Annotated in this window: 31 protein-coding genes and 1 riboswitch (1 of these 32 cut by a window edge); of the genes, 8 read left to right on the forward strand and 23 right to left on the reverse strand. The window is 72.5% G+C overall.

Going from position 1 to position 43,139, the window contains the following annotated elements; genetic code table 11:
- The 7 genes from J0911_RS14540 to J0911_RS14570 all read right to left on the reverse strand — a co-directional run.
- Positions 1-1,374, reverse strand: the 5' portion of a protein-coding gene (locus J0911_RS14540) for a S8 family serine peptidase (RefSeq protein WP_207276171.1). 4,821 nt of this gene lie to the left of the window's left edge; only the first 1,374 of its 6,195 coding nucleotides appear in the window; its start codon is at positions 1,372-1,374; the stop codon falls past the left edge of the window.
- 270 nt (positions 1,375-1,644) lie between these two features.
- On the reverse strand, positions 1,645-4,641 hold the full coding sequence (locus tag J0911_RS14545) for an ATP-binding protein (protein WP_207276172.1): 2,997 nt from the start codon (positions 4,639-4,641) through the stop codon (positions 1,645-1,647).
- A 139-nt stretch (positions 4,642-4,780) separates the two neighbouring features.
- Positions 4,781-5,641, reverse strand: a complete 861-nt coding sequence (locus J0911_RS14550) for an alpha/beta fold hydrolase (RefSeq protein ID WP_207276173.1) — start codon at positions 5,639-5,641, stop codon at positions 4,781-4,783.
- Between the two features lie 445 nt (positions 5,642-6,086).
- The gene (locus tag J0911_RS14555) at positions 6,087-7,073 is read right to left on the reverse strand and encodes a helix-turn-helix transcriptional regulator (protein WP_207276174.1); all 987 of its coding nucleotides are present in this window, start codon (positions 7,071-7,073) and stop codon (positions 6,087-6,089) included.
- A 322-nt stretch (positions 7,074-7,395) separates the two neighbouring features.
- A complete protein-coding gene (locus tag J0911_RS14560) occupies positions 7,396-10,896 on the reverse strand; it encodes a S8 family peptidase (protein WP_207276175.1) in 3,501 nt (1,166 codons plus the stop codon).
- A 594-nt stretch (positions 10,897-11,490) separates the two neighbouring features.
- Positions 11,491-12,351 carry an ABC transporter permease gene (locus tag J0911_RS14565; protein ID WP_207276176.1) on the reverse strand — a complete coding sequence of 287 codons (861 nt, stop codon included), beginning with the start codon at positions 12,349-12,351 and terminating at the stop codon, positions 11,491-11,493.
- Positions 12,348-13,274 (reverse strand): ABC transporter ATP-binding protein, encoded by a 927-nt coding sequence (locus tag J0911_RS14570; protein ID WP_207276177.1) that lies wholly within the window; start codon positions 13,272-13,274, stop codon positions 12,348-12,350. The genes J0911_RS14565 and J0911_RS14570 overlap by 4 nt, the downstream gene beginning before the upstream one ends.
- Positions 13,275-13,599: 325 nt before the next feature.
- Here J0911_RS14570 and J0911_RS14575 point away from each other — a divergent pair, with 325 nt between their 5' ends.
- From J0911_RS14575 to J0911_RS14585, 3 genes are all read left to right on the forward strand, one after another.
- A complete protein-coding gene (locus J0911_RS14575; RefSeq protein ID WP_278186834.1) occupies positions 13,600-16,350 on the forward strand; it encodes an ATP-binding protein in 2,751 nt (916 codons plus the stop codon).
- A gap of 138 nt (positions 16,351-16,488) precedes the next feature.
- Positions 16,489-17,268: a hypothetical protein gene (locus J0911_RS14580; RefSeq protein ID WP_207276179.1), complete on the forward strand. Its 780-nt coding sequence runs from the start codon at positions 16,489-16,491 to the stop codon at positions 17,266-17,268.
- 82 nt (positions 17,269-17,350) lie between these two features.
- Entirely contained in the window at positions 17,351-17,929 is a 579-nt protein-coding gene (locus J0911_RS14585) for a hypothetical protein (protein ID WP_207276180.1), read from the forward strand.
- Positions 17,930-17,938: 9 nt separating this feature from the next.
- On the opposite strand, the gene thiD is transcribed toward J0911_RS14585, so the two are convergent.
- The 6 genes from thiD to J0911_RS14615 form a co-directional block, all read right to left on the reverse strand.
- Entirely contained in the window at positions 17,939-18,781 is an 843-nt protein-coding gene (gene thiD / locus J0911_RS14590) for a bifunctional hydroxymethylpyrimidine kinase/phosphomethylpyrimidine kinase (protein WP_207276181.1), read from the reverse strand.
- A 52-nt stretch (positions 18,782-18,833) separates the two neighbouring features.
- Positions 18,834-18,931, reverse strand: a riboswitch (TPP riboswitch).
- A 115-nt stretch (positions 18,932-19,046) separates the two neighbouring features.
- A complete protein-coding gene (locus tag J0911_RS14595) occupies positions 19,047-19,898 on the reverse strand; it encodes an HpcH/HpaI aldolase/citrate lyase family protein (RefSeq protein WP_307865100.1) in 852 nt (283 codons plus the stop codon).
- On the reverse strand, positions 19,895-20,479 hold the full coding sequence (locus tag J0911_RS14600; protein WP_207276183.1) for a MaoC family dehydratase: 585 nt from the start codon (positions 20,477-20,479) through the stop codon (positions 19,895-19,897). The genes J0911_RS14595 and J0911_RS14600 overlap by 4 nt, the downstream gene beginning before the upstream one ends.
- Positions 20,476-21,627, reverse strand: a complete 1,152-nt coding sequence (locus J0911_RS14605; RefSeq protein WP_207276184.1) for an acyl-CoA dehydrogenase family protein — start codon at positions 21,625-21,627, stop codon at positions 20,476-20,478. The genes J0911_RS14600 and J0911_RS14605 overlap by 4 nt, the downstream gene beginning before the upstream one ends.
- Positions 21,628-21,698: 71 nt before the next feature.
- On the reverse strand, positions 21,699-24,026 hold the full coding sequence (locus J0911_RS14610) for an acetyl/propionyl/methylcrotonyl-CoA carboxylase subunit alpha (RefSeq protein WP_207276185.1): 2,328 nt from the start codon (positions 24,024-24,026) through the stop codon (positions 21,699-21,701).
- Positions 24,027-24,037: 11 nt separating this feature from the next.
- Positions 24,038-25,795: a carboxyl transferase domain-containing protein gene (locus J0911_RS14615; RefSeq protein ID WP_242636755.1), complete on the reverse strand. Its 1,758-nt coding sequence runs from the start codon at positions 25,793-25,795 to the stop codon at positions 24,038-24,040.
- Between the two features lie 141 nt (positions 25,796-25,936).
- Here J0911_RS14615 and J0911_RS14625 point away from each other — a divergent pair, with 141 nt between their 5' ends.
- Positions 25,937-26,488: a TetR/AcrR family transcriptional regulator gene (locus J0911_RS14625; protein ID WP_207276186.1), complete on the forward strand. Its 552-nt coding sequence runs from the start codon at positions 25,937-25,939 to the stop codon at positions 26,486-26,488.
- 679 nt (positions 26,489-27,167) lie between these two features.
- On the opposite strand, the gene J0911_RS14630 is transcribed toward J0911_RS14625, so the two are convergent.
- From J0911_RS14630 to J0911_RS14660, 7 genes are all read right to left on the reverse strand, one after another.
- Positions 27,168-28,142 (reverse strand): putative endonuclease domain-containing protein, encoded by a 975-nt coding sequence (locus tag J0911_RS14630; RefSeq protein WP_207276187.1) that lies wholly within the window; start codon positions 28,140-28,142, stop codon positions 27,168-27,170.
- 339 nt (positions 28,143-28,481) lie between these two features.
- Positions 28,482-29,804: a chromate efflux transporter gene (gene chrA / locus J0911_RS14635; protein WP_207276188.1), complete on the reverse strand. Its 1,323-nt coding sequence runs from the start codon at positions 29,802-29,804 to the stop codon at positions 28,482-28,484.
- Positions 29,805-29,872: 68 nt separating this feature from the next.
- On the reverse strand, positions 29,873-30,904 hold the full coding sequence (locus J0911_RS14640; protein ID WP_207276189.1) for a hypothetical protein: 1,032 nt from the start codon (positions 30,902-30,904) through the stop codon (positions 29,873-29,875).
- A gap of 739 nt (positions 30,905-31,643) precedes the next feature.
- A complete protein-coding gene (gene ocd / locus J0911_RS14645; RefSeq protein ID WP_207276190.1) occupies positions 31,644-32,684 on the reverse strand; it encodes an ornithine cyclodeaminase in 1,041 nt (346 codons plus the stop codon).
- Entirely contained in the window at positions 32,681-33,733 is a 1,053-nt protein-coding gene (gene ddaH, locus J0911_RS14650; RefSeq protein ID WP_207276191.1) for a dimethylargininase, read from the reverse strand. Before ddaH ends, ocd begins: the two co-directional genes overlap by 4 nt.
- Positions 33,734-33,944: 211 nt before the next feature.
- Entirely contained in the window at positions 33,945-36,176 is a 2,232-nt protein-coding gene (gene katG / locus J0911_RS14655) for a catalase/peroxidase HPI (RefSeq protein WP_207276192.1), read from the reverse strand.
- A gap of 29 nt (positions 36,177-36,205) precedes the next feature.
- On the reverse strand, positions 36,206-36,616 hold the full coding sequence (locus J0911_RS14660) for a Fur family transcriptional regulator (protein ID WP_207276831.1): 411 nt from the start codon (positions 36,614-36,616) through the stop codon (positions 36,206-36,208).
- Positions 36,617-36,744: 128 nt separating this feature from the next.
- Between J0911_RS14660 and J0911_RS14665 the strand changes: the two genes are divergently transcribed.
- On the forward strand, positions 36,745-38,016 hold the full coding sequence (locus J0911_RS14665) for an AI-2E family transporter (protein ID WP_207276193.1): 1,272 nt from the start codon (positions 36,745-36,747) through the stop codon (positions 38,014-38,016).
- A gap of 44 nt (positions 38,017-38,060) precedes the next feature.
- On the opposite strand, the gene J0911_RS14670 is transcribed toward J0911_RS14665, so the two are convergent.
- The 3 genes from J0911_RS14670 to J0911_RS20875 form a co-directional block, all read right to left on the reverse strand.
- Entirely contained in the window at positions 38,061-39,353 is a 1,293-nt protein-coding gene (locus J0911_RS14670) for an RNA polymerase sigma factor (RefSeq protein WP_207276195.1), read from the reverse strand.
- Positions 39,350-39,736: a YciI family protein gene (locus J0911_RS14675; RefSeq protein ID WP_207276196.1), complete on the reverse strand. Its 387-nt coding sequence runs from the start codon at positions 39,734-39,736 to the stop codon at positions 39,350-39,352. The genes J0911_RS14670 and J0911_RS14675 overlap by 4 nt, the downstream gene beginning before the upstream one ends.
- A gap of 230 nt (positions 39,737-39,966) precedes the next feature.
- On the reverse strand, positions 39,967-40,470 hold the full coding sequence (locus tag J0911_RS20875; RefSeq protein WP_307865101.1) for a winged helix-turn-helix transcriptional regulator: 504 nt from the start codon (positions 40,468-40,470) through the stop codon (positions 39,967-39,969).
- A gap of 107 nt (positions 40,471-40,577) precedes the next feature.
- Here J0911_RS20875 and J0911_RS14685 point away from each other — a divergent pair, with 107 nt between their 5' ends.
- The 3 genes from J0911_RS14685 to J0911_RS14695 all read left to right on the forward strand — a co-directional run.
- Positions 40,578-41,363 (forward strand): NAD(P)H-dependent oxidoreductase, encoded by a 786-nt coding sequence (locus J0911_RS14685; protein ID WP_207276197.1) that lies wholly within the window; start codon positions 40,578-40,580, stop codon positions 41,361-41,363.
- 338 nt (positions 41,364-41,701) lie between these two features.
- On the forward strand, positions 41,702-42,562 hold the full coding sequence (locus J0911_RS14690) for an alpha/beta fold hydrolase (protein WP_207276198.1): 861 nt from the start codon (positions 41,702-41,704) through the stop codon (positions 42,560-42,562).
- Positions 42,555-43,139, forward strand: a 585-nt coding sequence (locus J0911_RS14695; protein WP_307865102.1) for a TetR/AcrR family transcriptional regulator, incomplete at its 3' end; no start/stop codon positions are given. The genes J0911_RS14690 and J0911_RS14695, both read left to right, overlap by 8 nt.

A 43,139-nucleotide genomic window follows, 5' to 3' on the forward strand; every position in this document is an offset into this window, starting at 1 on the left:
GTCGACCGCCGACTCCGCGAGCAGACGGCGCGTCCGGTCGATCTGTCCGACGAGGGTCGGGTCGTAGCTCCACAGCGCGGCGACGGCACCCGCGACGTGCGGCGCCGCCATCGATGTCCCGCTGATCGTGTTGTAGCCGTTTCCGGGCCAGGCCGACCGGACGCTGACACCGGGCGCGGCGATCTCGGGCTTGATCGCGCCGTCCTCGCCCTCACCCTTGCGGGAGAACGCGGCCAGCACGCCGTTCGAGGCGAACGCGCCCACCGAGTAGGCGTCCGGATGGGATCCCGGTGAGGAGACGGTGTCACAGGCCGCGGCCGGTGAGGTGTTCCCGGACGACCAGACGCTGAAGATCCCTGCGGCAGTCCATGCCTCGTCGATCGCCGTGAAGAAGTCGGAGAAGGCGTGCTCGCCCGAGGAGCCCCACGAGTTGTTGACGACGTGCGGGCGCTTCGACACGTCAGGGTTCTCCCCGGCGAGATCGGTGGGTGCCAGCAGCCACCACCCCGAGTCGAGCAGCGTCTGGAACCCGGCCTCCTCGCAGCAGCCGTTCGTCGCGATCCACTGCGCGTCCGGGGCGACCCCCACCTGGTTCCCGGTGCCGTCGTCGCCCACCATGGTCCCCATGGTGTGCGTGCCGTGGCCGTTGTCGTCGCACGGGACGTCCCCGCAGCCACCGCGCGTCGTGAACCAGTTGTAGTCGTGGTCGGACGTCCCGTCGGGGTTCGTGCCACGGTAGCTCTCCACCAGCGCCGGGTGGTCGAACTGGACGCCCGAGTCCAGGTTGGACACCGTGATGCCGGCGCCCGTGGCGCCCAGCTCCCAGGCCTCGGGCGCGTTGATGTACTCCAGCCCCCACTCGACGTCCGACTCCGCGGCGCGCACGGCAGGCGCGTCGGGCTCCGGCCGCACCGGCTCGACCAGCTTGACCTCCGGGGTCTCGTGGACCTCGGCGACCTGCTGGTTCTCGGCAAGCTCCAGAGCCAGGTCCTCGGTACCGCCCTTGACCAGCACGGCGTTGACGATGGGGAAGGACTCGTACTCCACGCCCGCGTCGTCCAGCTCCGCGGAGACCGTCGCCAGGGACTCCTGCGCCGTCTCGGTGAGCGCGTCGTAGACGAACTGTCCGCGTTCGGTCCAGTCCGTGATGCTCCTGGCGGGCTCCAGGTCCGCGTGGTTCTCGAACCGGAGCCAGAACTCGGCCGTCGGGTCCTGGCGGAACGACTCCTGCAGGGCCGGCTCGATCTTGTCGTCGGGTTCGGGGGCCTCCGCCGCGGGTTCGGGTGGTGGCGCGGCGGCCGACATCGGGAGAGGGGCGATGACGCCGAGGCCCGCCGTGAGGGCCAGTGACGCCACGACGGCTGTGAGTTTCATCAGGGGTCCTTTCCTGCCGGACCGGTGTGGCGGAACTGCTCGGCTCCGTCACACGGTCCGACGAGGGGTCGGTCAGCGGCCACGACTCCCACGATCGAGGACGTCTTCGTCGTCGGCGCCACGCACCTCGCGCGACTCGCGGAGCGGTGACCGGGGGCCGGCGACCGAACCGCCGCACGAGGCGGACGGTGCGGCCATGACGGCCCCTGGTGCAGGGATCATGGTCCAGGGAGCGAGCCGGCCGTCGCTATCCTCCGTATGCGTCAATCTTCACGACAGGCCCGCACCGGGCCCCTCCTCGCCGAGCAGTCCCGCCTCGACCGCAACGACCGCGAGCGCCGTGCGGGACGCGACCTTGAGCTTGCGCATCGCCGCACGCAGCTGCTGGTCGACGGTAGCGGGGGACTTCGCGAGGATCCGGCTGATCTCCCGGTTCGTCTTGCCGGTGGTCACGAGCCGGACCACCTCGATCTCGCGGGGAGACAGCTGGTCACCGTAGCCGCGGCGCCCGCCCCGCCACGGGCGGGGCACATCCGCGCCGAGCTCCCGCAGCCGCCGCGCCACCCGCTCCGCGTCGCCCTTGGCGCCGAGCCGGAACAGGCTCTCGTACTGCTCTGCGAGGAGTCGCCGTCCCTGGTCCGCCCGCTCGGCCGCGCGGAGGGCCTCGGCCTGTCGCTCGTGGGCGAGCGCGGTCTCGTACGGCCTCGGCAGGACGGCCCATGCGCGGGCCGCCCGTGCGTACGCGGCTGCGGCCCGGGTGTGCTCACCGGCCGCGGCGGCCAGGTGGGCGCGGCACGTGGCGAGAGCTGCCCGCGGCCCCGGCGCCGTGCGGCCGCGCAGACCCCGGGCGAACTGCCCGACGAGCCGCTGTGCGGCGCGGAGGTCGCCGGTGGCCAGGTGCGCCTCGACCCGCGCGGGCACGAGATCGGTGCCCCAGACCCAGACTCCCTTGCGGCGGAGGGCTTCCAGAGGCCGGTCGGTCACCCGTAGTGCGCCGCGGCCGTCTCCGGCGACGAGCCGCAGGCGGGCCAGCGCGGCGGCGGGCTCCATGGTGTCGTCGATGGCGCCGAGGCGCTCGGCCTCGTCGAGGACCCGCTGGAACTGCTCGGCTGCGGTCCGTCGTCGTCCGGTGGCTGCGGCGAGCCGTGCGGACAGCCGGATGCCGGCGAGGTGGGTGGTGGGACGGTCCCGGTCGGCGTCGGCGAGGACGGCGCTGCGCTCGGCCAGCCCGTCCCACCGGCCGGTGAGCCAGTCGAGGTTGGCCCGCTCGATCTCGACGTTGTACCGGAGCCGGCCGGCCTGCTCGGCGTCGGCGAGCCTGGTGGCCACCGCGAGGTGCCGTTCGGCGTCGGCGTACCGGCCCCAGATCAGGGCTCCGGTCCCGACGTTCGCGTGGATGCGGGCCAGGTCGAGCCGTTCCGCGGAGGTCGCCCCGTCGTGCGGCAGGTCCGCGATGATGTCCCAGGCCTCCTCCTCGCCCAGCATGAGCAGGGCGGCGGCGCGGTTGCCGGCGAGGTTGAGCCGGTCGGCGGGCGAGGCGATCTGGTCGGTGATCAGGGCGGCACGCTGGAGCCAGCGCAGGTGGACCGGGGCGGGCCAGGGCCCGGCGTAGGCCCAGCCGAGGTACGTCATCGCGCGGGCCGCCTCGATGGGGTCGTGGTCGAGGCCGGCCGCTGCCTGTTCCAGCTCGCCGAGCGCAGCCGTCGCCTCGCCGCCCAGGATCAGCAGACGACCGAGCGGGTTGCGGATCTCGGCCTGCTGACGGCCGGACAGGGCGGGGTCGCCGAGGACGGTGCGGAGGGTGGCGACGAGGCGGTGGTAGACGGCGTCCACCGGGTCGCGGCGGCTCAGCGCGGCGAGGGCGGCGTTCCGGGCGATCCGTGCCAGGTCGGCCGGCGACAGGTCCGCCGTCGCCAGCAGGTCGTCGAGCTGGACGACGGCCGCCGTGTGGTCACCCGACGCGACGGCCTGCTCGGCGGCCCGTTCGGCGTACCGCACCCACCGTGCGGTCTCGCCGGCCTCCCGGAAGTGTCGGGCGAGGCGTGCCGCGGGTGTGGGACGGTGGTTCTCGACGGCTTCGCCGGCGCGCCGGTGCAGGATCCGGCGGTCGCTCGGAGCGATGGACTCGTGGACGGCGGCCGCGGCGAGCCCGTGCCGGTACTGCCACAGACCCTCGCCGTCGTCGGTGAGGACGGCGGCACCGGCGGCCTCGGCGAGCCCCGCACGGGACGCCGGCGGAGCGAGGTCGGCAGTACGGGCGATCGTGGCCTCCGGCGACGGCTCTCCCAGGGTCGCCACGGCGCGTAGCACCGACTGCGCTTCCGGCGACATGCGGGCGATCCGCTCCCGCGTGCAGTCACGCACCGTGGGCGGGACGAGCAGCTCGCTGAGCCGGACCCGGGTCCACTCCCCCTCGCGGAAGGCGATGTCCCGGCGGTCGCACATGAGCCGGACGGACTCCTCCACGGCGACCGGGAGGCCGTCCGTGCGGTCGTGCAGGAAGGCGGCGAACTCGTCCGAGACGGGGCTCCCGCCGAGCATCGACGACACCAGCGACGCCGTCTCCTCCTGGGCCAGCGGCGGCAGGACGATCCGCGTCTGCGTGACGCCCGCGGGTAGCCGCGACATCAGCCGGAGCAGCAAGGATCCGGGCCCGATCTCGTCGAGCCGGTAGGAGACCACCAGGTTCGGGCCACCGTCCGGCAGACGGGCGGCGAGGAAGAGCAGGAACTCCAGGGTCACCTCGTCGGCCCAGTGCGCGTCCTCCAGGACGAGGACTCCGACATCGAGCGCTCGTAGCAGCTCGTCCAGCGCTCGGAAGAGGCGGTGTCGCGCCGCCCGTGCGTCGTCCAGCGGCTCGGGTGCCGGGGGCAGCCCGGCCGCCCACTCCGGGAAGAGCGGCCGCAAGGCACCGGCCAGACCGGTGAGGCCGAGGTCGGCCGCGCGCACCTCGATCCCTCGAAAGGCGTCGACGACCGGGCCCAGCGTGTGGGACTCGCGCAGGGGCGGGCACACGGAGGTCAGGACGCGGCCGCCGGACGTCGTTCCGCCTCCCGACGGTGGGCCATCGGCCGGTGGTGCCACCGTCGCCGACCACTGCTGCAGCAGCCGACTCTTCCCGATCCCCGCCTCGCCCTCCACGAGGACGATCGCCGGCGGCCGGGACACCGCCTCCCTGATCGCCGTCAGCTGCCGGGCACGGCCCACGAACTGCGGCGCGGTGACGGCCGGAGGCTTCCCGTCGGCGGCGGGAAGGCGACGGGGCATGCTGGATGATCTCGCCGGCTGCCGCACGGACGCAAGTATCTCGGCACGGCGTGCCGGTGCGAGCCGGCTCACCGTCGGCAGGCCCGTGCGCGTCTCCGGGGCCTGCGTGACCCCCGGTGAGCAGCCGGCGTTGCGCCGGTCAGAAGGTGGCGCGCCACTCGAGGATCGCGTCGACCACGTCGTCGAGATGGGACTCGAGGAGGAAGTGCCCGCCGTCGAGGAGCTCGACCCTCGCGTGCGGCGCGTCGCCGAGGAAGGCCTCGGCTCCGGCCGGTCCGAAGATCTCGTCGTTGCGGCCCCAGATCGCGAGCACCGGTACCCGGGACGTACGCAGCCATTCCTGGACCTCGGGGTACAACGCCCGGTTGGTCTGGTAGTCACCGAACAGTGCGAGCTGCGCGAGGTCGTTGCCGGGACGGGCGAGGAGCGCCAGGTCGTGCTCCCACGCGTCCGGGTCCACGACCGACGGATCCGGAACCCCGTGGAGGTACTGCCATTCGACGGCTTCCCTCCCCAGAGCCGGACGCAGCCGGCTCTCGTTCTCGGGCGAGGGGTCCTGCCCGTACGCCCAGATCGGCGCCCAGAAGTCGGGCACGAACCCGTCCTCGTACGCGTTGCCGTTCTGGGAGATCACGCCCTCCACGGAGCCCGGATCGGTCAGGGCGAGGCGCCATGCGATCGGTGCTCCGTAGTCCTGCGTGTACACGGTGAACCTCGTCACGCCGATCACGTCGAGGAAGCCGCGGGTGATACGGGCCAGTTCGTCGAAGGTGTACTCGAAGTCGTCGACCGAGGGCGCCGAGGAACGGCCGAAACCGATGTGATCCGGAGCGATCACGCGATACTGCTCGGCGAGCACCGGAATGAGGTGCCGGAACATGTGCGAGCTGGTCGGGTACCCGTGCAGCAGGAGCAGCACCGGAGCCTCGGGAGAGCCTGCTTCGCGGTAGAAGACGTCCCATCCCTCGACGGTGACGGTTCTGTGGTGGACCGTGGTCATGATCGATCTCCTGTCGCTTGTGCGCCACCGTCCCGCCGCGCTCGTCGTGCGACAGAACGGCGGCAGCGCGGCTGACGTTGCTGATCACGCAGGGCGGGACCCGTCCCGGCCAGAACCGTCTGCGCTCCTCGGGGTTTGCCCGCGACCGCGACGAGGCTCTCGGCGATCTCCTGGATGCCGACCGCTGAGCACCAGCAGACCCCGTGTGGTCGCCACAGGGTCAAGGGATCGTCGATCACGCGTGCGCGCTCCCGTGCGGGGCAGCCGGGCATCGACAGATGCGAACACCAGGCGCCACGCGCCTGATGCGCGCCGGGACATCGCGCTCGCACCGGCAGGGGTGCCTCCTCGGTGAACGCCACGCACGTGGGGCGTGGGAAGCTGCGCCGCGGGAGATCTGTCGCCGATGAGAATTCGCCCCGTCCTCGAGGTGCTTCTTCCTGGTTCAGATCCACCCGCGAGCCGCTGCCCGCACACCGGCCTGGAACCGGTTGGCCGCACCCAGCCGGCGAAGCAGATCGGCGCTGCGCCGTCGCAGCGTGCGACTGGAGATGCCGAGTTCGCGCGCAATCGTCTCGTCGGTGGCACCCGAGGCCAGGAGCGTGAGGAGTGCGTGGTCCTCCGCAGTCGGGCCGCGCGTTGGCGGCGTGGCGCCCTCCAAACTATCGGTCGGCGGCACCTCCACGGCTTCTTCCCAGACCGCCTCGAAAGCGGCGCACAGCAGATCGACCAGGGGCTGATCCTCGACGACGAGCGCGGTCGGGCGTCGGGGATCGAGCGTGGTGTTCACCAGCGCGATCCGGCGATCGGCGACGGCGAGCTTCGTCGGCACGGTTCGAGCGATGCGTGCACGTTCGCCCTGGGTGGCGGCATACCGCATCTCCTCCCAGGCACCCGGCCGGTCCAGGACCTCCGCCGCGTAGACCACCCGCCACAGCACTCCGCGCTCCAGGACGAGAGGCTCTACCGGGTTCTGGTCGGCCAAGATGTACGGCGGGCGATCGAACTGCAGAAACTCCTTGGTCACCTCGTGCTGGAGGCGGGTGTACCAGGCACCGATGAGTGCCGGGTCGTCCACGACCCGAACACCTGCTCCCGAGGTCGGCGTGCCACCGGCCTGCTCGAACAGCTCCGCGAGGTCGGGAATCGCGGACCGGACACGGTCCACCCGGGCCGCAGTCCTGTCGGCGAGCGTGCGCAGCGCGGTGCGCGGGTCGACGGCGGTGTACCCGTTGCCCTCACGGGCCCGATTGACCAGGCCGGCGGCGCGCAGACGTTCCAGCACCGACACGCCGTCCGCGCCACCCAACGGCACGTCCTGGGCCAGCTCGGCGGGCCGGACCGTGCCGTGGGACAGCACGTACCGATACACCAGACGCGCGATGCCATCGAGCCCGACCACGTCGAAGTCCGCGTCGAGGTCCCGGACCATGGACACCTCCCGGTGAAGTGGATGCGCGGGTGGTACGCGGAGCCGCTGCCCGGCAAACCCCGTCGACCCGCGAGACAAACTGTGTCATGGTGGCACCGTCGGTACCGGTCACGGCCGCCCGCGCGGCGCAACGTCGAGGTCAGCCGTACGGCTGACCTCGACGTTGCGCCACCGGCCAGGGCGGCAAACGCGTCCGCGCGGTCAGGCCCGTTTCAGCCGCCAGGTCCACGAGCATCTCGTGGAGGGCCGGGTCCGGGCCGATGCGCAAGAACGCCGCCGGAACGTGACCGCGGGCATCAGCCGATCACCGACCGCCGGGCGATCAGCGGATCCCGTAGGCCCGCACGACAGACTGCGTCACGGTGTTGCCACCGGAGTCCACGGCCCGTACCTTCAGCGACACCGCGCCCCGGTGCGCACGGTGCCGAACGCGGACGTCGAAGGTGTCGCCCTGGTGATTCCGGTCGGCCCGGAGACGGTCCCACGTCTCGCCGTCGTCAAAGGAGGCCCATGCCTCCAGCGCGGCGACTTCGCCCGAACCGGGGTGGTCGACCACAAAGCTGACGTCATGGAACGGAAGCCTCGTGCTGACGTGGTTGTCGAGGCCAACCGGGACGTGGTAGTCGACCCGCATCATCGGCAACTGTTCGGCCCGCCCGGCGCGAGGACGTTCCGATTCGAACGTCCACACGGTCTCCGTGGCGGTACCGAACGTCCAGTCCTGCTCGTCACGCACGGTACGAAGCTCGACCTTGTAATCCGCTGATCTCTTCGTGGTGGTGTAGGTCCCGGTGATCCCGTCACTCCCACCGATCATCACACCGTCCTCGAGCACCCTGCCGGTGGCTTCCTCCGGCAGCTGGGCACGCTGGTAGGTTTCCCCGGCGCCCTGGGCGAACTCGGCGACATCGAGCGTCAGTTCGTCGCCGGTCCGCGTCGCGCCTTGTCCGACCGGGACCGGCCGCTGCACGCCGCGGTACCAGTCGTACGTGACACGCTCCCCCGGCTGATAGGTCCGCAGCTCGTGGATCGCGCCATTGTCGATCGGGTTGAACTCGTCCCACGAGTTGTAGTGCAGCACGTGCTGGCGCCAGAGGGTGTCGCTCGCCCCGGAAGAAACGTACTCGGTACGTGTCTGCGCCTTGCGCAGCTCGTGCTGCGACTCCACGATCGTGGTCTGCTGCCAGGGACGCCACGCGTACCGCTGCTCCTTGGCCCAGTCCTCGCCGCCCAGCGAGTGGTAGTTCGCAGTGATCGTGGCGGTGTTCCGTGCCGAGACGGTGTGCGCCACACGTTCGGGGACACGGTCCGGCGATACCTGGACGACGTCGTACCGGTACGGAACCTGCTGGTCGCCGCTGAACCGGAGCTTCAGGCTCCTCGGCCCGTGGCCGTGCCCCGGGCCATGGCGGTCACCCTCCGACAACCGCTCGGCCACCTGTCGCGCCTCGTCCTCGGACAGCACTGCGACCGGCAGCGGCAGGCGCGGGCCCTGTCCCGAGAACTTGATCCACCACAGTGCGGGGTCATCGGGAACGACCAGCACCATCGCAGCGCCGGCCTCCACCGCCGCCGCCACGGCGGCGTCCGTCTCCCCCTTGTCCCGGAGGTGAACCACCACGGCCGCACCGCGAACATCACGCCGGCCCTGGTACTCCTCCGGCTGGCCGCGGCCCACGTCGACGACCGGGAGCACTCGAGACGAGTCCACCTCCGGTGAGTACCTCTCGTAGGTCGGCCAGAGCGTCAGGCCGCGGGAGCCGGGCTCCTCAGCCTTCACCATGGGCGCGGCGAGCTGCCAGCGGGAGGTGAACTCGAAATATCCGCGCTCAGCCTCGTCCGTCGGCGTGACATAGACCTGTGAGGTGGCGTCGAACTTCATCGTCGAATTCATGAAGCTGCGGTCACCGACCTTGCGGTAGGTCGTGAAGCCGAGGTTGCCGCGTGGCTCGGCCGGCAGCGGGGTCTCGATCTCGACGCGGTTCGCCTCACGGGCGTCCAGCACCAGCTCGATGTCGCCCGAGACGTGCAGGTCCGGGTCGACGACGACGGACACGTGCTCCTCAGCGGCGCCGTCGATCGTGGCGTGCAGGAAGTAGGTGCCCTCAGCCACCTCGATCTCGACGGTACCGAAGGTGACCACGTCGAATCGGGGATCCTCGCCGAACAGCACGATCGGCGAGGCCATGGCCGCGGCACCGTCCCTGCCGATCGCCCGGACCGTGACAGTGTGGACCGGTGCGTCCTTGACGACGGCGACCGTCGTGCGGGTGCGGTCGCTGCCGTTGGTCGCCACGAGCGACCCGGAGTACTGGCCGAACGGCAGCGCCTCGACGTCCACGGTGACAGGAACGGTGACGGTCTCACCGGCGGGAAGGGTGACGGCGTCCGCACCCAGCGCGACCTCGGTGCCGAGCGGGTCACCCTGCGCGTTCGTGAGGTCGAGCTCCAGCTCCAGCTCGACGTCCGTATCGCCGCGGTTCGACCAGCTCACCTCACGCGAGACGTGACCGGTCTCGCCATCTTCGAACGTGCCGAGATCGAGGGTGCCCGTGGCGACGACCCCCTGGGTGACCGCCCGCGCGACATCCACCCGGCCGCTGCCCTGCTCGTAGACGCTCAGGTCCCCTGGGGCGGCGGTGCTGATCAGGCCGTCCTTCAACCGGGACCACGACCAGCCGGAGTGCCGCGCGGCGAGGAGCGCCGCCGCCCCGGCGACGTGGGGCGTCGCCATCGACGTGCCGCTCGCACCGGTATAGAGGTCGTCGACCACGTCGCCCATGGAGGTTCCCCCGGAACGCGCGGCCACGATCCCGACGCCCGGGGCCGTGATGTCGGGCTTGACGGCGAGGTCGCCGGCGCGCGGACCGCGGCTCGAGAACGCCGCCAAGCTTTCGTCCCGGTCCACGGCGCCGACCGTCAGGGCGCTGTCCGCGGCGCCCGGTGAACCGACCGTCATCGCACCCGGTCCGCTGTTACCGGCAGCGATGACGAACAGCGTGTCGTAGGTGGCGGACAGTTCGTTCACTGCCGAACTCATCGGGTCGGTCCCGTCGGTCGGCGAGCCCCCGAGGCTCATGTTGACGACGTCGGCACCGACCTGCGCCGCCCACTCCATGCCGGCGATGACCTCGGACTCAGAACCACTGCCCGAGTCGTCCAGAACCTTGCCGACGATCAGATCGGCGCCCGGGGCCACACCGGCCCGCAGGCCGTCGGACCCCGCACCGGTTCCCGCGACCGTCGCTGCGACGTGAGTGCCGTGCCCATGCCCGTCGTACGCGGACGCCTCAGCGGTGAAATTGCGCTGGTCGACCACCTTGCCCACGAGGTCGGGGTGGGTGGCGTCCACACCGGTGTCCAGCACGGCAACGGTCGCACCGGTCCCGTCGAGTCCCGCCTCCCAGGCGACGGGAGCTCCGATCTGCGCAGTGCTCTCGTGCAGGTCGGCCTGCACCTGGCCGTCCAGCCACAGCTTCTCGACGCCACCGCTCAGACGCGGACGGCCGGAGGCAGCCACAGCCGCCTCGCCTCTCGTGATCGCCTGCCAGAACTGCCCCGCACCGTTTTTGTCGACGTCCAGGGCCTGGGCGCTGATGCTCTCCAACCGCTCGGTCGGGTGCGCCGCGGCCAGAGTGCCCACGTCTCCAGTACGCGCACCATCGGCATAGGTGGCGATCACGGGCAGGGCGTCCACCGACGCATCGTCGTATCCCTGGCTGATCAGGGCGTCCACGCTGAACAGCTCCATGTCGAGCAGGTCCGCGGCCACGTACGGCACGACGTCGGACGGCAGTACATGCAGCTCACCATCGATATCCATCTGATGAACGGTGACTTTCTCACGTCCCTCCGCCGGCTCGATCGCCGCCGACCGGCGCCCATCGACCGTCGCCAGCCGGACGGTGTCACCGGTCAGCAGGGTCACCGCCACCGTCTCCCCGCCAGGGGGCGACGGTGGAGCAGCCATGCCATCGTCCGACGCGACAGCCGCGCCTCCGGCGGTAAGACTCACGACCAATGTCGCAAGCCCAGCGATCATCTTCCGACGCATGGCGCCTACCTCTCTTCGACCCCGTCGTCCGCGGGTGTCCTGGTGTACTGAGGGCTGTCTAGCCGTAACGAATCAGCCGAATCAAGCCGGAGCCTGGCCCATCTAGGACATTGGCCGCTAGCGGTCAGAAGTGTTTACACGGGCGTCACGCGGGAACGGACTTTTCACCCGGCGCCGCCCACATGGCGTACGTCGTCGCGATCACCTGACCGATCGGAAGTCGCCGGGTTCGAGCACGTGGAGTCCCGGGCTGGAGGACCGGTTCGGCCCCGAGCAGGCCGGGGTCGTGTGTCGACGGGCGGGGCCGAACCGAACAGCTGACCGATGAACACCCGAAGAGTCGCCCCAGGAAGTGGCGCACGACTACGCATCTCGCTGCTCGAGCAGGACTGCTGCGGCGGTGAAGAGCACCGCGACCCAGGCGACGAGCGTGAGACCGCCCTGCCACGGCTCGGTGATCCAATCGCTGCTGGCCGTCGGGGCGGCCAGGTCCACCCAGCTCTGCTCCGTCGGATAGCTCAGAAGTACGTCGCCCGCGATCGAAGGCAACAGTACTGCGACATTCTCCGCCCCGGTCGGCAGGAAACTCGTCGCGATCGGTGCCACGAGCAGGAGGACGAACGTCACCGACATGCCACCGGCCGTGGTGCGCATGAGCCCACCGACAGAGAACGCGATAAGACCGACCAGCACGAGGTATCCCACGCCGCCCAGCAACGCGAGCCAGTACTGCGGATCATCGAGCCGCACGGCGACGTCGTTGCGCGCGAGCAGGCTGACGGAGAGCGGAACGGTGACGGCGAACGCGACGGCACTCACGACGAAGGTGGCCACGGCGAAGACGAGCGCCTTGGCGAACAGGATCGGCAGACGCGTCGGCACGGCGGTGATGGTCGATCGGATCGTGCCGGTCCCGTACTCTCCGGCGATGACGACGACACCGAGCGCACCCACGATCAGCGCGCCGAAATCGGTGGTGACCGTGACGGCATACACGGCCATGTCCTGGATCGCGTCCTGAGTGGGCACGTCCGGCATGCCTTCGAAACTGAGCGACGACGAGACCTGCGCCCCGATCCCGACCGTCAACGTCAGCAGAACTGCATAGGCCCACCAGGTGGAGCGGACGCTGCGGAACTTGATCCACTCCGAGCGGATGACGCCGCCGAGGTACAGATCCCCCTCGGCGGGAACGAAGACGGAGGGTGCGGTAGTGCTGCTCATCGGTCGACCTCAGGAGATGTCTGCATCGTGCGGTACTCGACTTCGTCTCGGGTCAACGCCATGTAGGCATCTTCGAGTGACCGCGTCAGCGGGGTGAGTTCATGGACAACGACCCTCGCGCCGGCGGCGACCTCGGCGATACGCGCCGCGGCGAGACCCGTCACGGAGATCAGGTCAGCCTCCGCGCGCGACACGGTCGCGCCCTCTGCTTCGAGCAGAGGTGTGAGGTGCTCGGCCTGCGGGCTGCGTACCTGCACCGAGTCTCCTTCGGCCCCCGCGACGATCTCACTCATGGGGGCGTCGGCGACGACACGCCCTCGGCCGAGGATGATGACGTGATCGGCCGTCTGCGCCATCTCACTCATCAAGTGGGACGAGAGGAAGACAGTGCGCCCCTCTACGGCAAGGCGCCGCACGAGCCCACGAAGCCACACCACCCCGTCGGGGTCGAGCCCGTTGACCGGCTCGTCAAGGATGAGCGTGGCAGGATCGCCGAGCAGGGCCACGGCGAGACCGAGCCGCTGGCCCATCCCGAGTGAGAAGCCGCCCACGCGCCGGCCCGCCACCGGCTCGAGCCCTGTGAGGCCGATGACCTCGTCGACACGCTTGGCACCGATTCGATGCGTGGCGGCCACGGCGAGGAGATGGTGGCGCGCGCTGCGCCCCGGATGGACTGCTTTCGCATCGAGAAGGGCGCCGACCTGACGTAACGGCGCGTGATGCCGGACGTACGCCTTACCGTTCACCCTGACCACACCACCGGACGGCCGATCAAGGCCGACGATCATCCGCATCGTGGTCGATTTACCGGCGCCGTTCGGACCAAGGAATCCGGTCACCCGGCCCGGACGAACGGTGAAGTCGATGCTGTCGACAGCAGTCTTGGCACCGTAACGCTTTGTCAGCGACTGAGCTTCGATCACGAATGAACTCCATCTGTTCTCAACTTCGCGCCTCCTGCGTCACTCGGTGTCGTGAGGCCAGGTGTGACGGACCGTTGGGCCCGTTGCGCGCGGTCAGTCGACACCGTGTCGCCGGAACACGGTCAAGGTGTTCCCGCGGACCGCCGCGCTGGACGCCCACACCGTTCCGCCACCGCGCGGTGGTCGACCTCCTGTGCCCTCCGGGTCCAGGAAGCCCGTCGCCCCGTCCGGGACGCGCGACGCGTCCGAGCCGCCATAATGACTGTGGTAAGCACATGGTTCAGGTCGGTGGACGACCCGGAGGAGAGCGAAACTGTCGACACTTCTGGGCCGGCACGTGGAATGCCGCCAGGTCGAGCAGCTGCTGGGCGAGGCGAAGACCGGGCGCAGCGGCGCCCTCGTGGTGCGCGGCGAGGCCGGTATCGGCAAGACCGCGCTCTTGGAGCATGTGCGCACCAGCGCCGACGCGCTCGGGTTCCGCATCGAGACGTCGACGGGCATCGAAGCGGAGACGCAGTTCGCCTACGCGGGGCTGCACCAGATCTGCGCTCCGCTGCTCGACCGCGTGTCCGCGCTGCCGGAGCCGCAGCGACTGGCCTTGGAAGTCGCGCTCGGCCGCGAGACCGGTCCCACCCCCGACAAGTTCATCGTGGGCCTGGCGGCCCTCGGTCTCTTCTCCGACGCCGCCGAGCGAAGCGGCCTGCTGTGTCTCGTCGACGACGCCCAGTGGCTGGACCATGCCTCGGCCGAAGTACTCACCTTCGTCGCGCGCCGCGTCGACGCGGAACGGGTGGCGATGGTGTTCGGCGTCCGCGACAACGGTGGGGACCACACCGTCTTCGCCGGCCTGCCCGAACTGCGTCTGAGCGGGCTGTGCGAGGCGGATGCCCGCGAGCTGCTGGACTCGGTGGTCGCGGCGCCGTTGGACGACGAGGTACGGGACCGGATCATCGCCGAGGCCCGTGGAAATCCGCTCGCGCTGCTCGAGCTTCCCTCTCACTCTCGGCCTGCGCGACTCGCCGGCGGCTTCCAGCATCCCGACGTCTCAGACATCCCTGGGCGCGTGGAGACGGAGTTCCGGAACCGGGCGGGAGACCTGCCCGACGAGACCCGAATGCTCCTGCTGATCGCCGCCGCGGATCCCACAGGAGACCCGTCCCTGTTCGGACGCGCTGCTGCCCAGGCCGGCATCGCTCCTGAGTCGGTGGCGCCCGCCGAAGCCGCCGGGCTGATCGAGGTCGGCACCCGGGTGCGCTTTCGGCATCCGCTGGTGCGCTCGGCCGTCTATCGCGCCGCCGGGCTTGCGGATCGCCACCGCGCACACGCCGCGCTGGCGACCGCCACCGATCCCGCGCTCGAACCCGACCGCCGGGCATGGCATGCCGCTCAGGCGGCGTCCGGGTTCGACGAGCGAATCGCGGCGGAGCTCGACCGGTCCGCGGCGAGAGCGCGTGCCCGCGGCGGCTCCGCGGCCGCGGGGGCGTTCCTGCAGCGGTCGACGGAGCTGACGCCGGATCTCGCCGACCGCGCACGACGAGCACTGGAAGCCGCCCACGCGCTGCGGGAGGCCGGCGCCCCGGAGCCGGCGCTCGACCTGCTCGCAACGGCCGAGGCCGGTCCGCTCGACACGCTTCAGCGCGCCCGAGTGGCATTGCTGCGCGCGCAGATCATGTACCACCTGAGCCGGCATCGAGAGGCACCGGCGATACTCTCGGAGGCCGCGGCGTTGGTCGCCCGGTCCGATCCGGAGCTGGCCCGCGAGATCCGCCTCGACGCGCTCGACCTGTCGATGATCTACGGCGATCCGATCGGCCGGGTCATCGCGCGGGCCGCACTCGACGACCCCGCGATCGAGGGCGTGACGCGGCCCGTGGACAGATTGCTCGTCGGGCTGGCCACGACGATGGTGCACGAGTTCCCCTCGGGTGTGCCCGCTCTGAGGGACGCACTGGAGTCGTTGCGCGACGTCGGGATTCCGAACGATCAGCCCCGGCCGCGGCCAGGTTTCACCGCGAGGCGCACCATCGGGATCGTCCACGACCTGACCGGCAGGATCGCCGTCGGGATTCTCGACGACGAGCTCGCCCACGACCTCACCGAGGCGTACGTCCGGTCCGCACGCGCGGCCGGCGCGCTCGCCGTGCTCCCTGCGGCACTGAGCCTGCACGCCAACGTGCTGATCATCAGCGGTGAGATCGCTCGGGCGCGCGAACTCGTCGCCCAGTCGATCTCCATCACGGAGGCCACCGGGGGCGTCCCCAGTCGTCACTCCGAGACCATCCTCGCCGCGTGGAGCGGCGACAGGGCGACCTCCATACGGCTGCACGACATCACCCTGCAGGATCCCAGCCATCCGGCGAACGGTGCGGAGGTCGGTCTGGCGAAGTACGCGACGGCCGTGCTCTACAACGCGCTCGGCGAGTACACCAAGGCACAGCGCGCGGCGGAGGCGACCTGCGCCTGCCTCGAGCTCTCGTTGAGCACTGTCGGCCTGGCCGAACTGGTCGAGGCATCGGTGCGTGCGGGCGACCCCGGCACCGCCGCGAGTGCGCTCCAGCGGTTGACGACACGGGCCAAAGCCTGCGACACGTCCTGGGCGCGCGGCCTGGAGGCGCGCTCGCGCGCGCTGACGATCGTGGGTCCTTCGGCCGAGGCGCACTATCGTGAGGCGATCGCCCAGCTGGGAACGTCGCGGATCGCCGGGGAGGCCGCACGGGCGCACCTCGTCTACGGAGAGTGGCTGCGTCGCGAAGGACGACGCCAGGATGCTCGTGACGAGCTGCGTACCGCGCACGGCCTCCTTTCGGACATGGGTGCCGAAGCCTTCGCCGCCCGTGCCGCCAATGAGCTACGTGCCACGGGCGAGCACCCCCGCAGGCGCATGACACAGTCGACCGATGAGCTCACGGCTCAGGAACTGCTGGTCGCGAGGCATGTGGCTACGGGAGCCACCTCGCGGGAAGTCGGCGCACAGTTGTTCCTGAGCCCGCGCACCATCGAAGCGCACCTGCGCAACGTCTACCGCAAGCTGGGGATCAAGTCCCGCCGCGAACTGAGGGAGGTCTCGCTGCCGTGACCGCCCCGGCGCCGGCGAGCCTCGGACCGTCACGGGTGGCCATCCACGACCGCCCGGCGGCCGCGGCCCCGTCACCGGCGAAACGCCGCACCTGCCGAAGTGGTCGACGCAGAACCGGCAGAGCAGTACGTTTCCCCCATGAGCGATGAGCGCCCCGCCACCTCTGACGAGAGCGACGCCACGGAGCACGACAATGCCGACGACGGCCGCATCGAGCGTCTGCGCGAGCTCTTGACCGCCCCGATCAAGATCCCCGAGTCCGAGAGCGGCGACCGCGCCGGCGAGACGCCCACCGACCCCGAGGACTACCCGGCGCCGTCCGTGGACATCCCGCCGCACGTCCGCGCCGCGGCCGAGGCCGCCGCGCACGCCGGCGACGACGAACCTCGCCGCACCAGGACCGGCAAGAAGCGGCGCACCTGGGCCGACGCGTTCCTGGACACCGGCAAGCGGGACCTGTCGGCCGCCGGCGACGACGCCGCCGCCCAGCTCCTGACCCGGCTCGACGAGCTCGACCGGCGCACCGGTGAGGACATCGGGCACGCCCGGGCGCGCGCCGAGGCGGCCGCCGAGGCCGCCGAGGCGGCACGCCAGGGCCTGGAGGAGACCCGCACCGCCACCCGTGAGGCCCAGGAGGCGGTCACCGCACGCGTCGACGGTGTCGAGCAACGGGTCGCCGCCGCCGGCCGGTCGGCCGAGGCCACCGACGAGAAGGTCGCCGGACTGCGGGAGACCGCCGACGCGCAGCGGGAGGAGATCGCCCGCCTGGCCGCGTCGCTGGCCGAGACGCAGAGTTCCGCCGTGGCGGCACGCGAGCAGGCGGCCGCCACGGCGAGGAAGGCGGCCACGGCAACGGTCGTCGCCGCGGTCGCCGTCGTCCTGGCGGTGGCGGCCCTGGCGGCGGCGTTCGCGCTCTGACGCCAGCCACGGCCTCACGACGGTGCCCGGCGGTGCGAACGACACGCCCTCGAACGGCGTTTCCGCTGGTACCTTCTTCGCCATGGCGCCCCTCGACGACTCCCCGCGGCACGCGACGGCCCGACCCCAGCGGATGTCCTGGGATCCCCGCCCCCTCCTGGCCGACCTGAAGGCCGGGGTCCAGGCACAACTGGCCCGCACCGAGACGCCCGGGGCCGAGCTCGCCGGCGAGGCGACCGTCTCCCAGCCCACCGTCGACGCCGGCATGAGCGATCCCGCGGGCTCCGACGACGCACGAGTCGGAGGGTCGGCGATGGTGCACGCCCCCACCTCCGCCGAGAGCAAGGACCGCAAGCACCTGCGCCGCGCCGCCGAGGCCGCGGAGGCGGCCGCCGCCCATGCCGCCGGAGCGGCCTCGCAGGCGGCCATCACCGCCGAACGCGCCCGGTCCGACGCGCGGGTCGCACGCGAGGAGGCAGCAGCGGCGCACGCGGCCGCCGGGTCCGTGGTCGCCGAGCTCAGCGCGGCCCGGGAGGAGGTCACCGTGCTCCATCAGGCACTGGAGCACGTCCGGTCCCGCGCACGGCGCGACGTGCTCATCGCGTGGGTCGCCGCCGCGATCGCGCTGGCCGTGGCGACGGCCGGCCTCCTCACCGGGTGACCGGCCGGGCTATGCCTCCAGGGCCCGGGCCCTGACGCCGGCGGCGTCCCACAGCATGCCCAGGTGGTCCACCGGGCCGTGGCCGCCGCGGCCTCCCACCCGCAGGCTCTCCCCCCGGGCGATGGCCGCACGCAGCCACGTCGTCGCGCGCCGCAGCGCCTCGGGCCACGAACCGGTCACCACGCGCAGGGTCGCCATCGCCGAGGACAGCGAGCAGCCCGTGCCGTGCGTGCTGGTGGTCACCAGACGCGGGCCGCTGACAGCAGCCACCTCACCATGGGCCGAGACCAGGGCATCCGGCGTGTCGGACGCGAGCAGGTGACCGCCCTTGGCCAGGACCAGCACGTCGTGCACGGCCGCCACCTCGCGCGCCTGGGCAACGGCCTGCTCCCACGTGACCGCCTCCGGGCCGCCGGTGAGCACCGCGAGCTCCGGGATGTTGGGCGTGACGACGTCGGCCAGCGACAACAGGTCCCGCAACGCCGCCTCCGCGCGAGGCTCCAGCAGGCGGTCGCCGCTGGTGGCGATCATCACCGGGTCGAGCACCACGACGGGCGGACGGACGCGCTCCAGCCACGCGCCGACGACGTCGGCCGCGCGGGCCGTGCCCAGCATCCCGATCTTGACCGCGTCGATGTCGATGTCGTCACTGACCGCGTCCAGCTGCTGCGCGACGAACGCCGCCGGTGGCGCGTGGACGGCCTGCACCCCGTGGGTGTTCTGCGCCGTCAGGGCCGTGATCACGGCCATCCCGTAACCGCCGTGGGCCGCGATCGACTTCAGGTCCGCCTGGACCCCCGCGCCACCCGACGGGTCCGAGCCGGCGATGGACAGCACACGCGGGACGCTCATGGCGTCACCGCCGTGGTCACCGCCGTCGCGGCGGTTCCCGGACGATCCTCGGTTCTGCGCATCTCGACATTCCCTTCGCCGGCACTACCTGGATCAGGTTCGACGGGTGTGTTCTCAGCTGCCACGAAGGCGGCACCCCGTGTCGATTTCTTTCTCAGTTTACGCAGCGTACGACTGGTTTGTCGAGAAAAGTCCGGCTCGGCGGGGTGTACGATCCGTCACACCCCGGTCAAGTGTGCACCAGGAACCGGCAAGGCCGGCGCGGTCACGCGCCGGCCCGGGCGAGGACCGCGCGGGCGTGACGCAGGACGGGCTCGTCCACCATCACTCCCTCCACGGTGAACACCCCGGTCCCACCTCCGGCCTCGTGGTCCGCCGCCGCCGCGAGAATCGCCTCGGCGCGAGCCACCTCCCGATCCGAGGGCGCGTACGCGTCCCGGATGACCGCGACATGCCGCGGATGGATGCACGCCGTGGCCGCGAACCCCGAGGCGGCCGCGTCGACCGCCTCCGCCCGCAGCCCCTCCAGGTCGTCGATGTCCAGGTGCACCGCGTCGATCGCCGCCTTGCCTGCCGCGCCCGCGGCCAGCAGGACCGTCGCGCGGGCCTGCCGGGCCACGTCCCGGTACGCCCCGGGCGTGCGCTCGTCCGGTCCGAACCTGCTCGCCGTACCACCGAGAGAGGCGACCAGGTCCTCCGCCCCCCACATGAGCGCGACGACGTCGTCCCGCCGGGCCAGTGCCGCCGCGTCCGCCACGCCCGCCGCCGTCTCGCACAGCGCGACGACGTCGAGCCCGGCCGGCACGGGCAGGCTCGCGTCCGCCTTCGCGACCATGACCGTGCGCAGCGGTGTCGCCCGCACCGCGGCGAGGTCCAGGTCGTGGTCCGGCGTCCCCGGCGGGCTGACGCGCACGATCGTGCGCTCGGGCGCGAGGACCCCGCCGTCGGCTCCGCCGTGGGAGGCCGCCGCGACGAGGGCCTCACGCGCCGCGGGGCGGGCCCCGGGCGCGACGGCGTCCTCCAGATCGAGGATGACGCCGTCGGCCCGGGACGCGGCCTTGGCGAACCGGTCCGGCCGGTCCGCCGGGCAGAACAGGAGCGCGGGTCCCGGGATCACCACTGACCCTCCGCATCCGGCACGCCGCCCGGCCCTCCGGGCCCGGCCGGCGCCTCCGCCGCCTCGTGCGCCGCGCGCGTCCAGAACAGTCCGTTGCGCACCGCCCGTGCCACGACGACGTCGTCCTGGTTGCGGCCCACGTGCTCCAGGGTCACGACCCCCTGCCCCGGCCGGGACGCGGAGGCGCGCTTGGCCAGCACGTTCGTCTCCGCGTAGACCGTGTCGCCGTGGAACACCGGGGCCGGGAAGGTCACCTGCTCGAACCCGAGGTTGGCCACGAGCGTGCCCAGCGTGACCTGCCACGTGGACAGTCCCACCAGCGTGGACAGCGTCCACATCGAGTTCATCAGGCGCTGGCCGAACGGCTGCGTGCCCGCCCACGCGGCGTCCAGGTGCAGGGGCTGACCGTTCATCGTGAGCGTCGTGAACTGCACGTCGTCGGCCTCCGTCGCGGTGCGTCCGGGCCGGTGCAGGTAGCGGTCCCCGACCTCCAGCTCGTCGAAGTAGCGTCCGCGCTGCAGGATCTCGCGGCCCTGACCGGCTCCCGCCCCCTCACCGGACGACGTCGTCGGATCCGTCACTGCAGCCCCATCTCCCGGGCCAGCACCATCAGCTGCACCTCCGTGGTTCCCTCGCCGACCTCCAGCACCTTCGCGTCACGGTAGTGCCTGGCCACGGCGTTCTCGTTGAGGAAACCGTACCCGCCCCAGATCTGGGACGCGTCGTGCGCGTTCGCCACGGCCGCCTCCGAACCGATCAGCTTGGCCAGCGACGCCTCCGTCTTGAACGGCATCCCCGCGACCAGCTTCTGCGCCGCGTCCATCCACGCCAGCCGGGCGGAGTGCGCACGCGCCTGCATCCGGCCGAGCGTGAAGGCGATGTGCTGGTTCGCCCCGATCGGCTCGCCGAACACCCTGCGCTCCTTGGCGCGCGCCAGCGCCTGCTCGTAGCAGCCCAGCGCCGCCCCCGCGCACAGCGCCGCGAACGCCACGCGGCCCTCGTCCAGCGCCCGCAGGAAGTTCGCGTACCCGCGGCCCTGCTCCCCCAGCATCGCCGAGTGCGGGACCCGCACGTCGGTGAACGTCAGCGGGTGCGTGTCCGAGGTGTGCCAGCCGACCTTGTCGTACGCGGGGCCCACCTCGAACCCGGGCGTGCCCGTCGGCACGATGAAGCACGTCAGCTCCGGCCCGCCGTTCTCCTTGCGGCCCGTCACCGCCGTGACCGTGACCAGCGACGTGATCGGCGTGCCGGAGTTGGTGATGAACTGCTTGGAGCCGTTGATGACCCACTCGTCGCCGTCGCGCACCGCCGTGGTACGCGTGGCGCCGGCGTCCGAACCGGCCTCGTCCTCGGTCAGGCCGAACCCGGCCAGCGCCCGCCCGGACAGCAAATCCGGCAGCCAGCGCCGCTTCTGCTCGTCGCTGCCGTGCCGGAAGATCGGCACGACGCCGAGCCCGACGCCCGCCTCCAGGGTCACCCCGAGGGACTGGTCCACCCTGCTGATCGCCTCCACGGCCAGGCACAGGGACACGTAGTCCTTGCCCTGCCCGCCGTACTCCGCGGGGAACGGCAGGCCGAACAGCCCCATGTCCCCCATCCGGGCGATGATGTCGACGGGCAGCTCGCGCTTGGTGTCGTAGTCGTAGGCGCGCGGCGCCACCACCTCGTCAGCGAAGCGGCACACCTCGTCATACAGCTTGGCCTGCTCGTCGGTGAGCAAGTACTTCATGGTTCCTCCCAGGGTGTCGGGATCAGCCGGGACCGCGGGGGTCGTGCGGGCCCGGAGGTCTTGTCGTGTTCTCAGCCCGCCGCGGTGCCGGAGGGCCCCGCCGCGGCCGGGCCCGCACCGCCGTCGGTGGCCGGCGACGCGGCCACGGTCGCGACCACCTGGTCACGCCGCACCTGCTCGCCCACGGTGACCCGCACGGTCGCGGCACCCTCGTGAGGTGCGACGAGCGGGTGCTCCATCTTCATCGCCTCGACGACGACCAGCGTGTCGCCCGCCGCGACGTCCCCGTCCTCGGCGACCCAGGCGACGGTGCCGGGCATGGCGGCACGCACGTCGGGCCCGGCGGTCCCGCTCGCGGACGCCGCGGCGGCTCGCGCCGCACGCCGCGCGGCGGACGCCTGCGCGCGCGTGGGCGCGGCCAACGCCAGCGTGCGCCCGGCACGGTGCAGCCAGACGGTCCGCACCGCACGCCCGGACTCCTGCACGACGGCGGTCGCGGTGTCCGCGGCCTCCGGCGAGCTGCCGCGCGGGCCGTCCGCCGGGACCGTACCGTCCGAGCCGACCGGCCCGTCGACCGTCACGAGACGGCCCGCGACCTCGTACCGCACCGGCTCGGCGGGCGCGCCCGGACGGAAGCCGTCCAGCGCCCACGGGCCGGGCCGCAGGACCGCCTCACCCGTCCCCGCCGCCGTCCGGCCGGTGGTCACGTGCGGCCACGTCTGCCCGGTCGCCCGCGCCACCGCGTGTCCGCGGGCCCGCGGAGACGCGGTTTCCTCCGGACGGTGCTCCGCGAGCGCACGCGCGGCCTCGGTGAGGTCGGCGTCGTCCGGTTCGGGGGGGGCGGGGTCGCCGGCGCGTTCGATCAGGCCGGTGTCGATCCGTCCGGCCCGGACGTCGGGGTGGGCGAGGAGTTCCCGGAGCCAGCCGGTGTTGGTCTCGACGCCGAGCACGACGGTGTCGGCCAGTGCCCGGTCGAGCCGGTCGACGGCGTGGCTGCGGTCGGTGCCGTGGGCGATGACCTTGGCGAGCATGGGGTCGTAGTCGCCGCCGACGACACTGCCCGTGGTGATGCCGGAGTCGACGCGTACGCCGGGGCCGGTGGGCCCGGCGTACGCGAGGACGGTTCCGGTGTCCGGGAGGAACCCGCGGGCTGGGACCTCCGCGTAGACGCGGGCCTCGACGGCGTGGCCGTCCAGCACGACGTCGTCCTGGGCGAGCGGGAGCTTCTCGCCGGCGGCGACGCGGAGCTGGAGCTCGACGAGGTCGAGTCCGGTGACGGCCTCGGTGACGGGGTGCTCGACCTGGAGGCGGGTGTTCATCTCCAGGAACCAGAAGTCGAGCGAGGCGGGGTCGAGGGCACGGCCGGGACCGTCGTCGTCGGCATCCGTGCCGGGGACGGCGTCCGGTGCGGCGTCGGGGCGGCCCGGGACGAGCATCTCGACGGTTCCGGCGCCGACGTAGCCGCAGGCGCGGGCGACCTCGCAGGCGGCTTCGCCCATGCGGGCGCGGAGGGTGGCGGCGACGTCGTCGGGCAGGCTCGCGAGGAGGGCCGACGGTGCTTCCTCGATGACCTTCTGGTGGCGGCGCTGCAGGGAGCACTCGCGTTCGCCGAGGTGGATGACCGTGCCGTGGGTGTCGGCGAGGATCTGGACCTCGATGTGCCGGGGGTCGGGCACGTAGCGTTCGAGCAGGAGGGAGTCGTCGCCGAACGCGGCGGCGGCGACGCGGCGGGCGGAGACGAGCGCGGCGGGCAGTGCGGCGGCGTCGTCGACGACCTGCATGCCCTTGCCGCCGCCGCCGGCGGCGGGCTTGACGATGAGGGGGAAGCCGACGCCGGGGGCCGCGGCGAGGAGGTCCTCGTCGGTGGCGGGGACGCCGGGCGCTCCCGCCGGCCCTGTCACGCCGGTGGTGCCCGGCAGGACGGGGACGCCGCGGGCGGCGACGAGGTCACGGGCGGAGATCTTGTCGGCCATGGCCTCCATGGCCTCGGGCGTCGGTCCGACGAGGACGATCCCGGCACTCGCGCAGGCGCGGGCGAACGCGGGGTTCTCGGACAGGAAGCCGTAGCCGGGGTGGACGGCGTCGGCTCCGGCGGTGCGGGCGGCCTCGACGACGGCATCGATGTCGAGGTACGACGACGTCGCGGGCGCCGGGCCGATCCGCACCGCGGTGTCGGCGAGACGGACGTGCGGCGCACCGGCGTCGGCGTCGGAGTAGACGGCGACCGAGCGGATGCCGAGGCGGCGCAGGGTGCGGATGACGCGCACGGCGATCTCGCCGCGGTTGGCGACGAGGACGGTACCGAACGGGCGGTCGTCGTGACCGGTGCCGGGTGCGCCCGCGCCGGGGCGCGCGGCTCCGGACGGGGTGCCGGGGTGGTGAAGGTGCTGGTCGCTCACGGTCGTCCCCCTCACATCCGGAACAGGCCGAAGCGCGGGGTCGCGCCGGCGTCGTCGAACGGGACGCGGGAACACACGTCGAGGGCCATGCCGAGGACCCGGCGGGTGTCGAGGGGGTCGAGGATGCCGTCGTCCCAGCCGCGCGCGGTGGCGTGGTAAGGGCTGCCGGCGCGTTCGTAGGACTCGCGGACGGGGGCCTCGAAGGCGGTCTGCTCCTCGTCCGACCAGGTGCCGCCGGCGCCCTCGATCTGGTCGCGCTTGACGGTGGACAGGACGGAGGCGGCCTGCGGGCCACCCATCACGGAGATCCGGGAGCCGGGCCAGGACCACAGGAAGCGCGGGGAGTAGGCGCGACCGCACATGGAGTAGTTCCCGGCGCCGAACGACCCGCCGACGATCACCGTCAGCTTCGGCACGCGGGTGGAGGCGACGGCGGTGACCATCTTGGCGCCGTCCTTCGCGATGCCCCCGGCCTCGGCGTCGCGGCCCACCATGAAGCCGGTGATGTTCTGCAGGAACAGCAGCGGGATGCCGCGCTGGTCCGCGAGCTCGATGAAGTGGGCGCCCTTGCGCGCGGACTCGCCGAACAGGACGCCGTTGTTCGCGAGGATGCCGACCGGGTGGCCGTGCAGACGGGCGAACCCGGTCACGAGGGTGGTGCCGTAGCCCGGCTTGAACTCGTGCCAGTCCGGGACGGGGCCGTCGGGGCCCGGCTCGGGAGCGGCGTCGACGAGACGGAAGATCACCTCGTGCGCGTCGTAAGGAGCGTTGACGTCCACGGGCACGACGTCGTACAGCCCCTCCGGGTCGGACGACGGCGGCAGCGGGCGGGGGTTCACGTCCCAGACGGGGCCGGGGTCGGGTGGCAGGGTGCGCACGATGCCGCGGACGATCTCGCACGCGTGCTCGTCGTCGTCGGCGAGGTGGTCGGCGACACCGGAGCGGTGGGCGTGCAGATCTCCCCCGCCGAGCTCCTCCGGGGAGACGACCTCGCCGATCGCGGCCTTCACCAGCGGCGGTCCGCCGAGGAAGATGGTGCCCTGGTCGCGGACGATGACGGTCTCGTCGCTCATCGCGGGGACGTACGCGCCACCCGCCGTGCAGGAGCCGAGGACGGCGGCGATCTGCGGGATCCGCTCGGCGGACAGGCGGGCCTGGTTGTAGAAGATGCGGCCGAAGTGCTCGCGGTCGGGGAAGACCTCGTCCTGCAGCGGGAGGAACGCGCCGCCGGAGTCCACGAGGTAGACGCAGGGCAGGCGGTTCTCCCGGGCGATCTCCTGGGCGCGCAGGTGCTTCTTGACGGTGGCCGGGTAGTAGGTGCCGCCCTTGACGGTGGCGTCGTTGCACACCACCATCACGTGCCGGCCCTCGACGATGCCGATGCCCGCGATGACGCCGGCCCCGGGGACGGCGAAGTCGTCGTCACTCAGGCCGTTCGCCTCGGAGGGGTTACCCGCGGCGGCGCCGCCGACAGGATTGTCGGCGGAGGCGGAGACGGAGGCAGCGCCGGCGGAGGCGGCAGCGCCGGCGGAGGCGCTGCTCGCGCCGCCGGTGTACATGCCGTACGCCGCCAGCGCGGACAGTTCCAGGAAAGGGCTGCCCTCGTCCAGCAGTCGGCGCACCCGGTCGCGGGGCAACAACTTGCCGCGGGCCAGGTGCTTCTCCCGGGATCGGGCGGGGCCGCCCTGGGCCGCGCGAGCGATCCGCTCGCGAAGACCGGCGGCGAGGTCGCGCTGCGTCGGCGGTGACGTGGCAGTGGTGGTCGCCATGGGGGCAGCATAACCCGGCTCGGTTAACGGTGGTTAACCGTTCGGTGTTGGCAACGGCCGACCGTTCGGCGTTGGCAACGGCCGACGGTTCGCGTTAACGACCGTTAACCGTTCGGCGGTCCGGCGGCTTAGACTGCCGCCGTGACACCCCGGCGCCGGCAGATCCTGGACACCGCGGCCGACCTGTTCGCCGCCCGCGGGTTCCATGGGGTGAGCGTCGGCGACATCGGGGCCGCCGTCGGCATCTCCGGGCCGGCCCTGTACAAGCACTTCTCCGGCAAGGAGGACATCCTCGGGCAGTGCCTGCTGCACGCGTCGGAGCGACTGCTGGAGGGGGCACGTGCGCTGACGGCGGCGCCGGAGACGCCTTCGGCCGATGCCCTGGGTGCACTGATCGCGTTCCACACCGACTTCGCGCTGTCCCAGCCCTCACTCATCGTGATCCAGGAACGCGAGTGGGGCTCCCTCGGTGAGCAGGCCCGCGCCCAGGTCCGCGAGCGCCAGCTGGCCTACATCGACGTGTGGACCCGGGCGCTGCGTCCGCACCGCCCCGACCTCACGCCGGCGCAGGCACGGGCTGCGGTTCAGGCGGCGTTCGGGCTGCTGAACTCGACCCCGCACTCGGCGCGTCTCAGCCGCGCGACGATGCGCGCGCTGCTGACCCGGATGGCCCACGCAGCGCTGACGAGCTGACGGCCGCGAGCCGGCGACCCGCCCGGCGCCGGTCACCGAGGGCCGGCGCCGGTCACAGAGGACTGGCGGCCGAGGACTGGCGACCGAGGACTGGCGGCGGTCACCGAGGGCTGGCGGTCGAGGGCCGGCGCTGGTCGCCGAGGATCGGCGGCCCGGCCGACGACCGAGAGCCGAAGGCTGGCGGCCGACGACCGAGAGCTGGCGGCCGAAAGCTGGCGGCCGAAAGCTGAGGGCCGACGACCGATAGCTGGGGGCCGAGAGCCGAGCGCTGGCCGACGGCCGATGGGGCTGGCGACCGACGACCGGTCACGCGTCGACCCGCCTGCCGGTCGCCGACGACCGAGGAGGAGACCGAGGGATGACGACGGGCCGCCGTCGACCCCGCCGACCCGCCAACCCGCCGCTGGCGACCACGCCATCGTGTGGCGACCACGCCATATCGTGGAGTTGGGATCGCTCCCACGGCCAAAATTGACGTGGTCGCCACACGATGGCGTGGTCGCCACGAAACGGTGCGGTCGCCATAGACCGGCGCGGACGCCAGCGACGGGTCGCCACATGACGACGCGGTCGCCACGCGGTTGCCACAAGACGGCGCGAGCATGACAGATCGACGCGGTCGGCGCGAGACGGTGCGGCCGCCTTAGATTGAGGTGGTCGTCACGGATTGGCGTGGTCGTCAGCGCGCGGGGAGCGGGCGATTCGGGCGCCAGGACTCCTGGCGGAGGATGGCGGCGATCCGTGACGTGACGTGGCGGACGCTGCGGAGGTCGTCCGGGAAGAAGCGCAGCATCGTGATCCGGCCGTCGCCGATCATCCGGTTCTGGCGGAGGTTGTCCCGGCGCATCGCGTCCTCGCCGGTGTGGTAGCGCGCGCCGTCGATCTCGACGACGAGCCACCGGCCGCCGCCCAGGTACCAGAGCAGGTCGCCGCGCCCGAGGAACTCACCGTCGTCCGAGACGACATCGCGCTGCAGGTCGTCGGGTCGCAGGCCGGCATCGGCGCAGACGATGCGGGCGTGGCTCTCCGGCGGGGACTCGGCGCGCGCGTCGGAGTCCCCGAACCACTCGTGGCGTGATGCCATCCCGCGCCGACCTCTGGCCAGTTCGCGGGCGCGCGCGAATCCGGCGTCGTCGAGAATCGCCTGATGGCGGAGCGAGTCCATCACCGCGACCGCGGTATGTCGGTCGAGCCGGGGCAGCGCCTGGGCCAGCGCCCAGTCGGGGGTCACCACCCGAGCGTCACCGATGAGGCGAGTCGACATCGCGAACTCGTACTGTCGTACGACGACGCCGTTGCGGCTGCGCCGATGCACCCCGCCCGGCAGCGAGACCTCGGCGTCGAAGGTCCGCGGCAGGCCTTGCGCTCCCAGGAGAGCGAGTGCGGAGAGGCTCACCGCCGCGGAGCCTCGCACCGCGAGCAGCCCTTTCCAGGCGATGCGGTGGCGGGCGACGTCGAACGAGTGCAGCGCCGGGTCCGTGACCGATGTGTCGAAGACCCCCTGCGCGAGCCGCGACCACGTCCCCGACCCGACGAGCCGACGCCGCACATCGACGCCCAACCCGGCCCGCTCGCACTGCGCGATGTTCACGAGCCCAGCCTGCCGGCGCGCGACGTCCTCCAGAACCCCCGGGACCTTCTTCTCGACCGTCACCTCCCCCACCACACCACTCCCGCCCCCTCGCCGCTGCTTGTCCACAGCCCTTCCGCGGGCACCGGCCCGCGACCACGCCACTTTGTGCCGTGGGAGCGATTCCAACCCCACGAGATGACGTGGTCGTCCGCCCCATGGCGGGATCGCCCGCCTCATAGCGGGATCACCCGCCGCCATTGCGGGATCACCGCCATGGCGAGGTCGATCCAGGTGGCTACGGCGCGGAGTCGGCGCCGCGGGGCGGAGGCGGCACCGCAGAGCAGAGGCAGCGCCGCGGGACAGAGGCAGCGCCGCGGGGCGGAGGCAGCGCCACGGGACCGACCGGCGTCAGGAGCGGGGTCAGCGCAGGACGAGGGCGCCTGCGGCCGCAGCGGCCGGGACGACCAGCCAGGGCGGAGCCTTCCAGGTTGTCAGCGCGACATATGCCGCGACCGTCAGCGCCAGGGCCCACGCGGGGTTCCCCGCCGCCAGGACGCCCTGGGTGAGCACCGGGTCGTAGAACGCCGCCGCCAGCAGGCCGACGACGCCCGCGTTGACGCCCGCCATGGCTCGCTGTGCGCCGCGGGCCCGGCGCAGGCGGTCCCAGAACGGCAGGGCGCCGGTGACCAGCAACGCCGACGGGAGGAACACCGCCACCAGCGCGATCGTCGCACCGAGCGCGCCACCCGGCCCCGCGGTGGACAGTGCGCCGAGGTAGGCGGAGAAGGTGAACAAAGGTCCCGGTACGGCCTGTGCGGCGCCGTAGCCCGCGAGAAACTGGTCGTCGGTCACGGTGCCCGCGGTCTCGGCCTGCAGCAGCGGCAGGACGACGTGCCCACCGCCGAACACCAGGGATCCGGCGCGGTAGAACATGTCGGCGAGCCCGGCGGTTCCGCCGCCCGTGACGGCCGCCAGCAGCGGCAGACCGGCGAGCAGCAGGGCGAAGGCCACCAGGGACATGACCGCCGTGCGGGTGCGGACGGGAGCGGCCAGCCGGCCGCCGTCGTCGTCCGTGGTGCCGGACGACGACGGCGCCACCCACCACAGTCCTGCCAGCCCGGCGGCGACGATCACGCCGATCTGGACCGGCGCGAGCGGCAGGCCGGTGGCAGGCGCCAGGAGCAGGAGCACGACGGCGCCGCCCGCGATCGTCGCGGTGGCACGCGTGTTCGCCAGGGTGCGCGCCATGCCCAGCACCGCCTGCGCGACGACGGCGACCGCCGCCGCCTTGAGCCCGGTGATCCATCCGGCGCCGGACAGGTCGCCCACCGCGTCGACGCCGTACGCGAACGCGAGCAGCAGCAGCGCCGACGGCAGGGTGAACCCCGCCCAGGCCGCGAGCAGGCCGCCGACCCCGGCCCGACGCCAGCCGATCGCCATCCCGACCTGGCTGGACGCCGGGCCGGGCAGGAACTGGCAGAAAGCGACGAGGTCGGCGTAGGCGCGTTCGGTGAGCCAGGCGCGCCGGGTGACGAACGACTCGCGGAAGTACCCCAGGTGGGCGACGGGTCCGCCGAAGGAGGTGAGGCCGAGCCGTGTGAACACGGCCAGCACCTCGAGCACGCTTCCGGGACGGTCGTGGTCTCGCCTGGAGCCGGGGACGTCGCCGGAACCGGGGTGGGGGCCGGGGTCGCGGCCAGGACCGGGGTCGCGGCCAGGACCGGGGTCGCGGTCGGAATCCATGGTGGTCAACCTAGCCGGGACTCCGGTGGCGGACCGGTCAGGTCCCGCCACCGGACTCCCCTGGGTCGTCAGCGGTAGCGGTTGCTGATGTAGGTGCGGGAGTAGTCACCCGGGATGGTGAAGTACTCCGCCATCACGCGGGCCGGGTCGGTGGCGAGTTGGCCGCGGCCGGGCACGTCGTCGCCGTCGTCCCAGCCCCAGGGGGTGTTGGCCGCGTTGGTGGAGCAGCCGATCGCCCAGTCACCGCAGCCGCCCGACGCGTTGCCGGCGAACGTGCCCCAGCTCGCGAACGGTGCGCCGTCGCGGCGGTCCCACAGGCCGCCGGGCTCGAAGATGTCGATGAGGCCGTAGCGCACGTCGCGGTCGTCGGGGTGCTCGGGCGTCTCACCGGTGGCGGCCGGGTGGTAGACGACGCCGTCGCCGACGATGTCGTACCCGCCCCGGGCCTTGAGCCCGTGTCCCTTGGCCTCCTGTGCGGTGACGGGGTGGGAGGCGCCGTCGTGCGGGTTCGTCGCCATCGGGAGGGTGCCGTCGACGGTCTCCCCGCCGGCGGACCAGGTGCTGCCCGCGGGCACGTAGGAGTAGAAGTCGGTGTGCGCCACGGTGACCGCCGCCCGCAGCGTGCCGTACTGCGAGCCGTCCTTCTCCACGGCGAACAGGACGCCCTCGGCGTCGTTCTCGTGCTCGGTGTCGAAGAACGAGTCGGTCCAGTCGCGTGGGTGGAAGAACATGTAGACGAGGAACCAGTGGGTCTCGGTCTCCACCGAGGACCAGTAGGCGTACGCGTCCAGCGATCCCGAACCGGTGTTGTCCCAGTTGTTGGTGCCGTTCCAGTCACCGTCGAAGTCGACGCGCGTGATGTAGTCGCTGCGTCCGCCCAGGGCGTGCGAGCCGGTCTGGTCGACGTCCTGGTGGTGGATGGGCGCCCAGCGGCGGGCGAGGTCGGTGGCGGTGGCGAGGTCGGTGGCGGACGGCTCGGCGATCGCGGGCGGCCCCGTCGTGAGGGACAGGGCCGTCGCGGCGGGCGCGCTCAGCGCCGCGGGCACCAGGAGGGTGCCGGCGGCGAGAGCGGAGAGGGTGGCGGTCAGGGCACGGTGCATCGAGGTCCCCCAGGGGTCGTCGGAGCGAGTGCGAGCCGGCGACGTCGCCGGCCAGGAGCCATAGTCCGTGCCGCCGGTAGCCGCCCGACGGCACGCAACGGACCATCGGGTGAATATTCCATCCGGCGTCAGCGACGACAAGGGTCCCTGTGCCCACTGTTCCCGCCCGCAGCCACTGCTCCGCCGGGCGCTTTCTCGGAACCCGGCCGGCGCTCCCACCTGCAGATACGCCCCTTCCCGCGCTCCGGTGCGCCGGCTCACGGCCTCCCGGCGGGGCCGGCCCCGCGACACCCGCCTCCCGACGACCTCCCGACCTCCCGACCTCCCGATGCGGAGGCTCCGACGAGGACAACCACGTCACGGTGCGCCGTGTCGCGCGGCGCACCGTGACGTGGTCTCTGCCCGATCAAGCCGCTGTCGATGCCGACCACGCGATTCTGGGCGATGTTTGCGCTACCAGCCCCCGTTCATGGCGTGGTCGCGACTTCATGGCGTGGTCGCGACCCGATGCCGCCCCGGCTGGCCCGCCGCGGCCCGCCTACGACCACCCGGGCCGCGGAACCACCGGGACCAGGCGGTCGGCCGGCAGCCAGCCAAGCGGTCAGCCAGGCAGTCAGCCGGCGGTCAGCCGGGCAGTCAGCAGGCAGCCAGCCGGTCGGTCAGCCAGCCGGTCGGCCGACGGTCAGCCGGGCAGTCAGCCGGCGGTCGGCCGGCGGTCAGTCGGCAGCCAGCCGGGCGGTCAGTCCTCCTGGAGAAGGGAGAAGAGGTCCTTCGGGTCCGCCGGCTCCGCGATGAGGTCCAGGTGCGCCAGGAGTTCCGGGGCCGCGGCGGCGACGTCGGCCGCGACGAACTTCAGGGTGGTCCAGTCCTCCACCGCGAAGCCGACCGAGTCCCAGACCACCAGTTCGTCGTCCGAGCGGCGGCCCGGCTTCACACCGGTGACGACCTCCCACAGCTCCGTGACCGGGAAGTCCGGTGCCTGTTTCTGGATCTCGCCCTCGATGCGGGTCTGCTCCGTGTGCTCCACGAAGACGCTCGCCCGTGCGATCGTGGCCGGCTCCAGCTCCGTCTTGCCGGGGCAGTCGCCGCCGATCGCGTTGACGAGGACGCCAGGATTCGCGCCCTCGCGCAGGGCGGCGTCGGACAGCACCACCGCGTTGCGCTTGTCCGCCGTGCACGTGGTCACGACGTCGGCCCCGCGCGCGGCGTCGGCCGGGTCCGACGCGATCACGACGTCGAACCCGAGGGCCTTCGCGTGCCGCGCGAGCTTCTCCGACGCCGCGGGGTCGACGTCGAACACCCGCAAGGTCTCGATGCCCAGTTCCGCTCGCATGCCAAGGGCTTGGAACTCGGCCTGGGAACCCGCGCCGATCATCGCCATGACCCGCGAGCCACGGCGCGCCAGGTACCTCGCCGCGAGCGCCGAGGCCGCGGCCGTGCGCAGCCCGGTCAGCAGTGTCATCTCGGCGAGGAAGGACGGGTAGCCGTTGTCGACGCGGGCGAGCATGCCCACGGCGGTGACGGTCTGGAAGCCGCGGGCGGGGTTGGCGGGGTGGCCGTTGACGAGTTTGAAGCCGTAGGTCTCGGCGTCGGCGGTGGGCATGAGCTCGATGACGCCCTCGGCCGAGTGGGTGGCGATGCGGGGGCGCTTGTCGAGTTCGGGCCAGCGGGCGAAGTCGCGGTCCATCGCGTCGGTGAGACCGGCGATGACGGTCTCCGGTCCGCGGCGGGCTGCCCAGCGCGCGGCGCCGGCGACGTCGAGGAAGGGGACGGTGGTCATGCGGACTCCTTCGGGTGGAGGGAGGGTGCCGGCTCCGCCGCCATGGCCAGGACGACGGCCGGATCGGTGGCGGGCGCGGCGACACGGTCGGCGGCGGGCACGGCGGGCATGGCAGGCGCCGCGACACGGTCGTCGGCGTGGTCGACGGTGCCGGCCGTGCCGTGCGCGGCGGTCGCGGCGTCGGGCCGCAGTTCGAGGGTGCAGCACTTGACGGAGCCGCCGCCCTTGAACAGCTCGGACAGGTCGACGGGGACGACGTCGAAGCCGGCCGCGGCGATGTCGTCGGCGAGGCGTCCGGCGCGGTCGGTGAGGAAGACGCAGCGGCCGTCGGAGACGACGTTGAGGCCGAGGACGGCGGCGTCGTCGTCGGACGCGAGGATGGCGTCGGGGTAGAGCCGCTCGAGCGTGGCGCGGGACTCCGCGGTGAACGCGCCGGGCAGGTAGGCGACGAGCGGCGGGTTGCCGGTCTCGCCGGTGTCGAGCACGGCCAGGGCGGTGTCGAGGTGGTAGTAGCGGGGGTCGACGAGCTCGAGAGGAACGACGTCGATCCCCTGCTCGGCGAGCCCGAGACGGCGGGCAGCCTCGTCGTGGGCGGCGCGGGTGGTGCGGAAGCCGTGTCCGGCGAGGAGCGTGTCGCCGACGAGCAGCAGGTCGCCCTCACCCTCCTGGGTCTCCCCCGACTGCCCGGCGGAGGTGATGCCGCGCCCGAGGGCGGCGGGGCCGGTGAACCAGGCGTCGTAGGCGGGGCCTTCCTTGGCCCGCTCGGGGTAGGTGAAGCGTGCGGCGAGCGCCTGTCCGCCGACGACGATGCCGCCGTTGGCGGCGTACACCATGTCGGGCAGTCCGGGCTCGGGGTCGATCACGTCGACGGTGTGGCCGCGGGTCTCGTAGGCCCGTTTGAGGGTCTCCCACTGGGCCAGGGCCCGTGCGGTGTCGACGGGGACGCTCGTGTCCATCCAGGGGTTGATGGCGTAGACGACGTCGAAGTGCTCCGGCGGGCACATGAGGAAGTGCCGGTTCGCGGCACGGCGCGTGACTGTGTGCGTCATGGCGGCGACGCTACCGACCACGGCGTTGCACGACGGGGGTGTTTCGTTGCGTCCTGACCAGGAATTTCTTCAGAGATTGCGGTAACGGCTGAACACATCGCGGCCGCTGTGGGTCCGGCGCCATGCGGTCGGTCCCTCGAGGGACCGACCGCACGGACATCGGACCGACCACCCGACATCGGACCGACCGCATCAGGTGCGGCGCGACCTCTTACTTCGCCAGGTCGAAACGGTCCAGTTCCATGACCTTCTGCCAGGCGGCGGCGAAGTCGCGGACGAACTTCTCCTTGGCGTCGTCCGAGGCGTACACCTCGGCCAGGGCGCGCAGCTCCGAGTTCGAGCCGAACACGAGGTCGACGCGGGAGGCCGTCCAGCGGCCGTCGCCGGAGGCGAACGTCTTCTCCTCGGCGTCCGGCTTCCACTCGATGCCGAGCTCGAGCAGGTTGACGAAGAAGTCGTTCGTCAGGGTGCCGGGGGCCTCGGTCAGGACGCCGAGGTTCGACCCGTCCCAGTTGTTGCCCAGCACGCGCAGGCCGCCGACCAGCACCGTCATCTCCGGGGCGGTGAGGCCCAACAGGTTGGCGCGGTCGATGAGCAGGTACTCGCTGGGCAGCTTGAGGAAGCCGCTGTCGTAGTTGCGGAACCCGTCGGCCACCGGCTCCAGCCAGTCGAAGTTCTCCGCGTCGGTCTGCTCCTGAGTGGCGTCCACGCGGCCCGGCGTGAAGCCCACCTCGACGTCGACACCTGCTGCCCGGGCAGCGCGCTCCACACCGACGCCACCGGCGAGGACGAGCACGTCGGCGAACGAGACCGGCACGCCGCTGGTCGCGTTGAACTCGGCGGTGATCTCCTCGAGCTTCGAGATGACCGGTGCGAGCTCCTCGGGCCGGTTGACCTTCCAGTCCTTCTGCGGCGCCAGGCGGATGCGACCACCGTTCGCGCCGCCGCGCTTGTCCGACGTGCGGTGGGTGGCCGCCGCCTTCCACGCGGTCGAGACGAGCTGGTTCACGGTCAGGCCGGAGTCCGCGATCCTCTGCTTGAGCACGGCGGTCTCGGCGTCGCCGATCGTCCGCTCGGGCGCGGCCGGCAGCGGGTCCTGCCAGCTGAGGTCCTCGGCCGGGACCTCGGGGCCGAGGTAGCGAGCCTTCGGGCCCATGTCGCGGTGCGTCAGCTTGAACCAGGCACGGGCGAACGCGTCCGCGAAGGCGTCCGGGTCGGCCAGGAAGCGCCGGGAGATCGCCTCGTAGGCGGGGTCCATCCGGAGCGACAGGTCGGTGGTGAGCATGGTCGGCAGGCGCCTCGCGCCGCCCTCGTTCGGCGCGGGGATGACGGCCTCGGCGTCCTTGGCGACCCACTGGATCGCTCCGGCCGGGGACGTCGTCTGCTCCCACTCGTACGCGAAGAGGTTCTCGAAGAAGTAGTTGCTCCACTGCGCCGGGGTCTGCGTCCAGGTGACCTCGAGGCCGGAGGTCAGCGCGTCCTCGAGGACGCCGGTGCCGTGGCCGTTCTTCCAGCCGAAGCCCTGGGCCTCCAACGGGGCGGCCTCCGGGTCGGGGCCGAGCTGGTCGTCCGGGTGGGCGCCGTGCGTCTTGCCGAAGGAGTGACCGCCCGCGATGAGCGCCACCGTCTCCTCGTCGTTCATGCCCATGCGGCGGAACGTCTCACGGATGTCGCGAGCCGCGGCGATCGGGTCCCCGTTGCCGTTCGGACCCTCCGGGTTGACGTAGATGAGGCCCATCTGGACGGCAGCGAGCGGCGCCTCCAGCTCACGGTCGCCCGTGTAGCGCTCGTCGTCCAGCCAGACCTTCTCCGGGCCCCAGTAGACGTCGTCGTCGGCCTCCCACACGTCGGGGCGGCCGCCCGCGAAGCCGAAGGTCTTGAAGCCCATCGACTCCAGCGCCACGTTGCCCGCGAGGATCATCAGGTCGGCCCAGGAGATCGCCTGGCCGTACTTCTTCTTCACCGGCCACAGGAGGCGGCGCGCCTTGTCCAGGTTGCCGTTGTCGGGCCAGGAGTTCAGCGGGGCGAACCGCTGCTGGCCGGCGCCACCGCCACCGCGGCCGTCGTGCGAGCGGTAGGTGCCCGCGGAGTGCCACGCCATACGGATCATCAGGCCGCCGTAGTGCCCGTGGTCGGCCGGCCACCAGTCCTTGGAGTCCGTCATGACGGCCGCCAGGTCCGCCTTGACCGCATCCAGGTCGAGGGCCTCGAAGGCGGCCTTGTAGTCGAAGTCCGGATCCAGCGGGTCCCGCTCGGCGGTGTGCTTCGCCAGGATCTTGAGGTTCAGCCGGTTCGGCCACCACTCCGTGTTGGCGTCGCCGCGCGTGGGGTGCACGCGTCCGCCGTGCGCCACGGGGCACTTGCCCGCGGTGTTCTCCTCCGCCGCCGCGGGCGTGCTGTCCGTCGGGGCCACCGGCGTGGCTTCAGCCGTGCTCTCTGACATGGGACTTCCTTCCAGGTACAAGAAACCGCTCATTCGGTCGTGGCACGGCACTCGGGGCACAGCCCCCAGTAGACGATCTCGGCCTCGTCCACGGTGTAGCCGTGATCGTCGGGTGGGAGAAGGCACGGCGCCTCGCCGAACTCGCAGTCGACGTCGACGATCGCACCGCAGTTCCGGCACACCAGGTGGTGATGGTTGTCCCCGACCCGCGTCTCGTACCTGGCCGTGGCGCCGGACGGCTGGATGCAGCGCACCAGCCCGGCGGCGGTCAGCGTGTGCAGCGAGTCGTAGACGGCCTGGTGGGACACCTCGGGCAGGTTCTCGCGTGCCGCAGCCAGCAACTCGCCGGCGTCGGCATGCGGATGACCGGCCACGGCAGCCAGCACCGCCACGCGCGGACGAGTCACGCGCAGACCCGCCTCGCGCAGCCGCTGCTGCATCCCCTCGGTCGTGCTCACGACACCAGTCTCACCTGTTTTCTTGAATGAGTCAAAACAAGAGCACGCGACGGTGGCGGCGGGCGGACTTTTTTCCCTCATGTCGCGTATTCCCGCTACGGTGTCGGCCCATGACCGCCAGCTCCACCCTCAGCGAAGGCGCCGACGGCGCCCGGCACGCCGTCGGGCCGTCCGCCACCGCGACCGCCGACGGCCACGAACGTCCGGACGGGGCCGGCAAGGACGGGACCGTGCCGGACAGCGCCGCGCCGGACAGCGCCGCGCCGGACGACGCGCAGGACGACACCGCGCCCGGGACCGCCGGGTCCAAGCACCCGCCGCGATGGCTGCCGCGCGCCCTGGCCCTGGGGATCGTGGCGGTGTTCGTGGGAATCTTCGCGTGGAACGCGCTCGGGGCGCTCAAGAGCCTGTGGGTGGCGATCCTCATCGCGTTCTTCCTGTCGCTCGCGCTCGAGCCCGCGACGGTGTGGCTGGTGCGCCGCGGCTGGAGACGCCCGGCCGCGGCGGCGGTCACGCTGCTCGGCTCCCTCGCCGCGATCGTCGCGGTGATGGCGCTTTTCGGGAACCTGTTCGTGCAGCAGGTCGTCGAGCTGGGCAGGACCCTGCCCGAGTACTACGGCACGCTGCGCAGCTTCGTCCTCGGGTTCGTGGACCTTCCGCTGCCCGAGCCGGAGGAACTGGTCGGCGAGGGCCTCGACCAGTTCGGCAGCGACCTCGCCGCGAGCGCGCTCGTCGTCGGCAGCGCCCTGCTCAGCGGGCTCTTCTGGTCGATCACGATCCTGCTGGTCGCGTACTACCTGCTCGCCGCCGGGCCACGGTTCCGCCGGGCCGTGTGCCGCTGGGTGCCTCCGGACCACCAGGACGAGGTGCTGCACCTGTGGGGCGTGGTGCAGCGCAAGGTGTCCGACTACATCGACACCCGGCTCGTGCTCGCCCTCATCTCCACCGTCGTGACCTGCGCCTTCCTGCTGATCCTGCGCACGCCGTACGCGATTCCCCTCGCCGTGTTCGTCGGCGTGGTCTCACAGTTCGTCCCGACCATCGGCGCCTACCTCGGCGGTGCGCTGCCCGTCATGGTGGCGCTGACGGGGCAGGGGCTGTGGCAGGCCGGGGCGGTGCTCGTGTTCGTCGTCGCCTACCAGCAGGTGGAGAACCTCTGGCTGGCACCGATGCTGTCCGAGCGGGCCCTGGAGATGAACGCCGCCGTCAGCCTGCTCGTGGTGCTGGCGTTCGGTGCGGTCTTCGGCGCCCTGGGCGCTTTCCTGGCACTGCCGGTCGCCGCCACGATCCAGGCCATGGCGACCACCTACCTGCGACGCCACGAGCTGATCGAGTCACACATGTTCAACGACCCCGAGGACAAGTGGGTGGCGGCGGGCTGAGTCCCGGTGGAAGCCCGGTCGCTCACCCACCGGCCGAGCCGGCCTCACGCGGTGGCGGCACCGCGGGCCTCCAGGAACGCACGAGCCGGCGCGTCCGTCGTGAGGGCGACCGCCTTGCCGTAGGCCGCCGGGGCGGCGGGATCCCCTGCCGCGGCGAGCAGGTGCGCACGGACGGCCCACCAGGGCTGGAACCGGTCCGCGGCCCGGTCGGACGCCGAGATCGCCTCCAGGTCGGCCAGCCCGGCCGCCGGGCCGTCGACGCGGGCCCGCACCGCCGCGCAGGCCACGAGGCTGCCGAGGGTCGGAGCCACCGTGACGAGCGCACGGTGCAGGGTGAGCAGGGCGGGCCAGTCGGTCACACCGGTGCGGGCACGAGCGCAGTGGGCGGACTGGATCGCGGCCTCGAGCCGGAAGCGGCCGGGAGAGTCGTCGGCGTCGAGCGCGCGTCGCAGCAGCGCCTCGCCGCGGGCGATCAACGTCCGGTCCCACAGGGCCGGGTCCTGCTCCTCGAGCGGCACCAGGACGCCGTCGCGCACTCTCGCCGCGGACCGCGCCACCGAGAAGCACAGCAGGGCGGCGAGCCCGAGCGGCTCGGGGGCGGGCAGCAGGTCCGCCAGGAGCAGGGCGAGCACGAGGGCCTCTCCGGTGAGCGAGTCACGGACCTCGGGCGCGACGCCACGCCAGTCGATCGCATAGGCGCCGTAGACCGCCTCCAGCACGGGCGGCAGGCGGCCGGGCACGTCGTCGCGGCCGGGGATCCGGAACGGTATGCGGGCGTCGCGGATGCGCCGCTTGGCGCGGACCAGGCGCTGAGCCATGGTCGGGGCGGGGACGGCGAACGCCCGCGCGATGTCGCGGGCCTCCACGCCCAGCACGGTCTGGAGCATGAGCGGCGTGCGGATCCCCGCCTCGACGGCGGGATGCGCGCAGACGAACATCAGCTCGAGCCGGCGGTCGCCGATCTCGCCCGGGTCAGGCTCCCAGGGGCCGACGGCGGGTTCCGTGACGGACGGCGCGGAGCTGGTTCCCGCGGTCGCGAACCCCGCGCCCCGCCCCGCCTCCCCGCCGCCGTCGGGCAACGGCGCGTCCCTGGACGACGCCGCCTTGTACAGGTCACGCAGCCGGTTGCGGGCCACGGTCAGGAGCCAGCCGTCCGGGTTGCGGGGCACGCCGTCCTCGGCCCACGTGCCGAGAGCGCGTTCGAAGGCGTCGGCGAGGGCGTCCTCGGCCCGGGCGATGTCGCCGTCGCGCGCGGCGAGCAGCGCGAGCAGGCGGCCGTACGAGGCCCGCGCCGCCGCGTCGGCGGCGGCGCGGGCCTCGCCGGCGGCAGGACTCACCCCAGACCTTCCGTGGTGGTCCAGGCCCCGTCCGCGAAGTGGGTCGCCGAGGGCCGCACCTCCACGGTCCCCCACTGGACGGACGGCGCCTTGGCCGCCCAGGCGATCGCGGCGTCGAGGTCCGGCACGTCGATCACGAACGTGCCGCCGAGCTGCTCCTTCGTGTCGGCGAACGGCCCGTCCTGGACCCGCAGCTCGCCGTCGCGCACCGCCACGGTGGTGGTGGCCGACGACGGCTGCAGCACCTCGGCGGACAGCAGCACACCCGCGCCGTCGAGCGCCTTGGCGTACGCGTCGAAGGCCGCCAGGCCCTCGCTCCAGCCTTCCGCGCCGGTGTCCTCGGGCGTCATCTCCGGGTAGTGCAGCAGGATCGTGTAGCGCATGGTTCCGTTCCTTCCGGTGTCGTCGAGCCGCCGTCCGGCGGCGTGGACACCGTGATGACGATCGAGCGGCCACCCGATCGACAGCTACGACGACATTACCCTCCACGGGCCTGCAGCCGTCCGGTGCCTGGCGACCTCCGGTGCGGACGGACGGCTCCAGGCCGGGGGCGGAGGTGGCGTGCAGGGTGCGTCGCGACACCGTCCTCGTCGCAGCGCGTCCGCCGAGGTGGCTACCGGACGAGCCCGAGGCGGTTCGCGTAGGCCCCACCCCAGGTGTCGAGCTGGGCGACAAGCCCGGCGAGGGACTCCCCCAAGGGGGTGAGGGAGTACTCCACGCGCGGCGGAACCTCCGGGAACACCTCGCGGTGCACGACGCCGTCCGCCTCCAGGTCGCGCAGCTGGCGGGTCAGGACGCGGGGCGTCACCGGCCCGACGGCGCGGTTCAGGGCGTTGAACCGCAGCGGGCCGCCGAGCAGGTGCTTGACCACGGTCATCTTCCACGAGCCACCGACGACCGCGATCGCCACCTCCACCGGGCACGCCTCCGCGGCGCGGCGGACGGGTTCACGCACGGGGAGCCCGGCGCTCGCGCCGGGCCCTTCCGGCGCCGCGGGCTCCTGCGTCCCGGACGGTGCCCTCGCTGGTGCCGTCCGGGACGCCCGCGTCGTCGTCCGAGCCTTCTCTTGCGCCGTCGCCTCGGCCGTCATCGCTCCCCCGTATGTTCTGACCTGCACGCTATCCATCTGGTCACTACTGGACGAAATTGTGCGTACTTGTCACCACGGTAGCGCGGGACCAGGCTGGAGTCACCCCGTCCGGCCACCAGTGAAGGAGACTCGCCGTGCGCATCCTCTGGGTCCTCTCCCACCCCGACCCCGCCTCGCTCAACGGGCGGCTGCGGGACGCCGTCGTGCCGCGGCTGCGGGAGCTCGGGCACGACGTCGTCGAGTCGGACCTGTACCGCATGGGGTTCGATCCCGTCCTGAGCACGGCGGACCTGCTGGGCGACCCGCCCGGGCCCGGTACTCCGGTCTCGGACTGGCAGCGCACCGGCCATCAGGAGGGGCGTCTCGCGGCCGACATCCGGGCCGAGCAGGCCAAGATCCGGGCCGCGGAGCTGATCGTGCTGCAGTTCCCGTTGTGGTGGTACGGCGTCCCGGCCATCCTCAAGGGCTGGATCGACCGGACACTGGTCAACGGGTTCGCCTTCGGTGTCGTGGATCCCGCCACGGGACGCGTGCGCAAGTACGGCGACGGCGGCCTCGCGGGCCGGCGCGGACTGGCCGTCGTCAGCGCGGGCGACCGGACCGCAGCACTCGGGCCCCGTGGCGTCAGCGGGCACATCGACGACGTGCTCTGGCCGCTGCTGCACGGCACGTTCCACTACACCGGAACCGCGCCGCTCCACGCCCATCTGCTCAGCAGCGTGCACCACTGGCCGGAAGGCCAGTTCGAGCGTGAGGTCGAGCGGCTGGTCACGCGCGTCCACGGGGCGGACACCGAGGAGCCGATCCCCTACCGCACCCTCGCGGGCGGCGACTACGGCCCGGACCACACCCTCCGCCCGGAGATCGCCCCGGGCCTGACGGGCAACGAGGCCCACCTGCCACAGCCATCGAGCACCTGAGACCACCACACCGATCACCCCCGCCACGCCGATCAGCCACGCCCATCACCCCGCACGCCCACCCACCCCTCCCTCTCCCTGCCCTCAGCGGGCGGTCGGCTGTCGGGCGGTCGGTCGGCTGTCGGCGCCGATGTGGTCGGTCGCCTGTCGAGCGGTCGGTCGGGCGTCGGTGCGGTCGGTCGGTTGTCGAGCGGTCGGTCCGATGTCGATGCGGTCGGTCCCCCAAGGAGCCGACCGCACTGACAAGTGACCGACCGCATCGACAGGCGACCGACCGCATCGGCGCCGACACCGGGCACCCCTTGCGGAGTCTGGCTAATAGGCGTAGCTTACTAGCTATGGACATGACCCCCAGGCTCCTCCAGCGCCCCGAGGGCGCCATCGCCTTCACCGACTCCGGCTCCGGCCCGCTGGTCGTGGCCGTCCCCGGCATGGGCGACCTCCGCTCCACGTACGACGACGTCGCTCCCGCACTCGTCGACGAGGGGTACCGGGTCGTGGTCGCCGACCTGCGCGGCCACGGCGACTCCGACACCACGTTCACCTCACACGGCGACGACGCGACCGGCGCGGACCTCCTCGCGCTGGTCGAGCACCTCGACGCCGGGCCGGCCGTGCTCCTCGGCAACTCCATGGGCGCGTCCGCCGCCGTCTGGGCCGCCGCCGAACGGCCCGAGCTGGTCCGCGGCCTGGTCCTGGTCAGCCCGTTCCTGCGCGAGACGGTCGGACCCGCCGCACAGCGGCTGCTGCGGGTGCTCTACCGCGTGCTCTTCGCCGGGCCGTGGGGTGCGGCGGCCTGGGCGTCCTACTACTCGTCGATCACGAAGGGACGCCGCTCACCGCGGCACGCCGAGCACGTGGCCGCCGTACGCGCGGCGATGCGCAGGCCCGGACACCTGCGGTCGTTCCGCCACCTGGCGGTGGCGCTCGACCACTCGGTCGTCGAGGCGCGCCTCGACGAGGTGACCACCCCGGCGCTCGTCGTCGTCGGCGCGCTCGACCCCGACTACCCCGACCCCGCTGCCGAGCTCGACCGGATGACGGCCGCGCTCGGGGCGGACGGGCTGCTCGTCCCCGAGACCGGGCACTACCCGCAGCACCAGGCGCCCGACGTCGTCGCCCCCGCCGTGCTGGAGTTCCTCGCCGGGCTCCCCGGCGGCGCGCCCCGCCCCGCGGCCGGCGGCGGGCACCGTGCCTAGGGCGGGCCTCTCGCACGCCGCCGTGGTGCGGCTGGCGTGCGAGGTCGTCGACACGGGCGGCCCGCGCGGGTTCGCCGACCTCACCCTGGCCAAGGTCGCCGCCGCGGCCGGCGTCGCGCCCCCGAGCCTCTACAAGCACGTCGGATCCCTGGCCGCGCTGCGGCGCGAGGTCGCCGTCATCGCCGTCCGGGAGCTCACGGCCGCCGGGACGACGGCGACCGTCGGGCGGGCCGGACCCGACGCGCTCCGCTCGCTGGCGCACGCCTGGCGCCGGTACGCCGTCGAGCACCCCGGCCGGTACGCCGCCACCCAGATCGGTGCGGACCCCGACGACCCGGAGGACGCCCCGCTCGAGCAGGCGGGAGCGGAGAGCGTCCGGGTCGTGGGTGCGGTGCTCCAGGGCTTCGGCCTTCCCGACCAGCATCTGATCGACGCGATCCGCACCGTCCGGGCGAGCGTCCACGGCTTCGTGATGCTGGAGCTCGGGGGTGGGTTCCGGATGCGCCACGACCTCGACCAGAGCTTCGACACCCTGCTCACCATGCTCGTGACAGGCACGGAAACCCTGGCGCGCCGA

The organism is Myceligenerans salitolerans (assembly GCF_017349295.1).
In the GTDB taxonomy this organism is placed as follows: Bacteria; Actinomycetota; Actinomycetes; order Actinomycetales; family Cellulomonadaceae; genus Myceligenerans; species Myceligenerans salitolerans.

What these genes read in the sequence shown, in the direction of transcription:
- ocd (WP_207276190.1), bottom strand. Translation starts at nt 32,684, where the DNA reads ATGACCACCGTCCCCTTCCTCGACGTCGCCGGCGCCGCGCGCTGGGCA.
- chrA (WP_207276188.1), bottom strand. Translation starts at nt 29,804, where the DNA reads ATGGATTCCGACCGCGACCCCGGTCCTGGCCGCGACCCCGGTCCTGGC.
- J0911_RS14585 (WP_207276180.1), top strand. Translation starts at nt 17,351, where the DNA reads ATGGCGCCCCTCGACGACTCCCCGCGGCACGCGACGGCCCGACCCCAG.
- J0911_RS14660 (WP_207276831.1), bottom strand. Translation starts at nt 36,616, where the DNA reads ATGCAGCAGCGGCTGCGCGAGGCGGGTCTGCGCGTGACTCGTCCGCGC.
- J0911_RS14605 (WP_207276184.1), bottom strand. Translation starts at nt 21,627, where the DNA reads ATGAAGTACTTGCTCACCGACGAGCAGGCCAAGCTGTATGACGAGGTG.
- J0911_RS14580 (WP_207276179.1), top strand. Translation starts at nt 16,489, where the DNA reads ATGAGCGATGAGCGCCCCGCCACCTCTGACGAGAGCGACGCCACGGAG.
- J0911_RS14555 (WP_207276174.1), bottom strand. Translation starts at nt 7,073, where the DNA reads ATGGTCCGGGACCTCGACGCGGACTTCGACGTGGTCGGGCTCGATGGC.
- J0911_RS14675 (WP_207276196.1), bottom strand. Translation starts at nt 39,736, where the DNA reads ATGCGCTACACGATCCTGCTGCACTACCCGGAGATGACGCCCGAGGAC.
- thiD (WP_207276181.1), bottom strand. Translation starts at nt 18,781, where the DNA reads ATGAGCGTCCCGCGTGTGCTGTCCATCGCCGGCTCGGACCCGTCGGGT.
- J0911_RS14560 (WP_207276175.1), bottom strand. Translation starts at nt 10,896, where the DNA reads ATGGATATCGATGGTGAGCTGCATGTACTGCCGTCCGACGTCGTGCCG.
- J0911_RS14615 (WP_242636755.1), bottom strand. Translation starts at nt 25,795, where the DNA reads ATGGCGACCACCACTGCCACGTCACCGCCGACGCAGCGCGACCTCGCC.
- J0911_RS14640 (WP_207276189.1), bottom strand. Translation starts at nt 30,904, where the DNA reads ATGCACCGTGCCCTGACCGCCACCCTCTCCGCTCTCGCCGCCGGCACC.
- J0911_RS14545 (WP_207276172.1), bottom strand. Translation starts at nt 4,641, where the DNA reads ATGCCCCGTCGCCTTCCCGCCGCCGACGGGAAGCCTCCGGCCGTCACC.
- katG (WP_207276192.1), bottom strand. Translation starts at nt 36,176, where the DNA reads ATGTCAGAGAGCACGGCTGAAGCCACGCCGGTGGCCCCGACGGACAGC.
- J0911_RS14550 (WP_207276173.1), bottom strand. Translation starts at nt 5,641, where the DNA reads ATGACCACGGTCCACCACAGAACCGTCACCGTCGAGGGATGGGACGTC.
- ddaH (WP_207276191.1), bottom strand. Translation starts at nt 33,733, where the DNA reads ATGACGCACACAGTCACGCGCCGTGCCGCGAACCGGCACTTCCTCATG.
- J0911_RS14665 (WP_207276193.1), top strand. Translation starts at nt 36,745, where the DNA reads ATGACCGCCAGCTCCACCCTCAGCGAAGGCGCCGACGGCGCCCGGCAC.
- J0911_RS14690 (WP_207276198.1), top strand. Translation starts at nt 41,702, where the DNA reads ATGGACATGACCCCCAGGCTCCTCCAGCGCCCCGAGGGCGCCATCGCC.
- J0911_RS14565 (WP_207276176.1), bottom strand. Translation starts at nt 12,351, where the DNA reads ATGAGCAGCACTACCGCACCCTCCGTCTTCGTTCCCGCCGAGGGGGAT.